Origin of the sequence: Streptomyces sp. Tue6028, assembly GCF_002300165.1 — a bacterium.
Taxonomy (GTDB): domain Bacteria; phylum Actinomycetota; class Actinomycetes; order Streptomycetales; family Streptomycetaceae; genus Streptomyces; species Streptomyces siamensis.
The window spans coordinates 227,965-278,159 of record NZ_MLCE01000003.1 but is presented as its reverse complement, the minus strand read 5'-3'; the positions used below and the strand labels follow the sequence as shown (position 1 = coordinate 278,159).

Here is a 50,195-nt window from a genome sequence, read left to right as displayed (position 1 = left end):
CGGGTGTGGTTGTTCGACGGTGAGCTGACCGAACTGGGTGGTGCGCTGGCTGAGGCGGGCCCGTTCTCCTTCCTGAAGCTCACGCCCGGTCATCTGGAAGTGATCGGCGCTCAGCTGTCGGATGAGGAGATCCGTGTGTTGACGTCGCGGATCGTGGTCGCGGGTGAGGCGCTGCCCGGTGCTCTCGTGGAGCGTTGGCGGGGGCTGCTGGGGGATGGTCGGGTGTGGAACGAGTACGGTCCGACCGAGGCGACGGTGGGCACGTGTGTGTTCCCCGTCGAGACGTCGCACGAGGGTGTCGTCCCGATCGGCCGTCCGCTGCCGAACATGACCATGCGCATCCTCGACGCGCGTCAGGAGCCCGTGCCGGTCGGCGTGATCGGCGAGCTCTACGTGGGCGGGATCGGCGTGGCACGCGGATATGTCGGTGATCCGGCCCGTACTGCGCAGCGGTTCGTCCCGGACCCGTTCGGCGAGTCTGGGGCGAGGATGTATCGGTCGGGTGATCTGGCGCGGTGGCGGTCGGACGGTGCGGTGGAGTTCCTGGGCCGGATCGACGATCAGGTGAAGGTGCGCGGTTACCGGATCGAACTGGGTGAGATCCGGGCCGCGTTGACTGCTCGTACGGACGTCGCGGACGCGGCCGTGGTCGTGACCGACGACCAGCGTCTGATCGCCTACGTCGTCGGCAGCACCGAGGACCTGCGTGAGGCCCTGGTGTCCGTCCTTCCCGAGTACATGGTCCCGTCGGCGTTCGTGCAGATCGATGCGATCCCGTTGACGGCGAACGGCAAGCTGGACCGGCGGGCTCTGCCGGACCCGAAGGCGGTCGCCACCGACACCTACGTCGCCCCGCGCAGTGCGACGGAGGAGAGGATCGCCGAGGTCTGGGGTCAGGTCCTGGGTCTGGACAAGGTCGGTGTCGAGGACAACTTCTTCGACCTCGGCGGTCACTCCATCAAGGCGATCGCGCTGGTCGGTGCCCTGCGGGCGGAAGGGTTCGAGGCAGCCGTCGGCGACGTGTTCCGTCACCGGACCGTCGCCGGACTCGCCACCGCGCTCGGCACGAGCGAGGGCACGCCCGCGCAGGACGTCCCCGTCGTGGCACCCTTCGCCCTGATCCCGGACGCCGACCGGGCCGCACTCCCCGCAGGTCTGGTGGATGCCTTCCCGTTGGCGCAGGTGCAGCTCGGCATGCTGGTGGAGATGCTCGCCGACGACGGCCGGAACAAGTACCACAACACCACGACGTTCCGGATCAGGGACGGACGAGCCTTCGACGCCGACGCGCTCCACCAGGCGGCACAGGCGCTGGTGACGAGGCACGAGATGCTCAGGGCCTCCTTCGCCCTGGAGGGCTACTCGGTGCCGCTTCAGCTCATCCACCCGAGCGCGGAGATCCCGGTCACCGTCCACGACCTGCGGGGGCAGGACGAGGAGCACCAGGCAGCGGCCCGCCGCGCGCACGTCGTGGCGGAGCGGGCCGCCGCGTTCGACCTCGAACGCCCGCCCCTCCTGAGGGTCTCGGCGCTCGTCGAGTCGGACGAGGCCTGGTGGCTCTCGGTCAGCGTGTGCCACCCCATCACCGAGGGGTGGAGTCACCGCTCGCTGCTCAGCGAGATCGTCGAGAACTACCTGCGGCTGCGGAGCGGTGGGGCACTGCCCGAGCCCGAAGCCCCCGCCGTGCGGTACGCCGACTTCGTGGCGGCCGAGCGGGCCTCGACGGAGTCCGACGGTGACCGCGCCTACTGGCGCGATGTCATCGAGGGGCACGCCAAGTTCGAGCTGCCCGCGGGCTGGAGCGGTGGCGCCACGGCCGGCCCCGCGCGCACGGTCCGCGTTCCGCTCGCCGACCTCGCGCCGGCGTTGCGGGCCGCCGCGAGGGACACCGGCACTTCGCTGAAGGCCGTGCTGCACGCGGCGCACCTGAAGGTGATGAGCCTGCTCACTCCGGAGGAGTCGTTCCATACCGGGCTGGTGTGCAGCGGTCGCCCGGAGATCCTGGGCGCGGAGCGCGTGTACGGCATGTACCTGAACACGGTGCCGTTCGCGTTCCGGCGCGGCGCCCGCACCTGGCGCGACCTCGTCCGCCAGGTCTACGACCAGGAAGCCGCCCTCTGGCCGCACCGCCGCTTCCCGATGCCGGTGATGCAACGCGAACTGGCCGACGGATCAAGGTTGTTGGACGTCCGCTTCAGCTATCTCGACCTCAAGGACGCCCAGGCGGAGTCGGACATCGTCGACGCGGACTCGGGCATGGGCGAGGGCGCCACGGAGTTCGGCCTCGCCGTCGCCGCCCGAGCGGCCGGCCTGCTCCTCACGGCCGACCCCGGCCGTCTCACGCACGAGGCCGTCGACCGGCTCGCCGCCATGTACCGGGCCGTCCTGGAAGCCATGGCCCGGGACGTGGACGGCAGCGCCGAATCGACGTACTTGCCGTGCGAAGAGCGGGAGTTGGTGCTCTCGTCGTGGAACGACACGGGGGTCGCGGTGCCGGGGTTGTCGGTGCCGGAGTTGGTCGCTGTGCGTGGGGTGGAGTCGCCGGGTGTGGTGGCGGTGGAGGCGGCGGGTCGGTCGTTGACGTTCGGTGAGCTGGATCGTCGGGCTGATCGTCTGGCGCAGGCTTTGCGTGGTGCCGGTGTTGGTGTGGGTTCGTCGGTGGCGGTGTTGCTGGATCGTTCGGTCGATCTGGTGGTGGCGTTGCTGGGGGTGTGGCGGGCCGGGGCGGGGTTTGTGCCGTTGGATCCGGTGTTGCCGGGGGAGCGGGTGGCCGGGATGCTGGCGGATGCCGGCGTCGAGGTCGCGGTCACGTCCGCCGCCTATGTCGACCGATTCGGTGTCGAGGTCGTCCGGGCCGACGTGGAGCACCCGCCGGTGAGTGGGTCGCTGCCGTCGGTGGATCTGGATGGTTTGGCGTACACGGTGTTCACGTCGGGTTCGACGGGTCGGCCGAAGGGTGTGCAGGTCTCGCATCGGAGTCTGGTCAATCATGTGGACTGGGCGGTGCGGGAGTTGGCGTCCTGTGGTTCGGGTGGTGCGCCGGTGTTCTCGTCGGTGGCGTTCGACCTGGTGGTGCCGAACGTATGGGCACCTCTCGTGGCAGGGCAGCGGGTGTGGCTCTATGACGGGGAGCTGACAGAACTGGGGAGCGCACTCGCCGGCGCGGCCCCCTTCTCCTTCCTGAAGCTCACCCCCGGTCATCTGGAGGTCATCGGCGCTCAGCTGTCGGATGAGGAGATCCGTGTGTTGACGTCGCGGATCGTGGTCGCGGGTGAGGCGCTGCCGGGTGCGCTCGTGGAGCGTTGGCGGGGGCTGCTGGGGGATGGTCGGGTGTGGAACGAGTACGGTCCGACCGAGGCGACGGTGGGCACGTGTGTGTTTCCCGTCGAGGCGTCGCATGAGGGTGTCGTCCCGATCGGCCGTCCGCTGCCGAACATGACCATGCGCATCCTCGACGCGCGTCAGGAGCCCGTGCCGGTCGGCGTGATCGGCGAGCTCTACGTCGGCGGGATCGGCGTGGCACGCGGATATGTCGGTGATCCGGCCCGTACTGCGCAGCGGTTCGTCCCGGACCCGTTCGGTGAGCCGGGTGCGAGGATGTATCGGTCGGGTGATCTGGCGCGGTGGCGGTCGGACGGTGCGGTGGAGTTCCTGGGCCGGATCGACGACCAGGTGAAGGTGCGCGGTTATCGGATCGAACTGGGTGAGATCCGGGCCGCGTTGACCGCTCACGCGGACGTCGCGGACGCGGCCGTGGTCGTGACCGACGACCAGCGTCTGATCGCCTACGTCGTCGGCGGAGACCCCGACGCTCTGGGGGAGTGCCTGAACGGCACGCTGCCCGAGTACATGGTCCCCTCGGCGTTCGTGCAGCTCGATGCGATCCCGTTGACGGCGAACGGCAAGCTGGACCGGCGGGCTCTGCCGGACCCGGAGGCGGTCGCCACCGACACCTACGTCGCCCCGCGCAGTGCGACGGAGGAGAGGATCGCCGAGGTCTGGGGTCAGGTCCTGGGTCTGGACAAGGTCGGTGTCGAGGACAACTTCTTCGACCTCGGCGGTCACTCCATCAAGGCGATCGCGCTGGTCGGTGCCCTGCGGGCCGAAGGGTTCGAGGCAGCCGTCAGCGACGTGTTCCGTCACCGGACCGTCGCCGGACTCGCCACCGCGCTCGGCGACGACAGCGGAGCCGGCCCCGACGGGGCGCACCGGACCGACCGCACGGCACCGGTGACCGTGGCCCCGTTCGCGCTGGTCTCCGAGAGCGTCAGGGATTCCCTCCCCGACGACGTCGTCGACGCGTACCCGCTCTCGCAGGTGCAGCTCGGCATGGTTCTGGAGATGCTGGCCGACGACGGTCTGAACAAGTACCACAACACCTCGACGTTCCGGATCAAGGACGGAAGGCCCTTCGACGAGGACGCCCTGGCCCGTGCGGCACGGACCGTCGTCGAGCGGCACGAGATGCTGCGCACCTCCATCGAGCTGGAGGACTTCGAGGTCCCGCTGCAACTGGTCCACGCGACCGCCGAGGCGCCCGTTTCGGTGCGCGACCTGCGCGGCGGCTCCGCCGAGCGGTTCGAGGAGGCGCGGCGGGACCACATCGTGCGGGAGCGCGGCGACCTGTTCGACCTCGGGCGCGCACCGCTGCTGCGGATCTCCGCGCTCGTCGAGTCGGACGAGGCCTGGCACCTCGGATTCACGCACTGCCATGCGATCACGGAAGGCTGGAGCCAGCAATCCCTCCTGATGGAGGTGCTCGGCCTCTACCACGCGTACGCGGCGGGGGAGGAACCCACCACCCCCGAGCCCGTGCCGGTCCGCTACGCGGACTTCATCGCGGCCGAACTCGCCTCGCTGGACTCCGAGGACGACCGCGCGTACTGGCGGGGCATCGTGCACGAGCATGCTCCGTGGAGCCTGCCCGCGGACTGGGGCACCGGGCCCGGGACTCCTCGGGAGGACTTCAAGCTGTCGGTGGAGTTCCGCGACCTCGAACCGGAGCTGCGAGCCCTCGCGGCGGAGACCGGGACGTCCTTCAAGGCGGTACTGCTGGCCGCGCATCTGAAGGTGCTGAGCACACTCACGCACGAAGACGCCTTCCACACAGGCGTCTTGTACAGCGCGCGCCCCGAAGTCCCCGGCATCGAGCGGGTGTACGGCATGTACCTGAACACGCTGCCGTTCGCCCATCGGCGGGGAGCCCGCACGTGGGGCGAACTCGTCCGCCAGGTCTTCGACCGCGAGGCCGAGGTGTACGGGCACCGGCGGCATCCGCTGCCCGCCGTGCAGCGGCTCGCCGGCGGACGCCGGCTGTTCGACGTCATGTTCCGCTACCAGGACTTCCACCAGGTGGACACCGGAACGGTCGACGTGCGGGCAGGGGCCGGGGACAGCTCGAACGAGTTCACGCTGTCCCTCGCCAACGTGCCGGGACGGCTCGTCCTGCGCGCGATCAGCACCGGCCTGAACCGGGTCAACGCCGAACGCCTCGCCGGGATGTACCGGGCCGTGCTCGAAGCCATGGCCGCCGGCCCGGACGGCGACGCTCAGGCGGCGGTCGTCCCGGAGGCGGAGCGCGCACAGATCCTCCAGGACTGGAACGACACCGAGGTGGAGTGGGAATGAGCAATCCGCGACAAGGGCCGCGCCGCGTGCACGAGGTGTTCGCAAGCGCCGCCGCCGCCCGCCCCGACGCCGTCGCCGTCGAGGCACGGGACGGATCACTGACGTACGGAGAACTCGACCGGCAGGCCAACCGTGTTGCGCACCGGCTGCGCGCTGCGGGCGTCGGCACCGACGCGGTGGTCGGTGTGCTGCTGCGCCGTCGCCGGGGACTCCTGCCCGTGCTGCTCGGCATCTGGAAGGCGGGCGGCTCCCACCTCCCGCTGGACCCGGCACTGCCCCGCGAACGGCTCACCTACATGCTGCGAGCGGCCGGCGCCCGCCTGGTGGTCACGGAGACGGACCTGGCGGACCGGATCGGCGACGCCTCCACCGGCGTACCCCGGCCGGGCGGGCCGGCCGACGGAGCCGAGGACGGCGTCCCGGCCGCCGACGGCGGAGCGTACGAGGGCGTGCTCCTCGACCTGGAGGCGCCGGGGGAGCGGGAGGAGATCGGCAGGCAGCCGGACAGCGCTCCCGACCTCGGCGCGCCGGACGCACTGCAACTCGGCCTGGCCTACACGCTGTTCACGTCAGGATCCACCGGGCGGCCCAAGGGCGTGCAGATCGCGCACCGTTCGCTGCTGAACCTGCTGTTCTCGATGCGTGAGCGGTTCGAGGCGGGGCCCGCGCACACCTGGCTCGCCGCCACCTCGCTCTCGTTCGACATCTCGGCAGCCGAGCTGTACCTGCCGCTGGTCACCGGCGGCCGGATCGTGCTGGCCGGCGACGAGGAGACCGGTGACTCCGGGGCGCTGCTGGAACTGATCGACGGCCGGGGCGTCACCCACGTCCAGGCCACCCCCGCAGGGTGGAAGCTGCTGCGTGCCGCGGGCTTCGCGCACCGGCCGGTCACCGCGATCACGACCGGCGAGGCCTGCCCGCCGCCCCTCGCCCGGGAGTTGCACGGGCACGTGGACCGTCTCGTCGACCTGTACGGGCCGACCGAGACGACCATCTGGGCCACCGGCTGGGAGGTCGAAGGCGGCGCGGACACCGTGCCGATCGGCCGCCCGATCCACAACATGCGGGCCTACGTGCTCGACGCGGCCCTGCAACCCGTACCCGTCGGGGTGGTGGGCGAGTTGTACCTGGGCGGTGCCGGTGTGGCGCGCGGCTATGTGGGGCGGCCCGCGCTCACCGCCGAGCGGTTCCTGCCCGAACCGTTCGGTGGCCCACCCGGCTCGCGCATGTACCGGACGGGCGACCTCGCCCGCCACCGTGCGGACGGCCAGCTCGAATACCTGGGCCGCGAGGACCACCAGGTGAAGATCCGGGGCTATCGCATCGAACTCGGTGAGATCGAGGAGCGGTTGCGGCGCCGCGAAGGTGTCCGGGACGCGGTCGTCGTGGTCCGTGAGGACGCCGGTGGCGAGAAGTGGCTGGCCGCGTACGTCGCCGTGGACCGCGCCTCGGGCCCGGACCAGGAGGCGTTGCGGGGCGGTCTCGCGGCGGAACTCCCCGCGTACATGGTGCCCGCGGCCTTCGTCCTCCTCGACGAACTTCCGCTCAGCGCCGCCGGGAAGATCGACCGCAAGGCCCTCCCGGCCCCCGGCCGGTCGGCGCTCGTCGCCGACCGCGCGTACGTGGCCCCGCGCACCCCCGTCGAGCGTCTCCTGGCGGACGTCTGCACCGAGGTGCTGGGCGTGCCCGACGTGGGCGTGCGGGACCGGCTGGCGGATCTCGGCGCCGACTCCATGCGGATCGTCCACGTCCTCGCCGCCGCCCGCCGGGCGGGCCTCGCCCTGAGCCTGCGCATGCTCCTGGACAACGGGACGATCGAGGACCTCGCGACCGCGCTCGACGCCGGAGCGTCCGACGGCGTGTCGTCGGCCACGGCGGACGGAGCGCCGAGGGACACCGCTCGGACGACGACCGCGCGTACGTCCACCACGACGGCGCCCACCACGAGGAAGACGACCATGATGACGACAGTCGACGCCCGTGCCCTCTCCGCGGGCGAGGTCGAGCGGGTCATGGCGGAGCACCGCGTCCCGGGTGCGGCCGTGGCGGTCCTGCGGGACGGCGAGGCCGTGGCCGTCGGCGCCCACGGCGTGCGCTCGACGGAGACCGGCGCTCCCGTCACCCTGCGCACCCGCTTCCAGGCGGGCTCGATCAGCAAGCACGTCACCGCGTACGCCGCCCTGCGGCTCGTCGACCGCGGTGTCCTCGACCTCGACGCGGACCTGGACACCGTGCTCATCGGCCGGACGCTGCCCCGGGCGGCCGGAGGTCGGCCCGTCACGCTGCGCCAGTGCCTGTCCAACACCTCGGGTCTCGCCGGGGCCAGCGCCACCTGGTGGCGTCCCGACGAGGCGATGCCGAGCCTCACCGGGATCCTGGACGAGGTCCGGGCGGAGCACGAACCGGGCGCGCAGTTCCGCAAGGAGGGCGCCCAGTGGGCGGTCGTGGAACAGGTCCTGGCCGATGTCATGGGCCGGGACTTCGACAAGGCGGTCCAGGAGCTGGTGTTCGAACCGCTGGGCATGCGGGACAGCGCCTTCGGGACGCCCGGGACCCCGGACGCCGCGGCCGGACACGACCAGCACGGACGTGAACTGTCCGGCGGCCACCGGGTGCGCCCGGTGCGGGCCGGCAGCGGTCTGTGGTCCACCGCCGCCGACCTGGCCGCCTTCGCGGGGGCGTTGCGCCGCGCGCACCAGGGCCTGTCCGACCTGTTGTCCGCACGGCTGGCCGGCGCGATGCTCACAGAGGCGTTCCCCGGCAGCTTCTACGGGTTGGGCACCGTCGTCGACGCGACGCCGGGGGAACCCGAGTTCGGGCACGGTGGACAGACCGCCGGCTTCCGCGCGCTCACCTCGGTGCGGCTGCGGTCCGGCACGGGCTGTGTGGTGATGACGAACTCCGACAACGGCAAGGAGGTCCACCGGGCCGTCGCCGCCGCCCTCGGAAGGATCATCTCCGCCTAGCGCAAGGTACCGGCAAGCCAAAGAGGCCGACGGATAACGCAGGAATAACGGTCCTCCATAGTTTCTCCACCGAGCCAAGTTCCGCACATGTCAGAACGGGGGGTGCCGAATGGACTTCCAAGTCCTCGGCCCGGTGGAAGCCCGCAAGGGTGGCGTAAGAATCGCATTGTCCGGATCCAAGGTGCACACGGTCCTCGCGAGCCTGCTGCTCGCACGGGGGCGGGTCGTGTCCGACGAGCGCCTGAGCTCCATGCTGTGGGGGTGGGAGCCGCCCGCCACGGCCGGAGCGCAGATCTACACCTACATGTCGCGCCTGCGCAAACTGCTCGGCGACGACGTCGAGATCGACCGGCGCCCGCCGGGTTATGTCCTGCGGGCGCCGCACAGCACGTTCGACCTCCTGGAGTTCGAGCAGCTGGACCGGGAAGGCCGCGCGGCCCTGGGCCGCGGGCGTCACAGGGAGGCCAGCACCCTGCTGAGCCGGGCGCTCGGCCTGTGGCGGGGGGCCGCACTCGGCAACGTGACCGAGTACCTGGCGGGCGCCGAGCTGGCCCGCCTCGAAGAGCAGCGGCTGCACGCCCTGGAGAGCCGCGTGGAAGCGGACCTGGAGCTCGGGAGGCACGAGCAGCTCACCTCCGAACTCACGGGTCTGGTGGCGGAGTTCCCGCTGCGCGAGAAGCTCCGCGCACAGCTCATGACGGCCTTCTTCCGCTGCGGCCAGCAGGCCGACGCGCTGCACACCTATCACGAGGGCCGCAAGGTGCTCGACGAGCAGCTGGGCATCGAGCCCGGTGAGGCGCTCGGCGCCACCTACCAGGCCGTCCTGGTCGGCAGCCTCGGTGCCAGGAGCGCGGGACCGGCCCGGACCGCCGTCACCGTCCCCTACGGGGACGAGGAGCCGTGCGACCCGTACGAGCCGCGTCCGGTCACCCTGCCGCCGGACATCGAGGACTTCATCGGGCGGGGGGAGGAACTGAACACGCTCTGCGCGCAGTTGGCCGAATCGCGCAAGGGCGGCGGGCCGCGGGCCCTGCTGGTGACCGGCATGGCAGGCGTCGGCAAGACGGCGCTGGCCGTGCGGGCCGCGCACCGCAGCGCCGAGCACTTCCCGGACGGACAGCTCTTCGCCGAGCTGGCCCACCCGGACGGCCGTCCCAAGAAGCTCGGCGAGGTCCTGACGGTCCTGTTGCGAGCCCTGGGCGTGCCGGCCGACGGTCCGGGGCGTGGCGCCGACCTGGACGAGCTGATCCGTCGCTACCGCACCCGGACGGCGCGCAGGCGGCTCCTCGTCGTCCTCGACGGCGCCGTCGACAGCCGGGAGCTCGACCTCCTGCTGCCGGGGTCGGCGGAGGCGGCGGTCCTCATCACCGGCCGGGCGAGGCTGACCCGGGTGGCCCAGGCACGGACCACCGTCCTCACCCCGTTCGGCAGGGACACCTCGTACGAGCTGCTGGCGGCCGGAGTGGGACGGCGGCGACTGCTCGCCGAGCCCGACGCCACGTACCAGGTGCTCGCGCACTGCGGCGGGCTGCCGCTCGCGGTGCGTATCGCGGGCAGCAGGCTGGCCGCCCGGCCGCACTGGCCGGTCTCCTGGCTCGCCGCCCGCCTCGCCGACCCCGCCCAGCGACTGCGTGAACTCTCCTACGGGGGACTGGACCTGCGGCGCGTGCTGGTCCCGTCGGTGCGGCAGCTGCCGAGACCGGCGGGGCGGACACTGGTGCGCCTGGCGGGGATCGGCACGGAGCCCTTCCCCGCCGAGCGCGCTGCCCGGCACCTCGCCGAGCCCGAGTCGGCGGCGGAGGAGAGTCTGGAGCACCTGGTGGACGCGGCGCTGCTCGACATCTGCGGCGTCGACCGCCTCGGCCGTCCGCTGTACCGCTTCCACGAGCTGGTACTGCTCTTCGCACAGCACCTCGCGACTGCACATCGCGAACGGGAAAGGTCGGCCGCGGCCAGCTGAAGAAGCGGGTGCCGCGGTCCCCGGTCCCGGCTCGGACCGGTCCGGCCCCGCGGCGGCGGGGCCGGACCGGTCGCTCTGCGCCGGAGCGTTCAGTGCCAGTCCTCCTCGTCGGGGCCGACGACCACCGTGCCGGCCGATCCCGCGCTGGTGGAGACGGCAGCCGCCAGGGAACCCGCCGCGCCGAGCGCGCAGAGCGCGATGATCCAGGCCACCAGGATGTGACCGACCGTCGTGCTCCGGATGTTCTGCATTGCGACTCCCAGGTCTGCGCCGTAGCGGGTGCGTGTGGGGGCGGCGCCCGGCGCCGCCCCTTCGTTCGCATTCGAAACTAGGGACCTGCGGCTTCGGACCACTATCGATCCGCCTTCGTCCCGTACTCAACGAGGATCGGCGGCCTACCGCCGGGGACGGTGGCGCCCCCCCGGTCCCGGTGGCGCCCCCTCGCCCTCGCGTCGTACCACCGTGGTCGTCGCCCGCTCCGTCCCGGCGCACTGAGCCATCCGCCGGAGCGTCGTGGCGACTCCCCTTCCATCGGCCGCGACACGTCCCGTCGCGGTGCCGGCCGTCAGGGCATCGTTGTCGCGACCTGTGCCCCCGGCTCAGCGGCGACGCAGCGAGGTCGCCGCCGCGGCCCGTGCCGTGCTCCCGCGGTCGTGCGCGCCATCGGCCTGGGACGGCTGCGCCGTGTCCAGTGCGGGTGCCCGCTCGGTGCTCAGCGCTTCGAGGGCCTGGTCGACCCGGTCCAGCCACGGCTTCACATCGATGCGTGCGAAGCACTCGCGGGCCTCGGCGAGATGGCGCAGCGCGCGGGTGCGGTGACCGCACTTCGCGCAGGTCTCGCCCAGCGCCAGCTTGATCTTCCCCTCCACCAGGGGATTGCTGACCTGGGACGCGGCCTCCAGCGCCTGCGTGAGCGTCATGCGGGCCTGCTCCCAGCGTCCCGCCCCGAGCCGCGCCTCGCCCAGAGCCAGCAGCCCGTGCGCGAGTCCCAGCGTGTCGGAGTTGTCCTGCACGATCCGCACCATGCGCAGGAGTGCCTCCTCGGCCCGGACGAAACGCCCCTGAGCCAGCAGGACCCGGCCGAGCCGGTGCGTGGCCAGCGCCACGCTGCGCGAGCCGCCCTCCCCGATGGCCTCGGCGACCCGCACGGACTCCCGGCCCAGCTCGGCCGCCTCGTCCACATGGCCGCGGTCGAGCTCGATCTGCGCCATGTTGTTGAGCACATGGGCCTCGGAGGAGAGGTCGCCCACCTCCCGGAAGACCTCCAGCGCCTCGGTGCTGCGCCGCATCGCGCGCGTCAGTTCGCCGCGCATCTCGTCGATCATCGCCATGCTGCGCAGCACGAGTGCGCGCCCGTGCCGCTCCCCGGCCCGCGCATGCAGGGACAGTGCGGCGGCGAAGCAGGCGTCGGCCTCCGGGAACCGCCGCAGGCGCATCTCCAGCGCGCCCAGGATGTGCAGCATCGCGCCTTGCCCCCGGACGTTCCCGGCGGCCCGTGTCGCGGCGAGGGCACGCTCCGCGCAGGCCCGCCAGTCGTCGGTGTGGTCGCGGGTCTCGAACAGCACCACCGTCGACATGGTGAGGTCCCAGACGAGTTCGTCCATCCCGTGCTCCGCCGCCTGTTCCACCACGGCGGACAGGGCGAGCCGTTCCGCCTCCAGCCATTTCAGCGGCCGGGCGGCGAGGTCACGGGCGAGGTCGGCCGGCAACGGACGGCGCGCGGCGGTGCCGTGGATGATGCTGAAGTCGCCCCCGTAGAAGCGGCGGTGGGCCAGCTCCGCCAGGGAGAGCGCGCTGCCGAAGGCCCGCTCGCGAGAGGCCCGCCGCTCCTCGTCCGGCTCCTCCCGGTGGGCGCACTCATGGGCGTACAGGCGCAGCAGGTTCTGGAACCGGTAGCGGGGGCCTCCGGTGGCGTCCGCGGCGGTCACGTCCAGGAACTGCGCGTCGACGAGCTGTTCCAGGAGCCGTTCCGCGGTCGCGGGATCCGTGTCGAGCACCGCGGCGCCGAGCCAGGGAGCGAAGTCCGGCATCTCCAGCAGTCCGAGGAGCCGGTAGAGCCGTGCCGCCTCGTCGCTCAGGTATCGGTAGCTCACCGCGAAGCCCGCTCTGACCTGTGACTCGCCCTCGCTCAACTCGTCGAGGCGGCGGCGCTCGTCGCTGAGCAGCGCCACCAGCCGCGCCACCGTCCAGTGCGGTTTGGCGGCGAGTCGCGCCCCGGCGATCCGCAGGGCCAGCGGCAGCCGGTCGCACAGCTCGGCGACCCGGGCGACGGAGGCGGGGTCGTCGGCGACGCGCCGTTCCCCGACGATGCGGCCCAGCAGCTCCACGGCCTCGGGTCCGGTGAGCCGGCCCAGCTGCACCCGGCACTGCGGCGGCCAGGCGACCAGCTCGGCGAGCTGCTCCCGGCTGGTGATCAGCACACAGCAGCCCGGACTGCTCGGCAGCAGCGGCACGATGTGCGGGTAGGAGTGGACGTTGTCGAGCACCACGAGCACCCGCCGCTCGGCGAGGATGCTGCGGTAGAGCGAGGCCCGCTCCTCCAGCCCCACCGGGATGCGGTCGCCGGGGACGCCGAGCGACCGCAGGAACCGGCCCAGGATCTCACCGACCGGGGCGGGCTCGTGGTGCTCGTCGTAGCCGCGCAGGTCGGCGAAGAGGTGGCCGTCGGGGAAGTGCTCGGAGACGCTGTGCGCCCAGTGCACGGCGAGGCAGGTCTTGCCGAGTCCGCCGACCCCCGTGACGAGACCCGCCGTCGGGCCGCGGACCTCCTCCGTACGCTCCAGCAGGGCGTCCAGCAGAGCCATCTCCCGCACCCGTCCGGTGAACCCCGGTACGTCCGGCGGCAGTTCGAAGGGCTTGCCCACCGGATCGCGGGGTTCTTCGGGCTCCGTCGAGGCGGACTCCCGCTCGCCGGCGGCCGGCTCCACCTCGTCATGCAGGATCGCGTCGTGCAGCTCGCGCAGCGCCGGGCCCGGTTCCAGGCCGAGCTCGTTGATGAACAGCCGGCGCCCCAGCCGGAACGTCTCCATCGCCTCGGCGCGGCGGCCGGAACGGTACTGCGCGGTGATCAGATGGTGCCGGGTGCGCTCGCGCATGGGGTGCGCGCGCACCGTGGCGGCCAGTTCCGGGATGATTCTCTGGTGGTTACCGAGCTCCAGTTCGACTCCGATGGCGTCGTCGTAGGTGTTGAGCCGTAACTCCTCCAGGCGGCGCGCCTCGTCCTCCACGGCCGCGCCGGTCACGCCCGCCAATGCGGGGCCGTGCCACAGGCGAAGTGCCTCGGCGTAGTGCTCGGCGGCGTCGGACAGCCGTTTCTGCCGGGCGGCGTGCTCCGCGCCGGAGACCAGCGCGGAGAATTCGAGGCTGTCGAGTTGATGCTCGCTCGCCCGCAGGAGATATCCCGGGTGAGCCGTGACGATGACTTCCTCGGAGAATCCAGCTTTCCTGAATGATTTGCGCAAGGCGGCAATGCAAATCGATACCTGGGTGCGTGCGGTGGCGGGCGGTTGGTCGCCCCAGACGGCGTCGACCAGCCTGTCGACCGATACCGTCCTCTCCGGATTGAGCAACAACAGCGCCAGAATGGTCCGGTGGCGCGGCCCGCCCACCTTCACCTGACCGTCGTCCGCGAGCACGCTCAGCGGACCGAGAATCTTGAAGCGCAACCGCTTCTCCACTTGCCCTCCCCTGCGCCGAAGTCCCTGCCGGAGCTCGCGGGTGCCCCGTGACGGGCCATGGTTGATCCATTCTATGCATCAGCCGATGTGGAATTGTTAATTCCAGCGGAAGGGCTGGATTTGGTTGTTTCTGAATACGTGTCAGTAAGTTTGATGTTGAGTAAAGGGTGTTGTTTGCGGATCAATAATTGCGGCGAAAGTTAATTCCTGAACAACGCTCAGCTTTCCCTGAACGGAGTTCAATTCCCTCGACGCCGCCCGCCGGCCGGTCCCGTCACCCGCCGTCCCGTCCCGCCCTCCGTCGGCTCCGCGCCGGCGCAGCCCCTCGGCGCCCGCCCGAGTCGGCAGGGGTCGGGCGGACGTCGGGCGCCGGGAACCTCGTACGGAGCTCAGGGCCGGTAGCGCAGCGGATGGTCCCCGGGGACCTCCACGACCACGATCTCCGTGCCGTCCGGGTCCGCGATCCACATCTCGATCAGCCCCCACGGCTCCCGGACCGGCGGGCGCACCACCTCGACCCCGGCCGCGGTGAGCTCCTCGTGCGCCGCCGCCACGTCCGCGACCTGGAGCCACAGCTTGAGCGCGGGGGACGGCGGGGTCTCGGAGTGCCCGGCGACCTCCAGGAAGCCGCCGCCGAGGAAGTAGACGGTGCCACGCTCGGGGCCCGTGCCGAATTCCCGGTAGACGTCCAGGCCCAGCTGTTCGCCGTAGAAAGTGCGGGAGCGCTCCGGGTCGGTGGGGCGCAGGAGGGTTCGGCTGCTCAGTACATGCACCATGCACCAGGAGAGTAGGGGAGGGTTAGGCTCATCGGTGCCTCAGCCGCGCCACCGAACGGAGATACGTTCCATGGACACCGCCGCCTCCACCGGACTCACCTTCCGCGATGCCACCGACGGCGACGTGGACGCCCTGGTCGCGCTGATCGAGTCCGCGTACCGAGGGGAGTCCAGCCGGGGCGGCTGGACCACGGAGGCGGACATCCTCGAAGGCCGGCGGACCGACCCCGAGGGCGTGCTGGCGGTCGTCGAGGCGCCCGACAGCCGGCTGCTGACCGTGGAGCGGGACGGCGCGCTCGTCGCCTGCTGCCAGCTCGAACACCGCGGTGACCACGCCTACTTCGGCATGTTCGCGGTCAGCCCCGACCTCCAGGGCGGCGGCCTCGGCAAGGTGATCATCGCCGAGGCGGAGCGGACCGCGCGTGAGACCTGGGGGATCACTGAGATGCACATGACGGTGATCTCGGTGCGCGAGGACCTCATCGCCTGGTACGAGCGGCGCGGCTACCGCCGTACGGGGAGGATGACGCCCTTCCCGTACGGCGACGAGCGCTTCGGCATCCCGCAGCGCGACGACCTCCAGTTCGAGCTGCTTGTCAAGCCGCTCGTCTGACCCGGGCCGTGCCGCGGCAAGAGCGGATGGCCGGGCCGCGGCCGTCAGGTCGGAGTCTTCAGGCCCGTCCGTGACGTCGTCACGGACGGGCCGTGGGCCGCGCGGCGGCCGTCACGCGGTGAAGCGGCCGGTGCGCTTGATCTCGGGATAGTCGGTGGTCGCGCCGTCCAGTTCCAGCGCGCGTACCAGCCGCAGATGCTCCTGGGTGTTCACGACCCAGCCGATGATCCGCAGGTCGGCCTTGCGGGCCTGCTCGACGACCTCCAGCGTCAGCCTGCGGATGTTCAGGCACACGGTCGCGGCTCCGACGGCCGTGGCCCGCTCCACGACATCGATGCCGTATCGGCTCGCGATGAGGGCGGTGCGCACGCCGGGCACGAGCCGGGCGATCTCGGCGATCGCCTCGTCATGGAACGACGACACCTCGACCCGTCCGACCAGGTCGCGCCGGTGCATGACCTCGGCCAGCGCCCTGGCCGCCGCCGCGTCCTTGATCTCGGCCTGCAGCGGTGTGTCGACCGCGTCCAGGACCTCCTCGAAGACGGGGACGCGCTCCCCGCGCCCCGCGTCCAGGGCGCGCAGCTCGTCGAGGGTCATCTCGGCGATCGGCCCCGAGCCGTCGGTCGTACGGTCCACTTCGGCGTCGTGCATGACGACGAGAGCGCCGTCCTTGCTCAGATGCAGATCGAGTTCGATCAGGTCGAGGCCCGCTTGCTGGGCGGCGACGAAGGAACGGAGAGTGTTCTCGGGTTCGACACCCATCACTCCACGATGACCGATGGTGAGGAAGTTCAAGATTCGACTCGCTTCCGTCGACGGCGGCTCGGCTCGCGCGTGGTGGCGACGGGGCCGCCCACGCGACTCCGCAGCCTAGTGGTCCCGCCGCCCCGTGTACCCGTTCGTACACGGGGCAATGGGGGTGGTCGGCAGGGGTACGGCCTCTTTCCGCCCGATCGGGTCACTCGCGGGTGGGCGAGTCCTCCGGTGGTTGACCGGGGGCGTCTTGCGGTCCGAAGGCCTGACGACTAGTCATGTTCACTGCCGATGGAAGCCGTGAGACCGCGCAATCCGTGCCAGCCGTGCCAGTGGCGAAAGCCGTGCAAGTCGTGCAAACCGATGACGGTCGGCGACCGCCCGCGACCGCCCGTGAACACCGGTGGACATCCGTGAGCGCCTGCCGGTGGACGGCGGTGCGTACGGAGAGTTTCCCCCGACCGCCCCGATCTTGACCGCCTCGATCTTGACCGCCCAAAACCCGATCACCCAGAGCCCGATCGGCCCGGGCCCGACCGCCCCGAAGGGGAACCGTGATGCCCACCGAACCCGCGCCCGACGTCCTCGTCCTCCTCGACGCCATCAGGCTCCACTTCCCGGACCTCGGGGGTGCCGTCACGGATGCGGCCGAGGCCCGGCGACTCCTCGCCGCCGCGCCCGCCTGGCCGTTCGAGCCGCCGACCGTGGGCTCGGTCGAGGACCGCGCGATACCGGGATCACAGGGCGCCCCGGACATCCCCGTACGGATCTACCTGCCACCGTCTCGCCGGTCCGCCCCGGCGGCGGACCGGGCCCGGCCGCCGGCGCCCCGCCCCACCGTCGTCTTCCTGCACGGCGGGGGCTGGGTCATCGGGGGCCTGGACTCCCACGACCCCGTCGCACGGGCCCTGTGCCGGGACGCCGACGCGGCCGTGGTGTCGGTCGACTACCGGCTCGCGCCCGAGGCGCGCTTCCCGGCCGCCGTGGACGACGTGTACGCCGCGCTGTGCTGGGCCGCGCGGCACGTCGGCGAACTGGGCGGTGACCCGGGCGCGCTGGTCGTCGCGGGCGACAGCGCGGGCGGGAATCTGGCGGCCGTCGCCGCGCTCGTCGCCCGCGACCGGGGTGGCCCCCCACTGGCGCTCCAGGTGCTCGTCTATCCGGCGACCGACGTCCGCCCGCGCACGGAGCTGCCGGGCCGGGGCGGCCCGGGCTACTTCCTCACGCCGGCCCATGGCCGCTGGTTCGCCGAGCAGTACTTCGGGGCCGACGGCGACCGGGCGCACCCGCACGCCTCGCCCCTGGTGGCCGACCTGCACGGTCTGCCGCCCGCCCACGTCGTCACCGCGGGCTTCGATCTCCTCCACGACGAGGGCCGTGCGTACGCCGCGAAACTCCGGGCATCCGGTGTGCGGGTGACGGAGAGCGTGCACCCGGGCATGTTCCACGGGTTCTTCGGCTTCCCCGAACTCCTCGAGGACGCCCGGACCGCCCAGCGCCGCGTAGCGGAAGTAATCGCCCGCACGGTGTCCGGCAGGAAAAAGAACGGTGATGATGGGGGTTGCGCAGGATAATCTCCCGAGTCTCCTCTTGCGTGAAGGAACCTCGTTTACATACGGTGTCCAGACGCGAGGTTCTCCCGTGGAGGATGGGACATGACGGAAATTCTTGTGCAGGTGGGTACGGAGGAGCGGGTTCCTCCCGTGGGCAGGGTGGTGGAGCACCCGGCATGGCCCGTGCTCAAGGATGCCGTGGAGGAGATCCGCCCCTGGCAGTCCAAGGACGGCTCCATAGACCTCGACGCCGAGGGCGCCCCCGAGGCGGCTCAGGTGGAGGCGGCCGTGCGCCGTGTCACGGAGGCCGTCGAGCAGCTCGCCCCGCTGCTGCCGCACGATGCCGAGTACCACGAGGCGCTCGTGAAGGACCTCCGGCGCTGGGCCGACGGCGGTTTCCAGGTGCCGGACTTCCTCGACTCGCTGCTGGCCTTCCAGCCCGCCGCGAGCCGCGAGGACGGCCTTCAGCACCTCGTCGTCTTCCCGATGTACACGCAGAACGGCAACCCGGACCGCAACTTCGAAGCGGTCGTCCTGCGCATGGTGTGGCCCGACTGGCTGGCCGAACTGGAGCGCACGCGCTACGACAATCCGCTGTTCTGCGGCATCACTTTCGAGGACTTCACCGCGGGTTACGACACCAATTCGGCCGTTCTCTTCCCCGAGACCATCGCGGTGCGCGAGGCGCCCGAGCGCTTCACCTGGGGCGGCATCTTCTGCGACCGCGAAGCCGCCCGCTTCCGCGCCGTCACCGACGCGGCCGTGGACATCCTGGGTCTGGAGCTGCCCGAGGACATCGCGGCCATGGTCCACGACCAGGAGCGCTGCGAGCAGGCCTTCGTACTGTGGGACATGGTCCACGACCGCACCCACAGCCGCGGCGACCTGCCCTTCGACCCGTTCATGATCAAGCAGCGCCAGCCGTTCTGGATGTACGGCCTGGAGGAGCTGCGCTGTGACCTCACCGCCTTCAAGGAGGCCGTGAAGCTGGAGGCCGAGGGCAACGCGCACGGTCGTGACGTGCAGTACGCCGTGCTCTTCGACCGGATGTTCCGCTTCCCGGTCTCCGGCGACCGCGTCCGCAACTACGACGGCCTCGGCGGCCAGCTGCTCTTCGCCTACCTGCACAAGCACGACGTCGTCCGCTGGACCGACAACAAGCTGCACATCGACTGGCAGCGTGCCCCGCAGGTCACCAACCAGCTGTGCGCCGAGATCGAGGACCTGTACCGGGCCGGCATCGACCGCCCGAAGCTCGTCCACTGGTTCAAGGCCTACGACCTGGTCTCCACCTACCTCGCCCCGCACCCCGGCTCCCGCTGGGCCAAGGGCCCCGACGCGCTCGACCTCTCCCAGCCCCCGCGCAAGCTCGTGGACGACGTGCTTCCGGACGAGTTTCCGCTGAGCATGTTCTATGAGGCACTGTCCAAGAAGCTCAAGAACGTGATCGCCGCGACCAAGGGCATCACCGCGGACAGCACCGAGCGGGTCGCCGCGTGAGCGACCGCGCCGGGAACATCGCTCACCAGGAGGCGAAGATGGGGAACGGGAACGGGGCACTGAGCGGTGCGGTGATCGCAGTGGCCGGTGCGGGCGGACCCGCCGGCCGGGCGGCGCTGCTGCGGCTCGCCGAGGAAGGCGCGACGGTCGTCGGGGCGGACAACGACCCGGAGCGTCTCGCCGAGGCCGTGGACGCGGCCCGCTACGCGTCGGGCGGCGCCACCGTCACCGGTGAGCCGGTCGACCTGCTCGACCTGCAGTCCACCCGTGACTGGGCCACGCACATCGAGAAGGAGTTCGGGCGCGTCGACGGGCTCGTGCACCTGGTGGGCGGCTGGCGCGGCAGCGAGACCTTCACCAAGACGAGCCTCGACGACTGGGACTTCCTGGAACTGCTGCTCGTCCGTACCGTGCAGCACACCTCGCTGGCCTTCCACGAGGCGCTCCAGCGCAGCGACCGCGGCCGCTACGTCCTGATCAGCGCCGCCGGCGCCAGCAACCCCAGCGCGGGCAACGCCGCCTACGCCGCCGCGAAGGCCGCGGCCGAGGCGTGGACGCTGGCCATGGGCGACTTCTTCCGCAAGGCCGGGGGCGCCGAGGGGCCGACATCGGCGGCTGCGATCCTGGTGGTCAAGGCGTTGGTGCACGACGCGATGCGCGCCGAGCGTCCCAACGCGAAGTTCGCGGGCTTCACGGACGTCAAGGACCTGGCCGATGCCATCGCCGGGGTCTGGAGCAAGCCCGCCGCCGAAGTGAACGGAAAGCGTCTGTGGCTGACCGAGAAGCCGTGAACCCTCCCAGGACCGATGCGCGTCGTCACCACGACCCGGAGGTCCGCGGTTTCGCCAGTGACAACTACGCCGGGGCCCACCCGGAGGTGATGGCCGCCCTCGCCGTGGCCAATGGCGGCCATCAGGTCGCCTACGGCGAGGACGACTACACCGAGAACCTCCAGCGGATCGTCCGCAGCCACTTCGGGGCGACCGCGGAGGCCTTCCCGGTCTTCAACGGCACCGGAGCGAACGTGGTCGCGCTCCAGGCGGTCACCGACCGCTGGGGCGCGGTGATCTGCGCGGAGAGCGCGCACATCAACGTCGACGAGGGCGGCGCCCCCGAGCGCATGGGCGGCCTCAAGCTTCTCACCGTGCCCACGCCCGACGGCAAACTCACCCCGGAACTGATCGACAAGCAGGCCTGGGGCTGGGAGGACGAGCACCGCGCCATGCCGCAGGTGGTGGCGATCACCCAGAGCACCGAGCTGGGCACGCTCTATACGCCCGACGAGATCCGGGCGATCTGCGACCACGCGCACGCCCGTGGCATGAAGGTGCACCTGGACGGGTCCCGGATAGCCAACGCGGCCGCCGCCCTGGACGTCCCGATGCGGACGTTCACCAACGCGGTCGGCGTCGACATCCTGTCGCTGGGCGGCACGAAGAACGGCGCGCTGTTCGGCGAGGCCGTCGTCGTCCTGAACCAGGACGCCGTCAGCCACATGAAGCACCTGCGCAAGCTGTCCATGCAGCTCGCCTCCAAGATGCGCTTCGTCTCCGTCCAGCTGGAGGCGCTGCTCGCCAAGGACCTGTGGCTGCGCAACGCCCGTCACGCCAACGAGATGGCACAGCGTCTGGCCGAGGGCGTGCGCGCGGTGCACGGCGTGGAGATCCTCTACCCGGTGCAGGCCAACGCGGTCTTCGCGCGCTTGCCGCACGAGGTCAGCGAGCGACTGCAGAAGCGCTTCCGCTTCTACTTCTGGGACGAGGCGGCGGGGGACGTCCGCTGGATGTGCGCCTTCGACACGACCGAGGAGGACGTCGACCGGTTCGTGGCCGCCCTCAAGGAGGAGATGGCGCACCGGTAGGCAGCTCCAAAGATGCATAGATATGCGGCCACCCGAAAAGTCATTGACGCTCGGGTGGTCGCATTCCTATGCTCTGCGCGCATGGAGCTGATCCAGGACACCGTAGATCTTTCCGCCTACTTGGCGGCCGACGACGTGATCGACCACCACCATCCGAGGGTGCGCGCGACGGCGGCGCACCTCGCCAAGGGTGCCACCGACTCGTATGACTATGCGCGATCGGCCTTCGAGTTCGTGCGTGACGCCATTCCGCACTCGTACGACTCGGGCGATCTCCGGGTCACCTGGCGCGCCTCCGACGTCCTGGAGCGGCGCACCGGCATCTGCTTCGCCAAGGCTCACGCCCTGGCCGCGCTGCTGCGGGCCGAGGACATCCCGACCGGGTTCTGCTACCAGCGGTTCGAGGAGGTGCACGGGCTCGTCGCCGTCCGGTTCGACGGAGCGTGGCACCGGCAGGACCCCCGGGGGAACAAGCCCGGTGTCGACGCCCAGTTCTCCCTGAAGGGTGAGCGGCTTGCCTTCACGCCCGACCCCGAGTCCAATGAGTTGGACTATCCAGTGTTGTACGCTGAACCTCACCCGGTCGTGCTCGACGTCCTGAAGGCCGCACCCGACCGGCCGACCCTGTGGAAGACGCTCCCCACCGCACTCTGAGGCAAGGCAGACGATGACTCCCACGCTCACCGTGTCCGACGAGGTGCGGGCCCTCGCGCCCGGCTTCACCCATGTCGCCGTCGAGGCCCACGGACTGGTCAACGGGCCGAGCACCGAGGCGACTTCGGCGCTCCTCGACGACGCGGGCCGGCGGCTGGCCCGGCGGCTGGACGGCCGATCCCCGCACGAGGACCCGCACATGGCGGCCTGGCGCGAGGTCTACACGGCGTTCGGCTCCAAGCCCTCCCGCACCCGCAACTCGGCGGAGGCGCTGGCACGGCGCGCACTCGCCGACTCCGGTCTGCCCCGGATCAACGTGCTGGTGGACCTCTACAACGCCGTCAGCGTCGCCCGGCTGATTCCGGTCGGCGGCGAGGACACCGACCGCATCCGGGGCGCGATGCGGCTCGTACGCGCCACCGGCGGCGAGGACTTCGTCACCGTCGCGGGCGGCGCGGAGGTCGTCGAGCACCCCGACGCCGGTGAGGTGGTGTGGTGCGACGACGAGGGCGTGACCTGCCGCCGGTGGAACTGGCGGCAGGGGCCGCGCACCAGGCTCACCGAGGAGTCCGTCTCCGCGCTCTTCCTGCTGGAGAGCCTCGCGCCGATGCCGGTCGCCGACGTCGAGAGCGCCGGAGCCGAACTCGCCGAACTCCTGGAGAAGTTCAGCCCCGGGGCGCGCATCACCGTGCACGCCCCGGAGTGACGATTCAGCGGGCCTCGGCCGCGCGCACCTGCTCGGGGGTCGGTGCCGTGCCGCCGAGGTGGGCGGGCATCCACCAGGTGTCGTCCGCGCCCTTGGGCCGCACGGGATAGGCGCGCTGGCCGGCCTCCAGGAGTTCCTGGACGCGCTCGCGCAGCCGTCGCGAGATGGCCCCCGCGTACTGGTCCTTGGGGGCCTCCACCGCTTCGCCGACCCGGATCGTGACCGGGGTGTGGCTGCGCTTGAAGTTGCGCGGGTGGCCCTTGGTCCACAGTCGCTGAGTGCCCCACAGGGCCATCGGGATCAGCGGGACGCCGGCCTCCTGGGCCATGCGCGCGGCACCCGACTTGAAGCTCTTCAGCGTGAAGGACTGCGAGATGGTCGCCTCGGGGAAGACACCGACGATCTCGCCGGAGCGCAGCGACTCCAGGGCGTGCTGATACGCCGTCTCGCCCTGCTTGCGATCCACCGGGATGTGCTTCATCCCGCGCATCAGCGGGCCGGAGATCTTGTGCCGGAAGACGGACTCCTTCGCCATGAAACGCACCAGGCGCTTCTGCGGCAACGCGGCCAGGCCGTCGAAGATGAAGTCGAGATAGCTGATGTGATTGCTCACCAGCACGGCGCCGCCCGAGCGCGGAATGTTCTCCGATCCCTTGCAGTCGATCTTGAGATCCCAGACCTTGAACATCGTTTTGGCGAGACCGACGACGGGACGGTAGACAAGCTCTGCCATGGAGGCGGTGGACCCTTCTCTCTGCCAGGGAAGGGGTCTCCCGGCGGGAAGTTACGCAGCCGTAGGTTTACGGCAATGCGCAGATCGTGCCCGAAGAACGGGCGAGGGGCCAGTCCTGGTGCCGGACGGCGGCGAGATTCTCGTCACGTCCATCGTCAGTTCCACCTCGGACTTTTAACTCGCCTTTACTCCGCGCGGGCCGTGACCCGCCGTATGACCAGGTACATCTCGCACCCCAAGCAGTACCCGAATGCGGCATTGAGGAAGGCGGCCGCGAGCGCGCAACCGGTCGCCGCCTGCCCCAGCCACTCCGGTCCGATCGCGTAGCCGGCGAGTCCGACGACCGCGAAGAAGAGCCCCACCGCCTGTGCGAACCGCGGCGGTTCGGGCGCCTCGAAGTCCGTCGGCGGCCCGAGCCGGGGGCGCACGGCGCGCCGGAACAGCCAGCCGTACGGAGAGCGACCCACCCCGCCCGCCGCCCCGAGCGCGAACGCCAGCGTCTGCCAGGCCAGCAGCCAGGCGCTCCCGGTGATCAGCACCACCGCCAGAACGACGGCCGTCACGGCCGCACCGAACCGCGGTCCCCTCACGTCGATGTCCATGAATCAAGCATTCCGCACCGGAGGCGATCCGAGGGGACGGGAATCTTTGCGGTCTCGTGAATGCTTGTGCAGACGATGACCGGACTTGTGGTGTGCGTGGTGGTGCTCGTGGCGGCGAGCGCGTACGGAGTGCTGCATCGGCGGCGGAGCGGGAGGGTGAGAGTGCGCGGGCGCGACGGCGGAAAGAGGCTCGGCGCGGCGGAGTTGGGGGAGGGGCTCGGTGAACGGGCCACACTCGTCCAGTTCTCGAGCGCCTTCTGCGCCCCCTGCCGGGCGACCCGCAGAGTCCTCGGCGAGGTCGCGCACATGGTCCCGGGCGTGACGCACATCGAGATCGACGCCGAGGACCACCTGGACCTCGTGCGCGAGCTCGACATCCTCAAGACACCCACCGTGCTGGTGCTCGACGCGCAGGGGCGGGTCGTCCGACGGGCCACCGGCCAGCCGCGTAAGGCCGATGTGATCGCCGCGCTGGGGGAGGCCGTCTGAGGCCGTGACGATCATGGTGACGCATCTCCCAGATGACGGGACGCACTTGACTGCACGCACCACCTATCGTCAGCCTGACCGTATGCCCCCGGAACTCCTTCTCTTCGAGCGCGTCCACGTGGACCTGGCCCGCACCGCGAGTGCGTGCTGTCCGGGCTGTTGAGCAGTCACGGCCCCGCCCCTCACTCCCGGCTTCGCGCGAGCGGGGGGACTCCCACGTCACTCCCGCAGAAGGACAACTCCATGACGGCCACACCCGACCTGGGTACCGCTCGGCTCGCCTCCCCCGACCTGTTGCGCTCCGTCTTCCGGCGACACGCCGCGGGAGTGGCCGTGATCACGGCGGCCGGCGACTCGGGACCCGTCGGCTTCACCGCCACCTCGCTCACCTCGGTCTCCGCCGAGCCCCCGATCGTCTCCTTCGGGATCGGGACCGGAGCCTCCAGCTGGCCCGCGATCTCCGAGACCGGCCATGTCGGCGTCCATGTGCTCGGCGAGCACCAGCAGGAGTTGGCGGCCACCTTCGCGAAGAGCGGCGCGGACCGTTTCGGCGCGCCCACCCGGTGGCGCGAGGGCCCGGAGGGGGTGCCCGTCCTGGACGACGTACTCGCCTGGCTGGTGTGCAGGGTCGTGGCGCGCGTACCCGCGGGAGACCATCGCATCGTGCTGGCCGAGGTGGTCGTCGGCGACCACTCGGGCCCGGGCCGTCCGCTCGTGTACCACCAGGGTCGCTTCAACGGTCTGCGGGACTGAGCGGGCGATCCCGGGGCAGAGAGTTACCCGTTGGTGCTACTCGCCGGTTCTACCCGCCGGTTACGCAGCGTTGCCAAGGTCACAGTCCAAAGCGCTTGCTTAGTGTGCGTCCGGTGGGTGTACTGACGAGTAATATTTCGTTCGGAGCGCGGGCCGCCCCGACCGGGATCGGCCGCTTCAGGCGCCTATGCTGCCTGAAAGCAGGCAGCCCAGAAATGACGATGCAGTAGGAGAGCCGGCGTGAGCTTGAGGATCGTTGTCACTGTGAAGTACGTGCCCGACGCCACTGGCGACCGGCACTTCGCCGATGACCTGACCGTCGACCGTGACGACGTGGACGGCCTGCTGTCCGAGCTCGACGAATACGCCGTCGAGCAGGCGCTGCAGATCGCCGAGGACGCGGACGACGCCGAGATCACCGTGCTGACCGTCGGTCCTGAGGACGCCAAGGACGCGCTGCGCAAGGCGCTGTCGATGGGCGCGGACAAGGCGATCCACGTGGAGGACGACGACCTGCACGGCACGGATGTCATCGGTACCTCGCTGGTGCTGGCCAAGGCGATCGAGAAGGCCGGTTACGACCTGGTGATCTCCGGTATGGCGTCCACGGACGGCACCGCCGGTGTGGTCCCCGCTCTGCTGGCGGAGCGCCTGGGCGTGCCGCAGGTGACGCTGCTGTCCGAGGTGAGCGTCGAGGACGGCGTGGTCAAGGGCCGCCGTGACGGTGACACCGCGTCCGAGCAGCTGGAGGCCTCGCTTCCCGCCGTCGTGTCGGTCACCGACCAGTCGGGCGAAGCTCGCTACCCGTCCTTCAAGGGCATCATGGCGGCCAAGAAGAAGCCGGTGGAGTCCTGGGACCTGGAGGACCTGGAGATCGAGGCGGACGAGGTCGGCCTCGAGGGTGCCTGGACCAAGGTCGACTCCGCGACCGAGCGTCCGGCGCGCACCGCCGGCACGATCGTCAAGGACGAGGGCGAGGGCGGCAAGCAGCTCGCTGAGTTCCTCGCGGGCCAGAAGTTCATCTGAGCCCAGCAGTCGCTGACCGCCCCTCAACTCATCCAAGCAGGAGAGCAATCCCATGGCTGAAGTTCTCGTCTACGTCGACCACGTGGACGGTGCCGTCCGCAAGCCCACCCTGGAACTGCTGACCCTGGCCCGCCGCATCGGCGAGCCGGTCGCCGTCGCGCTGGGTTCCGGTGCGGAGAACACCGCCGCCGCGCTCGCCGAGCACGGCGCGGTCAAGGTCCTCACGCACGACGCCGCCGAGTACGCCGACTACCTGGTCGTGCCGAAGGTCGACGCCCTTCAGGCTGCCGTCGAGGCCGTCTCCCCGGCCGCCGTGCTGGTCCCCTCCTCCGCGGAGGGCAAGGAGATCGCCGCCCGTCTCGCCGTCCGGATCGGCTCGGGCATCATCACCGACGCGGTCGACCTGGAGGCGGGTGACGAGGGTCCGGTGGCCACGCAGTCCGCGTTCGCCGCGTCCTTCACCACCAAGTCCCGTGTCTCCAAGGGCACCCCGGTCATCACGGTCAAGCCGAACTCGGCCGCCGTGGAGGCCGCTCCGGCCGCCGGTGCGGTCGAGGCCCTGTCCGTGTCCTTCTCGGAGCAGGCGACGGGCACGAAGGTGACCGCGCGTACGCCGCGTGAGTCGACGGGCCGTCCGGAGCTGACCGAGGCCGCCATCGTGGTCTCCGGTGGCCGTGGCGTCAACGGCGCGGAGAACTTCTCGATCATCGAGGCTCTCGCCGACTCCCTCGGCGCGGCCGTGGGTGCCTCGCGTGCCGCGGTGGACGCCGGCTGGTACCCGCACACCAACCAGGTCGGCCAGACCGGCAAGTCGGTCTCGCCGCAGCTCTACATCGCGTCCGGCATCTCGGGTGCGATCCAGCACCGTGCCGGTATGCAGACCTCGAAGACGATCGTGGCGATCAACAAGGACGCCGAGGCCCCGATCTTCGACCTGGTCGACTACGGCGTGGTCGGCGACCTCTTCGACGTCGTCCCGCAGCTCACCGAGGAGATCAAGACCCGCAAGGGCTGAGCGACTTCGTGACGACGAGGCCCCCGCGACCGTACGGTCGCGGGGGCCTCGCCTCATCCCAGGGTCAGTGAGGCCCGCACCGGCAGATGGTCGCTCGGGAACTGTCCGTCCCGGGAGAACGTGTCGACCGAAGCCCGGTGCACGGCCACCGCGGGCGTCGCGAGGATCCAGTCGATGCGGTCACCGTCCGGCACCAGCGGCCGGTAGCCGTGGAAGGTGGCGTACGACGGACCGCGCTCGGCCGCGGCGTCCCAGGCGTCGACCAGGCCCGCGCCCAGCAGCGTGTCGTACACCGGGTCCCGGTGGGCGGCGACATTGAAGTCGCCGGTCACGAGCAGCGGCAGGGAGGGGTCGAGCCCCGCGAGCCGCTGCCCGATCAGCGCGGCGGCACGGGCGCGCGCGCCGCCGCTGCGGTTGTCCAGATGGGTGTTGAGCAAGTAGAACTCGCGCTCCCCGGCACGCAGGTCGCGGAACCGGACCCAGGTGACCATGCGGACGCAGACCCCGCCCCAGGTGTTCGAGCCGATCACCTCGGGCGTGTCCGAGAGCCAGAAGTGCTCGTACTCCACCGGAGTGAGCCGGCGCGTGTCGTAGAAGACGGCCATGAACTCGTCGCGGCTGCCGCCCGCACGGCCGGTGCCGATCCACTCGTGGTGCGCGCCGAGGTCGGACGCGATGTCGCGCACCTGGTGGTAGAGGCCCTCCTGGGTCCCCATGACGTGCGGCGTCCCGCGGCGCAGCAGCTCCCGCATCGCCGGGCGGCGCGCGGCCCAGCTGTGGGGCTCGGCGGTGCCGGCGTAGCGGAGGTTGAACGTCATCACGTCCAGGGGCCGGCCGCCGCGCCGGGAGGCGGCGGCCTGGGCCGTGCTGAGCAGGGGCATCGCGAGCGCCGTGGCCGCCGCGGTCCTGAGCCCCGTACGCCGGGTCACTCTGCTGGAGTTCGACACGCCGTCTCCTTCGGTCGCGAGTCAGGATGAGGGGTGCGCACCACAGTGTGGAAGCAGGAAGCGAGACAGGGGTGAACTCGGCGCGGTGCCGGAGCGTCCCGCGATCCAAGAGGGTGTTGACCGGCGGGAAGGTCCCCGGATAACTTCGCTCTACGGATTGTTGATTCCGTAGTGCGGAAAACTGGAGGGTGTGGGATGGGTCAGGGTCAGCAGGAGAAGGTGGCGACGAGCCTGGCGGGCGCCGTCAGCGAGGAGATCAGCGCCTCTCTCGCCCCGGTCGACGCCGAGCTGGAGCGCCGCTACCCCGGAGACCCAGGCACCCGGCAACCCGTCCACACCGTCTACGTCCCCGGTGACGTGTTCGCCGCCGACACCGTCCGCACGTGGGGCGACCGGGCCCTCGCCGCCCTGGACGAGCACGCCCCCGACGCCGCCTCGTTCGCCGCCGTCCTCGGTCTCGCCGACGAACTCGCGGAACCCGTCCACGACCGTGTACGGGCCAAGCTGGAGCGGGAACCCGTCGAGGACCTCCGCATCGACTTCGAGGACGGCTACGGCCCGCGCCCGGACGCCGAGGAGGACGAGGCGGCGGCCCGTGCGGCCCGTCTGGTCGCGGAAGCCTACCGGGACGGCACGGCGGCCCCCTACATGGGCATCCGTATGAAGTGCATGGAAGCCCCGGTGCGCGACCGCGGCATCCGCACCCTCGACGTCTTCCTGACCGGTCTGATGGAGGCCGGCGGCCTGCCCGGCGGACTCGTCCTCACCCTGCCCAAGGTGACGTACGCGGAGCAGGTCACCGCGATGGTCCGCCTCCTGGAGGCGTTCGAGAAGGCGCACGGGCTGGAGCCCGGCCGGATCGGCTTCGAGATCCAGATCGAGACCAGCCAGTCCATCCTCGCCACCGACGGCACCGCCACCGTCGCCCGCATGATCCAGGCCGCCGAGGGCCGGGCCACCGGACTGCACTACGGCACCTTCGACTACAGCGCCTGCCTCGGCGTCTCCGCCGCCTATCAGGCCAGCGACCACCCCGCCGCCGACCACGCCAAGGCGATCATGCAGGTCGCGGCGGCCGGCACCGGCGTACGCGTCTCGGACGGCTCGACGAACGTCCTCCCGGTCGGCCCCACCGAGAAGGTCCACGACGCCTGGCGCCTGCACTACGGCCTCACCCGCCGGGCCCTGGCCCGCGCCTACTACCAGGGCTGGGACATGCACCCCGGCCACATCCCGACCCGCTACGCCGCCGTCTTCGCCTTCTACCGCGAGGGTTTCGAGCAGGCCGCGGCCCGCCTCGCCCGCTACGCCAACCACGCCGCCGGCGACGTCATGGACGAGCCCGCCACCGCCAAGGCCCTCAGCGGCTATCTGCTCCGCGGCCTGGACTGCGGCGCCCTCGACATCGCCGAGGTCGCCCGTCTGACCGGTCTGACCCGAGCCGACCTGGAGGGCTTCGCGTCGCCGAGGCGGGCGGATCTGACGATCTCGGGCGCCTGAGCGACATGGTCCCGGTACGCCGTCGCCCCGCGGAGCACGGGCGGCGGCGCACCAGGCGCCGCACTCCCGCGGTGCCTCACGTCCGCCGCGGACCGACCCGCCTGGCCCGCTGATTGAGCCGGCTCCGCAGCCGCACGTTCACCGGCTTCCTCCGAGGAGGCGCCGGCCTGCAGGCCGGGGAGGAATCGGACTCCTGCGGAGCAGGGCACGGATTACAGGATGGCCGCCCGGGCGATCTGGCGTCCACTCCACGACGAGGCGCGGAAGCCCGTGATGATCAACAACTCTCAACTGTCAGTGCTCCTGGGTAGGTTCGGGTGCATGTCGACAGGAGCGCAGGTATCGGGGGGTGTGGGTCATGCCCGGTACACGTTCCGTGTGCGTCTGTCGGCGACGGCCCGTCGTGCGCTGGAAGCGGAGTGGGCGCGGTGCCGGTGGGTTTGGAACGAGTGTGTGGCCAAGTCCAAGGCGGTGCACCGGCAGAGCCAGGCGACGGGTCAGAAGCTGACGTGCGGTGCGGCGCAGATGGACAGGATGCTGACGCAGGCGCGGAGGGTGACGCCGTGGCTTGCCGAGGGCGCGAGTGTTCCGCAGCAGCAGGTGATCCGCGACTTCGCCAGATCCCGTGGGAAAGCTCTGAAGGACATCAAGGACGGGCTGCCGCCGCATCGGCGTGCCGGGATGCCGCACTGGAAGAGGAAGCGGGATGGTCGGCCGAGTCTGAACTACACCCGGCGCGGTTTTAGCCTGAAGGACGGCCGCCTGCACCTGGCCAACAATATTGTGGTGAGGGTGGTGTGGTCGCGGGAGCTTCCGGCCGTCCCGTCCAGCGTGCGCGTGTATCAGGACACGCTGGGCCACTGGTACGCGTCCTTCGTCGCACCTGCCCCCGTGGAGCCGCTGCCCGCGACCGGTCGGGTGCTTGGGGTGGACTGGGGTGTGAAGGAGATTGCCACCACGACATCGGATGCCCACGACCTGCCGCACGCCGAACACGGTCGCAGGGCCGCGCAGAGGCTGGCCCGCTACCAGCGCATGATGGCCCGCCGTCGGCGCCCGAAGACACAGCCCGCGTCGAAGGGATACCGCACCGCACAGACGCAGGCCGCGAAGCTGCACAAGAAGGTGGCCCGGCAGCGTGAGGACGCTGCCCGCAAGTGGGCGAAGTCCGTGGTGCGCGATCATGACGTGGTGGCGGTGGAGGACTTCAGGCCGAAGTTCCTGGCGAAGACCACCATGGCCCGCAAGGCGGCCGATGCCGCCATCGGCGCCACCAAGAAGGCGCTGATCGAGATGGGTCGCAAGCACGGGCGGGACATCCGCCTGGTTCACCCGGCGCACACCACCATGGACTGTGCGCAGTGCGGAGCGAGAACCAAGCACGCACTGCCTCTGTCAGAACGAACGTATGCCTGCATCGCGTGCGGAGCCGTGTCCCCGCGGGACAAGAACTCCGCCCGCGTGATGCTCATCCGGGCTGGTCTGAACCCGGACGGTGTCGAGGGCGTAAGACCGCCAGGGCTGCCAGCCCAAGCGGCAGCCTGAGCCGTACATCCCCACTCAACCCCGAAGGCTGGAACCTCCACCCTTCAGGGAGGGGAGCAGTCAACACGAACCCCACGAGCAGCAGCAGTTTCTTCTTCAGCAGGTAGGAGCGGCTGCACCGGACGGCCAGACGCCTGGGTAGCTGAGGGGATGCTCGCGAGGGGCTTCGGAGAGGCCGAGTGCTTCGAGCGTACGATCGTCCACTGTTCCGTCAGGCCTTTCGCCGTCGGATGGCTGACCGGGGATGACGCGTGCGCGGTCATCGTAAGGAACGCGGAGCCGTCCTCATAGAGGGCCCGGACAGCCCGGCGTGTTCAGCTCGACGGCGGCAGCTCCCCCGAGCCGCGGGTGATCAGGCGGGTGGGGAGTTCGATGCGTTCCGGCGTGACGAGGGTGCCGTCGAGCTGGCGGAAGAGGCGTTCGGCGGCGGTGCGGCCGAGGGCGGCGGCGTCCTGGGCGACCACGGTGACGCCGGGGTTCAGGAGATCGGCGAGTTCGATGTCGTCGAAGCCCACCAGGGCCACGGGGCGGCCGATCTCGGAGATGACACGGACCACGGTGACGGTGACACGGTTGTTGCCGGCGAAGATCGCCGTGACGGGGGAGGGACCCGACAGCATCTCCTCCGCCGCCTCGCGCACCCGCTGCGGATCGGTGACCCCGAGGGACATCCACGCGTCCTCGACCGGTATGCCCGCGTCCTCCATCGCCGCCCGGTAGCCGCGCAGTCGCTCGGCGGCCGTGTGGATGCGCGGCATGTCGCCGATGAAGCCGATCCGGCGGTGGCCGTGCGCGATGAGGTGTGCCACACCGTCGCGGGCGCCGCCGAAGCTGTCCGACAGGACGACGTCCGCGTCGATCTTCCCGGCCGGACGGTCCACGAAGACGATCGCGACACCCGCCTTGATCTCCGGCTCCAGATAACGGTGGTCGTCACCGGCCGGGATCACCACCAGGCCGTCCACCCGGCGCGCGCACAGGGCGAGGACCAGCTCCTGCTCGCGGTCCGGGTCCTCGGCGCTGGAGCCGTTGATCAGCAGCGCGCCGTGGGCGCGGGCCACCTCCTCCACAGCGCGGCTGAGCGGACCGTAGAAGGGGTCGGCGAGATCCTCCAGGACGAGGCCGATGCTCGCGGTGCGCCCCTTGCGCAGCACGCGCGCGCTGTCGTTGCGGCGGAAGCCCAGCGCCTCGATGGCCTCCTGGACGCGGCGCTCGGTGTCCGGGGTGACCCCCGGCTCGCCGTTGACTACGCGCGAGACCGTCTTGAGGCCGACTCCGGCACGCGCCGCTACGTCCTTCATGGTCGGACGGTTTCCGTAGCGGCTTCCGGAGAGGCGGTCTGCTCGGCGGGCGGTCTCTGCCACGATGTGCTGTCCTGTCCTGTCGTCCACGGGGATGCGCCGGTCCATGGGGTTGTATGAGGATGTGGCGTCGAGCATAGAGCCTGGACAACGTTGTCAGATGCGGGAGACACTGTCCACCGCAATCTCCGGCCTGCGCCTTCCCCTCGAGGCGTGCGGTCCCTGCCGTCGTCACGGCGCCCTTCGCACGGCGTCCGGCAGGGTCCGGTCCTGCCCGCACCCGGCCGGAGACCCGGACCCGCAGCGCGGCGGGCCCGGCACGACACCGCCTTGGGAGTTCTGACACTGATGCACACCGACCTCGTGGCCGCGCTCGACATCGGCGGCACCAAGATCGCCGGAGCGCTGGTGGACGGCCACGGCCGGATCCTGCTGCGCGCGCAGCGCGCGACGCCCGCTCAGGAGGACGGCGACACCGTGATGCGCGCCGTCGAGGACGTGCTCGGCGAGCTCACCGTCTCACCGCTGTGGAGCGGGGCACGGGCGGCCGGCATCGGCAGCGCGGGCCCGGTGGACGCCTCCGCCGGCACGGTGAGCCCCGTGAACGTGCCCGGCTGGCGCGGCTACCCGCTGGTCGAGGGGGTCCGCAGGGCCACCGGTGGGCTCCCCGTGGAGCTGATCGGCGACGGCGTGGCCATCACGGCGGCCGAGCACTGGCAGGGCGCCGCCCGCGGCCACGACAACGCGCTGTGCATGGTGGTGTCCACCGGGGTGGGCGGCGGACTCGTCCTCAACGGGCAGCTGCACCCCGGCCCCACGGGCAACGCGGGCCACATCGGCCACATCAGTGTCGACCTCGACGGCGACGCGTGCCCGTGCGGCTCCCGCGGCTGTGTGGAGCGCATCGCCAGCGGCCCGAACATCGCGCGCCGCGCACTGGACGCCGGCTGGCGGCCCGGCCCGGACGGCGACACCACGGCCGCCGCGGTCGGCGAGGCCGCCCGCGCCGGAGACCCGGTGGCCGTGGCCTCCTTCGAGCGGGCCGCGCAGGCCCTCGCCGCGGGCATCGCCGCGACCGCGACACTCGTCGAGATCGACATCGCCGTCATCGGCGGGGGAGTGGCCAAGGCCGGCGAGGTCCTCTTCGCGCCGCTGCGCAGGGCGCTGGCCGACTACGCGACGCTGTCCTTCGTGCAGCGCCTGACCGTGGCGCCCGCGCTGATGGGCACGGACGCGGGCCTGGTCGGCGCGGCGGCGGCCGCGCTCACCCGCAGGACGAGCACGACCGCGGCCGGGGTCTGAGGGGCTGACGCCGGGGCGTCGGGGCGGGGCACGGCGGGAGAGGTTCCCGCTTCGCGGGCTCCTGCCGGCGGTCCGTCCGTGCCGTGCCTGCGGCCGGGACTTCCCCGCGGCGGGTGCCCACAAGCAGGGCGCCCGCGCCCCCCGGCCCCGAGCGAGGGCGGGCGTCGCGTCGGCCGGTCCGCCGTCGTACGCCCCGCCCTCGCGCTGTCACGGCCTCAGCAGCTGAGCTTCGCGTCCGCCCAGTCCGCGTGGTCCGAGTCGATCCCGTCGCCGCCGTCGGTGACGACGAGCCGGACCACCTGGGCGCCGGTCACATCGGCCGTGACCGGCTGGGCCGGCATCGCGTTCGTGAGCACGCCGGTCGAGGCGACCTTGACGTCGTCGGCCCAGATCTCGAAGGCGACGGTGCCCTTTGCGCCCTTCTCGTCGTCCACGCCCACGTCGGCGGTGACCGTCTCGCACGCCTTGCCGGCGTAGTACTCGACGGCGCTCTCGGCGTGCACACCGAGCCCCTTGGCGTAGGCGACCCCGCCCAGAGTGATCGGATGACCGTCCCCGGCGGCGCTCTCCCCGTTGCTGGTGTTGCGCTCGACCGGTCCCCAGCCGTTGGTCGTCGACAGCCACGGCAGGTCGCCGAGGGAGGAGACACCCGAAGGGGGCGCCACGACCACGGACGCCTTCAACGGCAGTACGGTCTCGGCCCGTACCCCGGTCGGCGAGCGGTACGCCGTCGTCAGCGTGAGGTCGTACGAGCCCGTGGGCGTGCCCTCGGGCGCGGTGACCCGCCACTGTGTGCGCAGGGCACGGCCGGTCGGCAGGACGGCCTGGGTGGTCGGACCGGTCGCCCGCACCGTCCAGCCCTCGGGCCCGCTCATCGTCACCGAGACCTGCCTCGCGGGCGTGCGGCCGAGGTCGGTGACCGTCGACGTCAGCGTGGCCGCCTTTCCGGCCTCCACCAACGGGCTTCCGTCCAGGCCGAGTTCGACGGCGGGCGGGTTCTCGGCCCACCGGGGGTCGGCCGCGACGCGGAACAGGACCGTGCCGTGCGCGGGTACGGTCGCCGAGATCGTGCCGGCGGTGTTGTAGCTCTTGTGCCGCCACAGGTCGCGCTGGGTGTACGCGTCGGCCGCGGGCAGGCCGACGGCCTGCGCGGTCGTGGCGATGCGCTGTGCGCTGCCGGTCTCGTTGAACAGCGCCACGGCGCGGCTGCCGTCCCTCATCTCCTTGGAGACGACCCAGCGTCCGCCCGAGGAGGACACCACCGCGCCCTGCTTGCCCAGCGGGTCCTGGTCGACTGCGATGACCTCCTTGTTGTCGAGGATGTCGAAGGTCGCCGCGGAGGCCTTGCGCAGGTCCGAGCCGATGAGCAGCGGGGCCGCCATGACCGACCACATGGAGAAGTGCGAGCGGTACTCGGTGTCGGTCATGCCGCCGTTGCCGACCTCCAGCATGTCCGGGTCGTTCCAGTGCCCGGGACCGGCGTGCGGGGCGAGCGGCAGGTTCTGCTTGAGGATCGACAGCATGGAGCCCCAGCTGTCGCTGATGTCCCCGGTCGTGCGCCACAGGTGGCCGACGTCCGCGGCCCATTCCCAGGGCTTGTTCTCGCCCCATTCGCAGATGCTGTAGACGATCGGCCGCCCGGTCGCCTTCAGCGCGTCACGCATGGTCGTGTAGCGCTGCCGGGCGTCGACGCCCTGGTTGTTGCAGTTGTCGTACTTGAGGTAGTCGACGCCCCAGTCCGCGAACTGCTGGGCGTCGCTGTACTCGTGGCCGAGGGCGCCCGGGAATCCCGCGCTGTTGCAGGTCTTCGTGCCGGCGCTGGTGTAGATCCCGAGCTTGAGCCCCTTGGCGTGCACGTAGTCGGCGACCGCTTTGATCCCGCCGGGGAACCGCACGGGGTCGGGCACCAGTTTGCCGTTCGCGTCCCGGCCGGGCAGGGCCCAGCAGTCGTCCAGGTTGACGTACTGGTAACCGGCGTCCTTGAGGCCCTTGTCGACGAAGATGTCCGCGATGCCCTTGACCATGTCTTCGTTGAACTCCGCCCGGCAGTGCGTGGAGTTCCAGTTGTTGAAGCCCATCGGAGGGGTGAGGGCGAGACCGTCGGCCAGAGCCGGGGCGGCGGGGGAGGCCGTGGCCGGTGCGCCGGGGGCGCTCCCGGGGGCGGCGAGAGCCGGTGAGGCGAGGCCGGCCGCGCACAACAGTCCGGCGGCTAGCGCTCCGACCACTCTTCTGCGGGTTGTGCGGGTGTGAAGGTGACGCATCGTTACGTTCCTCCGAACTCGCGAAAGATGGGATGACGACATGTCCGCGACAATGATGCGCGTTTACGGTAGGACGTGTCGGACTCTGTTGGAAGAGAAGTGGTAACGGTTGTTCGATATCTCGTCAGAACCCTTGACGGAGCCCTTACATGGGAGTGAGATCCAAGCCTCGCGTTCGGTTGTGTTGGATGGCACCCCGAGGAGGGGGACATGGCACAGTCATCGTCGGACGGGCTTGTCGTGCCCGAAGGTTCCACAGGACATCGGATGTCCCGGCGAAATCTCCTGCGAGGTGCGGCCGTCGGAATCGGCGCGGTCTCGCTCCCCGCCCTGCTGTCCGCGTGCGGCGACGGACCGGGAGGGAACAAGAACGAAGTCACCGTGGGGTCCAACGCGTCGGACGAGGTCCCCAAGAAGGCCTACGCGGCGGCCTTCGCGGCGTACGAGAAGAAGACCGGCAAGAAGGTCAAGGTCAACACCAAGGACCACAACGACTTCCAGGAGAACATCAACCGCTATCTCCAAGGCACGCCCGACGACGTCTTCATGTGGTTCGCCGGATACCGCATGCAGTACTTCGCCGAGAAGGGGCTGCTGCACGAGATCAGTGACGTCTGGAGCGGCTTCGACGGGTTCTCCGACGCGCTCAAGGAGCAGTCCACGCACGAGGGCAAGCAGTACTTCGTGCCGTACTACTACTATCCGTGGGCCGTCTTCCACCGGAAGAGCCTCTTCGCGAAGCAGGGCTACGAACAGCCCGCGAAATGGGACGAGTTCGTCGCGCTCGCCAAGAAGATGTCGAAGGACGGCACCCCTGTCGCGTTCTGCGACAAGGACGGCTGGCCCGCCATGGGCACCTTCGACTACATCAACATGCGGCTGAACGGATACGACTTCCACAAGTCCCTGATGGCGGGCGAGGAGGCGTGGACCGACACCAAGGTCAAGAACGTCTTCGACACCTGGCGCGAACTCATGCCGTACTACCAGAAGGGCGCCCTCGGCCGTACCTGGGAAGAGGCCGGCCAGAGCCTCCAGCAGCGCAAGACCGGCATGGCGGTGTTCGGAATGCCGCACCCCGGAACCCAGTTCCCGGAGAACGAGCGCGACGACATCGACTTCTTCGCCTTCCCCGAGATCGACCCGCAGTACGCGCAGGACGCCGTGGAAGCGCCCATCGACGGATTCCTCGTCGCCAAGAAGTCGAAGAACGTCGACGGGGCCGAAGCCCTGCTGAAATGGCTGGGCACCCCCAAGGCCGAGGACACCTATCTCGCGCTCGACCCCAACAATGTGGCGGTCAACGACGGCGCCGACACCTCCAAGTACACGGCCCTGCAGAAGAAGTCGGCCGAGCTGGTGTCCGGAGCCAAACAGATCTCACAGTTCATGGACCGCGACACCCGGCCCGACTTCGCCTCGACCGTCATGATCAAGGCGATCCAGGACTTCATCGGAAACCCGAAGGACGTCGACGGTCTCTGCAACAGCATCGAACGGCAGAAGAAGACCATCTTCTCGTCGCCCGTCGGCTGAACCTGGGGGAAGACGTTCCGTGGCGCTCAACATCCCACGGCGCGCGGGACGACGACGGCTGCGGCGGTTCACCCGCCGCGACGTCGTCGTCCTCGGCGTGCTCCTCGGCATACCCGTCCTGCTCGACATCGCCATCGTCTGGGGCCCGACCCTCGCCTCCATCGGACTCTCCTTCACCTCCTGGGACGGCATCGGCGACATCCACTGGGTCGGCGGCGACAACTACAAGAACATGGCCGAGAACTACCCGGTCTTCTGGCCGGCCGTCCGCCACAACATCCTGTGGCTGCTCTTCCTCGGCCTGATCGCCACGCCCTTCGGCCTCTTCCTGGCCGTCCTCATCGACAGGGGCGTCCGCTTCAGCCGCTTCTACCAGTCGACGATCTACCTGCCGGTCGTGCTCTCCCTCGCCATCGTCGGCTTCATCGCCCAACTGGTCCTGGGCACCGACCAGGGCGTGGTCAACACGATCCTGAACAACCACGACGACCCCATCGACTGGCTCGGCGACTCGCACCTCAACCTCTGGATGATGATGATCGCGGCGAGCTGGCGGCACACCGGCTACGTGATGATCCTCTACCTGGCCGGACTCAAGTCCGTGGACCCGCAGTTGAAGGAAGCGGCCGCCATCGACGGCGCCAACGCCCGCCAGACCTTCTTCCGCGTCGTCTTCCCGACGCTGCGCCCCGTCAACGTCATCGTCGGCGTCATCACCGTCATCGAGGCGCTGCGCGCCTTCGACATCGTCTACGCCGTCAACAAGGGCCGCAACGGCCTGGAACTCCTCTCCGTCCTGATCACCGACAACATCATCGGTGAGGCCAGCCGCATCGGCTTCGGCTCCGCCATCGCGGTCGTCCTGCTCACCGTCTCCCTGGGATTCATCGTGACGTTCCTGGTCCAAGAGCTGCGAGGTGCGCGCGACCGATGACCGCCGACATCCGCACCGACGCGCCCGTCCGGACGGAGCCCGCCACGACACGACGGCCCACGCCCCGCCGCGGGCCGCGTCCCGGCCGCTTCGGCGTGCACATCTTCCTGATGGGTGTGTCCCTGGCCTTCCTCGCCCCGCTCCTGCTCGCCGTCTACGCCTCGCTGCGGCCGTACGAGGACACCGCGCAGCACGGCTACTTCTCGTTCCCGAGGCACCTGTCCTTCGACTACTACCGCCGGGCCTACACCGAGTCCGGCATGGGGAAGTACTTCACCAACACGCTGCTCATCGCCGTCCCCGGGGTGCTCGTCACCCTGTTCCTGGCGTCCTTCGTCGCGTTCGCGGTGTCCCGCCTCAAGCTGCGGGGCGGCCTCGTCCTGCTGATGTTCTTCACGGCGGGCAACCTGCTGCCGCAGCAGGTGATCGTGACTCCGCTGTACGTCCTGTTCAACAAGATCCCACTGCCCTGGTGGATGTCCGACTCCCTCACGATGTACGACTCCTACTGGGCCGTGATCATCGTCAACGTCGGCTTCCAGCTGGGCTTCTGCGTCTTCGTGCTCGCGAACTTCATGCGGACCCTGCCGCAGGAGATCCTCGAGGCCGCGGTGGTCGACGGCGCCGGGGTCTGGACCCAGTTCTGGCGCATCACGCTTCCGCTGTGCCGGCCCGCGCTCGCCGCCCTCGGCACGCTCGAATTCACCTGGATCTACAACGACTTCCTCTGGGCCCTGATCTTCATCTCCAACCCCGACAAGCTCCCCGTCACGTCGTCCCTGAACAACCTCCGGGGCCAGTTCTTCACCGACTACAACCTGCTGGCCGCGGGCTCGGTCCTCGTCGCCCTCCCGACGATCCTCGTGTTCCTGCTCCTGCAGCGGCACTTCATCGCGGGACTGACGCTGGGGTCGACGAAGGGGTAGGGCTCGACGTGCGCGCACGCTGTCCGACAGGGCCTCCCGGCAAGCGCACCGAGAGGCCCTGGCGGCTCGTCCACAGCGGTCTGCGAGGGGAAGTCGCCCCCTCCTCGCACCTGCTGCTCCGCTTGCTCCGCGTCAGGACGGGGCGAGGGCTGTAGGCACTCCAGCCGAGCGCTTCCGCCCAGAACCGGCCGACCGCCGAGTGATCGACATCCTTGATGTTCACCATGACAGGTCGCAGCGCCATGCCGGCGATCCTATGGAGCCGCTCCGTAACGGCAGGGAGCGTCCTGCGCGCAGGCACACCTCGGCGCGCGCCGAGAGCACGCACCCCTTCGACGCACGAGGCCGCCCGGCCGTGCGGTCTCAGCCCGTACCGAGGGCCGCCGCCTCGCCACCCTCGTCGTCCGACTCCGCGTCCGGAGAAGAGACCGCGGCCTCGGCCGCTCTTCCCCGCGCGGACTTCCGTCCCTTGGTCACGCACGCGGCCGAACGGGCCAGCTGCGCCTGCAACTGCTCGAACGCCGCCGGCCCTGCCAGATCCCGCAACCTGCGACTTCTGCTCATATCTGGAGAAACGATCCACCGCCCGGTCCGTAACCCGGCCGCGCCCGAACGGAGCAATGCCGACGCCGCGTCCGGTGCCTCCCGGCCCCGGACGCCGCTCATGCACCCGTCGGGATCACATGCCGTCCAGCAGTGAGCCGCCCAGGTCACCCGGTACGCCCGCCTCCGGCGACTCCGCCCACAGCCGGGCAGCGATCTCGTCCGCCTCGTCCTGCGGTGTCCCCGCCTCGACCAGGATGACCCCCTTGCTGCCGTCGGGGAACTTCACGGCGCGAGCCTCTTTGCCCAGCCGGTCCAGCTTCGCCCTCTCCGGCATCCTCACTCCTTCAGTCGGGGAGACCACGCTAGAACGCCTTCACCAGGGCCGATAGCCGAGTTCGGCCGTACGGCCTACTGCTCGACCGCCTCCACTGGTGGGTGCCGGAGGTGCCGGGTGTGCCGGTGGGAAATGCTCGGCATCTCGGACGGCGCGCGTGACCCTTCGGCGGTTTGCCAGTTGAACCGGGCATGAAGAAGCGCAGCATGCTCGCCATCGCCTCCCTCGCCACCGGGTTCGTCGTCGCGGCGATCACCCCCTCCCACGCCCTGGACGGGGACGCGCTGGGTGATCTGAACGTCGGTGACTCCCTCAGCACCGTCGATCACACGATCAGCAGCGACAGTCTGGCCGTCGACCAGGACGCGCTGGGCGGGGAGAACGGCTGAAGGGTTCCTTCCACGGCGCCGGTGCCCGGGGACGGGGCACCGGCGCCGTGCTGTGGGCGCCCTCATCAGGGGCTGGTTTCCGTGGCAGGGTGGAGCGGGCAAGCCACAGGGGGCCAACAGAAGAGGGGGAATCGTGATCGTCTGGATCAACGGTGCGTTCGGTGCGGGGAAGACCACCACCGCACGGGAACTGATCGAGCTGATCCCGAACAGCACGCTCTTCGACCCCGAGGTCATCGGCGGCGCACTCACGCACCTGCTGCCGGCCAAGCACCTCGCCGAGGTCGGCGACTTCCAGGACCTGCCGATCTGGCGACGTCTGGTGGTCGACACCGCGGCGGCGATGCTCGCCGAGCTCGGTGGTGTCCTCGTGGTCCCGATGACCCTGCTCCGCCAGGAATACCGCGACGAGATCTTCGGAGGCCTGGCCGCGCGCCGTGTCTCCGTACGGCATGTGCTCCTCGCCCCGGCGGAAACGATCCTGCGCGAGCGAATAGCCGACCGTGAGGTGCCGCCGGAACTGCCCGACGGCGAGATCAGGGTGCGCCAGTGGTCCTACGACCACATCGAGCCCTACCGTGCCGCGCTCGGCTCCTGGCTCACTGCGGACGCCCATCCCGTGGACACCAGCGCCCTCACCCCGTACGACGCGGCGGTCCGCATCGCCGAGGCCGTGCGGACCGGGGAGGTACCCGTCTGCGACATCGTGCAGACCCCCGAACCCACCGCGGAGACCGTCGCCGCCGGAGTGCTCCTCTTCGACGAGCAGGACCGGGTGCTCCTCGTCGACCCGACGTACAAGCCCGGCTGGGAATTCCCCGGCGGCGTCGTCGAGCCCGGCGAGGCCCCCGCCCGCGCCGGCATGCGCGAGGTCGCCGAGGAGACCGGCCTCACGCTCGAGGACGTGCCCCGGCTCCTGGTCGTCGACTGGGAGTCGCCCAAGCCCCCCGGCTACGGCGGTCTGCGACTGCTGTTCGACGGTGGCCGCCTCGACGTGGCGGCCACCCGGCGACTGCTGCTCCCCGGACCCGAGCTCCGCGACTGGCGCTTCGCCACCGAGGAGGAGGCGGCCGACCTCCTGCCGCCCGTGCGCTACGAACGGCTGCGCTGGGCCCTGCGGGCGCGCGAACGGGGCGCGGCGCTCTACCTGGAGTCAGGGGTCCCCGTGGGGTGACGCGGCGGAGTCGGGTCGGCTCGTGCGCGGCCTTCTCCGGTCGGATGACGGATGACGGGCGTCAGACGCCGGATGCCGAGCATCAGAAGACGGACGCCGGACGGCGGGCATGAGCGGTCGGGGTCGACCGCTCATGCCCGGCGCCCGGCCGGAAGAGCGGTCAGCTCGCCGCGTAGTTCCGCAGGAACAGCGCCTCGGCGACCGACAGACGCTCCAGCTCGTCCGGTGAGACGCCCTCGTTCACCGCGTGGATCTGCGCCTCCGGCTCGCTCAGGCCGATGAGCAGGATCTCGGCCTGCGGGTACAGCGAGGCGAGGGTGTTGCACAGCGGGATGGAGCCGCCCAGGCCCGCGTACTGCATCTCCTGGCCCGCGTACGCGACCGACATGGCCTCGGTCATCGCCGCGTACGCCGGGCTCGACGTGTCGGCGCGGAACGGCTGGCCCTGGCCGATCTGCTCGGTGCTGACCCGCGCGCCCCACGGCGTACGCGTCTCCAGGTGGGCCTGGAGCAGCTTGGTCGCCTCGGCGGCGTCCGCGCCCGGCGGCACCCGCAGGCTCACCAGCGCGCGGGCGCCCGCCTGCACGGAGGCCGTCGCGCCGACCACCGGCGGGCAGTCGATGCCGAGGACGGTCACGGCCGGACGCGCCCAGATGCGGTCGGCGATCGTCCCGGAGCCGATGAGTTCCACCCCGTCGAGCACCTTGGCGTCCTTGCGGAACGACTCCTCGTCGTACTGCAGCCCGTCCCAGGCCGCGTCGCCCGCGAGACCGTCGACCGTCGTCGAACCGTCCTCGGCCCGCAGCGAGTCCAGGACGCGGATCAGTGCCGCCAGCGCGTCGGGCGCCGCCCCGCCGAACTGCCCCGAGTGCAGGTTCCCTTCGAGGGTGTCCACCTGAACGCGTACGAGGGTCATGCCGCGCAGCGTCGCGGTCACCGTCGGCAGCCCGGCGCGGAAGTTGCCGGCGTCGCCGATGACGATGGTGTCGGCCGTCAGCAACTCCGGGTGCTCCTCGGCGTACCGCTCAAGACCGCCGGTGCCCTGCTCCTCCGAACCCTCGACGATCACCTTGACGTGCACCGGGACGCCGCCGTTGGCCTTCAGCGCCCGCAGGGCGAGCAGGTGCATGATGACGCCGCCCTTGCAGTCGGCGCTGCCACGCCCGTACCAGCGGCCGTCGCGCTCCGTCAGTTCGAACGGAGGCGTCGCCCAGCCCGCCTCGTCCAGCGGCGGCTGCACGTCGTAGTGCGCGTACAGCAGGACCGTCTTCGCACCCTCCGGTCCGGGCAGGAAGCCGTACACGGACTGCGTGCCGTCAGGGGTGTCGAGCAGCGCCAGGTCCTGGAAGCCCTCGGCGCGCAGCGCGTCGACTATCCAGTTCGCCGCGCCCTCGCTCTCGCTCTTGGGATATTGGTCGAAGTCCGCCACCGACTTGAAGGCCACCAGCTCGGCGAGCTCCGCCTTCGCACGGGGCATGAGCGAGGCGACGGTCTCGGCGACCGGATTCGACGACATGGGCACGCTCCTTGTGGGTGCGACGTTGACTTCTGTGTACAGGTGATCGGGTGGTGCGTACGCGCTTACTGGTGTGCAGGGCGCATACACAGCCGATCCTCCCACAGTGGCCTGCGGCGATGCCCGCCGTAGGATGCGGGAGACAGGTGCGGCAGACGGCTGGACTGGGAGCAGTAGACCATCGTGAGCAGCGAGAACACTTCGGCGGACGACGGGCAGCGGGTGTGGGACGTCGTCGTGGTCGGCGCGGGCCCCGCAGGGGCATCGGCCGCCTACGCGGCAGCGGTCGCGGGACGCAGTGTCCTGCTGCTGGAGAAGGCGGAGCTGCCCCGCTACAAGACGTGCGGCGGCGGCATCATCGGCCCGTCGCGCGACGCTCTGCCGCCCGGCTTCGAGTTGCCGTTCCGGGACCGGGTGCACGCGGTCACGTTCTCGCTCGACGGCAGGTTCACCCGCACCCGGCGTTCCAAGCAGATGCTGTTCGGGCTGATCAACCGGCCGGAGTTCGACCAGCAGCTCGTCGAGCACGCCCAGAAGGCGGGCGCCGAACTGCGCACCGGCGTCACGGTCTCCCGGGTCGAGCAGCACGGTTCGGCCGTCCCCGACCGGCGCACCGTCGCCGTCGTGCTCCAGGGCGGCGAGACGGTACTGGCGAGGGCGGTCGTCGGCGCCGACGGCAGCGCCAGCCGCATAGGAGCCCACGTCGGCGTGAAGCTCGACCAGGTCGACCTCGGCCTGGAGGCGGAGATCCCGGTCCCGGAGACCGTCGCCGAGGACTGGCAGGGCCGGGTTCTCATCGACTGGGGCCCCATGCCCGGCAGTTACGGATGGGTGTTCCCCAAGGGGGACACGCTCACCGTCGGCGTGATCTCCGCGCGCGGCGAAGGCGCCGCCACCAAGCGCTACTTGGAGGACTTCATCGCCCGCCTCGGCCTCGCCGGCTTCGAACCGGCGGTCTCCTCGGGCCACCTCACGCGCTGCCGCGCCGACGACTCCCCGCTGTCGCGCGGCCGGGTCCTGGTGTGCGGGGACGCGGCCGGGCTGCTCGAACCGTGGACGCGTGAGGGCATCTCCTTCGCGCTGCGTTCCGGGCGGCTCGCGGGGGAGTGGGCGGTACGGATCGCCGAGGCGCACGACGCGGTGGACGCGCGGCGCCAGGCGCTCAACTACGCCTTCGCCGTCAAGGCGGGCCTCGGCGTCGAGATGAGCGTCGGCAAGCGCATGCTCAACGCCTTCGAGCGCCGCCCCGGTCTGTTCCACGCGGCGCTCACGACCGTCCGGCCCGCGTGGAGGGCCTTCACCGGGATCACCCGCGGGTCGACCTCGCTCGGCGAGCTGGTGCGCACCCATCCGATGGCCGGGCGGGCCCTGACGGCGTTCGACCGCGGTGCGGCGGGCACGGCCGAGGGCTGAGCGTCGGCCTGGACGGGGTCGAGCGCCGGGCCTGGACCGGGCTGAGCATGGGGCATGGACCGGGTTGAGCGTCGGCGCCGGCAATCGGTGAGTTCGGGGCGTCGGTAGAGCTCGGCATGAGGGACGGGGTCGTTACGGGGATCGGTGCGCCCTGGACGCCGGGGCGCGCAGGCCTCTCGAAGGTCCGGTGCGGCCGACGGCTCAGTGCCGGACGCCGGTCGACGGCTCACGCCCGACGCCGGTCGACGTGCCCACGGCCGGGTCCGTGGTGGGCGGCCGTGCGCCGGCGGTCGGTTCGGCGCCGAGTCGCCGCGTGTCCACGGCCGGGTCCGTGGTGAGCCGCTGCCCGCCTGCGGCCGGGCAGCCGCGTGCCCGGAGTCAGCCGGTGACCGTGACGCGGAAGACCGGGTGGTCCGGGGCGATGCGCAGCAGTTCCTCGTTGGACGAGTCGGGGCCGACACCGTTGAAGAAGACGCCGACCTCCGCCTTCCAGCGCTTGAGGTAGGCACGCAGCAGCGGGACCTTGTCCGCGTCGGCGACCTCGGTCGCCGTGAACACGTCCACGTTCTTGCCGAGTCGCAGCTCGCCGCCGCCCGCCGCCCGCATGTTGTGCGTCCACTGGACATGACCGCGCGGGGCCACCAGGTACTGCTGCCCGTCCACGACGAGCAGATTGACCGGGGTCGTCCGCCACTCGCCGCTCTTGCGGCCACGCACCGCCAGCACCCGGGAGCCCCAGACGCTGAGCCCGCGACGCGTGATCCAGGCGACCGCGCGGTTGAAGACGTTCACGGTGAACCAGCCGGGCTTCTGGACGTGAGTGGACATGTTGACCCCCATCGATCGAGAGAGCGGCGCTCTCTTTTGTGAGCACTGCTCTCGCTCGGGAGTAGTCTGCTCCAGATCGGTGCACCAATGCAAGAGCAGTGCTCTCTTTTTGGAGCACCGTTCTTCAATCGGGGCGCCGATCTTGCTTGGAAGCATCGATCTGGTTTCGGATCGGTGCTCTCCTTTGTGTGCAGTGCTCTGCGAACGTGTCAGACTGCCCGGCATGAGTACCGCACGAGGGACGCGAGCATGAGTACGGCACGAGGGGCGCGAGCGCGCGCCAGGATCGAGGTCACCGCGGCCATCAAGGACGAGGCGCGCAGACAGCTCGCCGAGGACGGTGCCGCCAAGCTCTCGCTGCGCGCCGTGGCCCGCGAACTGGGCATGGTCTCGTCCGCGCTGTACCGCTACTTCCCCAGCCGTGACGACCTGCTGACCGCACTCATCATCGACGCGTACGACTCGCTCGGCGAGACCGCGGAGGCGGCGCACGCCGAGGTGGCCGGGGCGGACCCCCGGGAGCGCTGGATCACCGTCTGCACGGCGGTGCGCCGCTGGGCGCTGGAGCATCCGCAGGAGTACACGCTGATCTACGGCTCGCCGGTGCCCGGTTACACCGCGCCGGAGACGACCATCCCGGCCGCCGCCCGGGTGGGCCTGCTCCTGATCTCCATCGTCAGGGCCGCGTACCAGGACAAGGGGGTGGCCCGCACGCCGCTGCCCGCCGAGCTGAAGCCGGAGGCGCGGCGCATGGCCGCCGAGCTCGCGCCGGACCTCCCGCCCGAGACGGTGACGGCGCTCGTGGCCGCGTGGGCACAGCTGTACGGGCTGATCGGTTTCGAACTGTTCGGGCAGTTCCACCGGGTCGTCGAGGACCGGGAGGCGTTCTTCCGGCACGCGGCGGGGCGCCTGGCCCACGAAGTCGGCCTGGTGGTCCCGCCGACGGCCGGTCCCGCGGAGTAGTCGTGCGGACCGGTCCGGCGGGCTGGTCGGCCCCGGCTCCGTAGTGCGCCCCGGTACTCCCCGGGGAGTACGTCCGATCACCTCGCCCGGCGGACGCGGTCGCCGTCCGGGGAGGTCTAGCGTGACCGTCATGGAAGAGCAGCGCACCCCCAGGTCCCCGGCGTGGGGAGGGCCGCACCTGTGGTGGCGGCACGGGCCGCCCGGCTGGAGCCGCTGGGGCGACCCGGAGCGGGCCGCCCGCCTGCCGTGGCGGTCCACGTTCGCGCTGACGGTCTTCGTCCTCATCGGCTCGAACGTCGCGGCCCACTCCCAGACCGGCGATCGCGTCCAACTCGACCTCTTCGGACGGGCGCTGTTGCTCGTGGCCTGTGCGCTGCTGCTCTGGCGTCAGCGGTGGCCGGTGCTCGTCGCGTTCGGCACGGCGGGGGCGGCGCTGGTGTATCTCGGCGCCGGATACCCGTACGGGCCCGTCTTCCTCACCGTCGCGCTGGGCTGCTTCAGCGCGGTCGTCAGCGGGCACCGCCGGGCCGCCTGGGCGGCGGTCGGCATGCTCTGGGCCGGGCACGTGCTGGTGGGGCACTGGCTGTACCAGTGGTTGCCGCCCGCCGGGGACGGGCCGGCGTCCTGGGGGCAGGAGATCGTGACCGCCACCTGGATCGTGGCGATCGTCGCGCTGTCGGAACTGGTCCGGGTGCGCCGCGAGCAGTGGGCCCGTGACCGGGCCGAACGGGCGCAGGCCGCGCGGCGGCGTGCCGACGAGGAGCGGCTGCGGATCGCGCGTGAGCTCCACGACGTGCTGGCGCACAGCATTTCGGTGATCAATGTCCAGGCGGGCGTCGGCCTCGCGCTGCTCGACTCCGACCCGGAACAGGCACGTACGGCGCTGACGACCATCAAGGCCGCCAGCAAGGAGGCGCTCGGCGAGGTCCGGCAGGTGCTCGACACACTGCGCGCCCCGGGGGAGGCGCCGCGGGCCCCGGCACCGGGACTCGACCGCCTGGCCGAACTGGTCGAGCAGGCGGCTGGCGCGGGCCTCACGGTGGAGGTCGAGGGAGCGGACGCGGTGCCCAAGCTGCCGCCCGGGATCGACCTGGCGGCGTTCCGCATCGTCCAGGAGGCGCTCACCAACGTCGTACGGCATTCGGGCTCGCGGCGCGCGCGGGTGCGGCTCGATCATGGGCAGAGCACGCTGCGTCTGCGGATCGACGACGACGGACCGGCCACCGGCGCCGACGCGGGCGGAAGCGGCAACGGTCTGGCCGGAATGCGGGAGCGGGCCGCGGCCCTGGGTGGCACGATCGAGGCGGGCCCGCGTGGGGACGGGGGTTTCCGCGTGCTGGCCGTACTGCCGTCGAAGGTCGAGGAGGACGGGTGATCCGTGTACTGCTCGCCGACGACCAGTCACTGGTGCGGGCGGGGTTCAAGGCGTTGCTCGACGCGCAGCCGGACATCGAGGTGGCCGGTGAGGCGGCCGACGGCGAGGAGGCGCTGCGCAAGGTACGCGAACTGCGGCCGGACGTCGTCCTGATGGACATCCGGATGCCGCTGCTGGACGGCCTCGCCGCGACGCGCCGTGTCACCGACGACGCGGATCTGAAGGACGTCAAGGTCGTCATGCTCACCACGTTCGAGCTGGACGAGTACGTCTTCGAGGCGATCCGCTCGGGGGCCTCCGGCTTCCTCGTCAAGGACACCGAGCCGGAGGAACTCCTGCGCGCCGTGAGGGCGGTGGTCGAAGGCGACGCCCTGCTGTCACCGGGGGTGACGCGGCGGCTGATCTCCGAGTTCGCGGCTCGTTCCAAGGAGCCGGCGGCCGCGGAGTCCCTCGCCGAACTCACCGAGCGGGAAAGGGAGGTGATGGCCCTGGTCGGCATCGGCCTCTCGAACGACGAGATCGCCCGCCGTCTGGTCGTCAGCCCGCTGACCGCGAAGACTCATGTGAGTCGCACGATGGTGAAACTGGGGGCCCGGGACCGGGCCCAACTGGTCGTTCTCGCCTACGAGTCGGGGCTGGTGCGGCCGGGCTGGCTGGGCTGAGCGGCGGTCTCGCGCCCGAAGCGGACCAGCACGGTGACCACCCGTACGGCGAAGACGAGGACGGCCGTGCCGACGCCCGTCATGGCGAGTGCCCGCACGGCGGTGTCCGACAGGTCGAGGAAGAGCGTGGGGCCTGCCACCGTCCCGAAGGCGACGGCCGCCACGAACGCCGCGCTGAGCAGCGCGTATCCGATCTCCACGGTCATCGCGTCCCGCTGAGCCTGGGTGCGCCGCTCGGGCGCGGTCCGGGCCTCGTCAGCGGTCCGCGCCCCGCGCGCGGAGCCGTCGGTGTGCGAGTGTTCCGCATTCGGGCCGCGTGAACGCCCAGATGATCCCCCGTGGTTCTCCATCCGGCGAGTGAAACAGGTGTGCGTCCGGCGGGGCAAGGGGCCTCGCCGGACGCACACCGTGGGGAGGCGTCCCCCTAGTCGCGGAGCGCCACGGGCTCCTTCTCCGCCTCCCTCTCAGGGGACTTGGCGACCAGGACCGAGTGTCCGGTGCGCCGTGTCCGCAGTCCCGGCAGGGTGATCAGCAGGCCCGCCAGCGCGATGCCGGTCACCACGATCAGGCCGGGCCGGTAGCTGTCGAGGACGGCCTGAGGCGAGGCGCCCTCGGACGAGTTCGCGGTCACGACCGCGGTGACGACGGCCAGGAAGATCGCGCCGCCGACCTGTACCGAGGTGTTGAGCAGACCCGAGACCATGCCCTGCTCGTGGTCCTCGACACCGTTGGTGGCCTGGATGTTGAGCGAGGGGAAGACCAGCGCGCAGGCCGCGCCGATCAGCAGCATGGTCGGCAGGATGGCCGCCGCGTACGCGGGGTCGAGGTCGACGCGCAGGAAGAGCGCGTAGCCGGCGACCATCAGGGCGAAGCCCGTCGCGATGAGCCGCGGTGTGCCGAACCGGTCGACGACGGCGCCCACCTTCGTGGAGGACAGCGCCACCAGCGCGCCGGCGGGCAGGAAGGCGAGTGCCGTGTGCAGGGCGGACCAGCCCAGCAGCGACTGCATGTACAGCGTCACCAGGAACTGGAATCCGACGTACGAGCCGAAGAAGGCCATCGCGCCGAGCTGGGCCCGGATCTGGCTGCCCGAGCGCAGCACGCCGAGCCGGATCAGCGGGCTCGGGCTGCGTCGCTCGACGGCCACGAAGACGGTGAGGAGGACGGCGACAGCGGCGAAGGAGAGCAGGGTGCGGGCCGAGCCCCAGCCCGCTTCGGGGGCCTGGACCACGGTGAAGACGAGCAGCAGCATCGCGCCGGTGCCGATGATGGCGCCGGGTATGTCGTACCCGCGGTGGTCCTTCTCGCGCTCGCTGCGCGGGATGAGCTTCAGTCCGGCGATCAGGGCGATGACGGCGATGGGTGCGGGCAGCAGCATGGTCAGCCGCCAGCTCGCCTCGGTGAGCAGGCCGGACAGGACGAGGCCCATGGAGAAGCCGGTGGCCGCGCAGGTGGTGTAGATGGAGAGCGCGCGGTTG

The 50,195-nt window shown here is 70.9% G+C and carries 42 protein-coding genes and 1 pseudogene (1 of these 43 running past the window's edge); 27 read left to right on the top strand and 16 right to left on the bottom strand.

Annotated features, from left to right (window positions below; all coding sequences use genetic code 11):
* Positions 1 to 135: 135 nt before the first annotated feature.
* The 3 genes from BKI49_RS03080 to BKI49_RS03070 all read left to right on the top strand — a co-directional run bounded on the left by BKI49_RS03080 (position 136) and on the right by BKI49_RS03070 (position 10,554).
* On the top strand, positions 136 to 5,628 hold the full coding sequence (locus BKI49_RS03080) for a non-ribosomal peptide synthetase (RefSeq protein WP_218835023.1): 5,493 nt from the start codon (positions 136 to 138) through the stop codon (positions 5,626 to 5,628).
* Entirely contained in the window at positions 5,625 to 8,594 is a 2,970-nt protein-coding gene (locus tag BKI49_RS03075; RefSeq protein ID WP_095932598.1) for an amino acid adenylation domain-containing protein, read from the top strand. The genes BKI49_RS03080 and BKI49_RS03075 overlap by 4 nt, the downstream gene beginning before the upstream one ends.
* A gap of 166 nt (positions 8,595 to 8,760) precedes the next feature.
* The gene (locus tag BKI49_RS03070; protein WP_257004590.1) at positions 8,761 to 10,554 is read left to right on the top strand and encodes an AfsR/SARP family transcriptional regulator; all 1,794 of its coding nucleotides are present in this window, start codon (positions 8,761 to 8,763) and stop codon (positions 10,552 to 10,554) included.
* 89 nt (positions 10,555 to 10,643) lie between these two features.
* Here the strand turns inward: BKI49_RS03070 and BKI49_RS35180 are convergent, their stop codons facing one another.
* The 3 genes from BKI49_RS35180 to BKI49_RS03060 form a co-directional block, all read right to left on the bottom strand.
* A complete protein-coding gene (locus tag BKI49_RS35180; protein WP_179332311.1) occupies positions 10,644 to 10,805 on the bottom strand; it encodes a hypothetical protein in 162 nt (53 codons plus the stop codon).
* A gap of 348 nt (positions 10,806 to 11,153) precedes the next feature.
* The gene (locus tag BKI49_RS03065; protein ID WP_095932596.1) at positions 11,154 to 14,231 is read right to left on the bottom strand and encodes an AfsR/SARP family transcriptional regulator; all 3,078 of its coding nucleotides are present in this window, start codon (positions 14,229 to 14,231) and stop codon (positions 11,154 to 11,156) included.
* A 389-nt stretch (positions 14,232 to 14,620) separates the two neighbouring features.
* Entirely contained in the window at positions 14,621 to 15,007 is a 387-nt protein-coding gene (locus BKI49_RS03060) for a VOC family protein (protein WP_095932595.1), read from the bottom strand.
* Between the two features lie 70 nt (positions 15,008 to 15,077).
* On the opposite strand from BKI49_RS03060, the gene BKI49_RS03055 reads away from it, so the two are divergent.
* The gene (locus BKI49_RS03055) at positions 15,078 to 15,620 is read left to right on the top strand and encodes a GNAT family N-acetyltransferase (RefSeq protein WP_095932594.1); all 543 of its coding nucleotides are present in this window, start codon (positions 15,078 to 15,080) and stop codon (positions 15,618 to 15,620) included.
* Between the two features lie 111 nt (positions 15,621 to 15,731).
* On the opposite strand, the gene BKI49_RS03050 is transcribed toward BKI49_RS03055, so the two are convergent.
* Complete coding sequence (locus BKI49_RS03050; RefSeq protein ID WP_095932593.1) at positions 15,732 to 16,415, bottom strand: glycerophosphodiester phosphodiesterase; 684 nt, start codon at positions 16,413 to 16,415, stop codon at positions 15,732 to 15,734.
* Positions 16,416 to 16,930: 515 nt separating this feature from the next.
* Here BKI49_RS03050 and BKI49_RS03045 point away from each other — a divergent pair.
* The 6 genes from BKI49_RS03045 to BKI49_RS03020 all read left to right on the top strand — a co-directional run bounded on the left by BKI49_RS03045 (position 16,931) and on the right by BKI49_RS03020 (position 22,647).
* The gene (locus BKI49_RS03045; RefSeq protein ID WP_095932592.1) at positions 16,931 to 17,947 is read left to right on the top strand and encodes an alpha/beta hydrolase; all 1,017 of its coding nucleotides are present in this window, start codon (positions 16,931 to 16,933) and stop codon (positions 17,945 to 17,947) included.
* A gap of 81 nt (positions 17,948 to 18,028) precedes the next feature.
* On the top strand, positions 18,029 to 19,426 hold the full coding sequence (locus BKI49_RS03040) for a DUF6421 family protein (protein WP_095932591.1): 1,398 nt from the start codon (positions 18,029 to 18,031) through the stop codon (positions 19,424 to 19,426).
* Between the two features lie 38 nt (positions 19,427 to 19,464).
* Positions 19,465 to 20,217, top strand: coding sequence for an SDR family oxidoreductase (locus tag BKI49_RS03035; protein WP_095932627.1), 753 nt, complete (start codon positions 19,465 to 19,467; stop codon positions 20,215 to 20,217).
* The gene (locus BKI49_RS03030; protein WP_095932590.1) at positions 20,214 to 21,287 is read left to right on the top strand and encodes a threonine aldolase family protein; all 1,074 of its coding nucleotides are present in this window, start codon (positions 20,214 to 20,216) and stop codon (positions 21,285 to 21,287) included. The genes BKI49_RS03035 and BKI49_RS03030 overlap by 4 nt, the downstream gene beginning before the upstream one ends.
* 81 nt (positions 21,288 to 21,368) lie before the next feature.
* On the top strand, positions 21,369 to 21,941 hold the full coding sequence (locus BKI49_RS03025; RefSeq protein WP_095932589.1) for a transglutaminase domain-containing protein: 573 nt from the start codon (positions 21,369 to 21,371) through the stop codon (positions 21,939 to 21,941).
* A 13-nt stretch (positions 21,942 to 21,954) separates the two neighbouring features.
* Positions 21,955 to 22,647, top strand: coding sequence for a B3/B4 domain-containing protein (locus tag BKI49_RS03020; RefSeq protein WP_095932588.1), 693 nt, complete (start codon positions 21,955 to 21,957; stop codon positions 22,645 to 22,647).
* 4 nt (positions 22,648 to 22,651) lie between these two features.
* Here the strand turns inward: BKI49_RS03020 and BKI49_RS03015 are convergent, their stop codons facing one another.
* Positions 22,652 to 23,380, bottom strand: a complete 729-nt coding sequence (locus BKI49_RS03015; protein WP_095932587.1) for a lysophospholipid acyltransferase family protein — start codon at positions 23,378 to 23,380, stop codon at positions 22,652 to 22,654.
* Positions 23,381 to 23,565: 185 nt separating this feature from the next.
* Positions 23,566 to 23,982, bottom strand: coding sequence for a DUF4395 domain-containing protein (locus BKI49_RS03010; protein WP_095932586.1), 417 nt, complete (start codon positions 23,980 to 23,982; stop codon positions 23,566 to 23,568).
* Between the two features lie 75 nt (positions 23,983 to 24,057).
* On the opposite strand from BKI49_RS03010, the gene BKI49_RS03005 reads away from it, so the two are divergent.
* The 5 genes from BKI49_RS03005 (at position 24,058) to BKI49_RS02990 (ending at position 27,265) form a co-directional block, all read left to right on the top strand.
* On the top strand, positions 24,058 to 24,471 hold the full coding sequence (locus tag BKI49_RS03005) for a TlpA family protein disulfide reductase (protein ID WP_095932626.1): 414 nt from the start codon (positions 24,058 to 24,060) through the stop codon (positions 24,469 to 24,471).
* A 13-nt stretch (positions 24,472 to 24,484) separates the two neighbouring features.
* Positions 24,485 to 24,634 (top strand): putative leader peptide, encoded by a 150-nt coding sequence (locus BKI49_RS36270; protein ID WP_373557513.1) that lies wholly within the window; start codon positions 24,485 to 24,487, stop codon positions 24,632 to 24,634.
* An 80-nt stretch (positions 24,635 to 24,714) separates the two neighbouring features.
* Positions 24,715 to 25,224, top strand: a complete 510-nt coding sequence (locus BKI49_RS03000) for a flavin reductase family protein (protein ID WP_095932585.1) — start codon at positions 24,715 to 24,717, stop codon at positions 25,222 to 25,224.
* 240 nt (positions 25,225 to 25,464) lie between these two features.
* Positions 25,465 to 26,250, top strand: a complete 786-nt coding sequence (locus BKI49_RS02995; RefSeq protein ID WP_095932584.1) for an electron transfer flavoprotein subunit beta/FixA family protein — start codon at positions 25,465 to 25,467, stop codon at positions 26,248 to 26,250.
* 52 nt (positions 26,251 to 26,302) lie between these two features.
* Positions 26,303 to 27,265, top strand: a complete 963-nt coding sequence (locus tag BKI49_RS02990) for an electron transfer flavoprotein subunit alpha/FixB family protein (RefSeq protein ID WP_095932583.1) — start codon at positions 26,303 to 26,305, stop codon at positions 27,263 to 27,265.
* Positions 27,266 to 27,318: 53 nt separating this feature from the next.
* Here the strand turns inward: BKI49_RS02990 and BKI49_RS02985 are convergent, their stop codons facing one another.
* Entirely contained in the window at positions 27,319 to 28,212 is an 894-nt protein-coding gene (locus BKI49_RS02985; RefSeq protein ID WP_257004589.1) for an endonuclease/exonuclease/phosphatase family protein, read from the bottom strand.
* A 195-nt stretch (positions 28,213 to 28,407) separates the two neighbouring features.
* Between BKI49_RS02985 and BKI49_RS02980 the strand changes: the two genes are divergently transcribed.
* On the top strand, positions 28,408 to 29,712 hold the full coding sequence (locus tag BKI49_RS02980) for a DUF6986 family protein (protein ID WP_095932582.1): 1,305 nt from the start codon (positions 28,408 to 28,410) through the stop codon (positions 29,710 to 29,712).
* 321 nt (positions 29,713 to 30,033) lie between these two features.
* A complete protein-coding gene (locus BKI49_RS02975) occupies positions 30,034 to 31,257 on the top strand; it encodes an RNA-guided endonuclease InsQ/TnpB family protein (RefSeq protein ID WP_095932624.1) in 1,224 nt (407 codons plus the stop codon).
* 314 nt (positions 31,258 to 31,571) lie between these two features.
* Here BKI49_RS02975 and BKI49_RS02970 read toward each other — a convergent pair whose 3' ends face one another.
* Positions 31,572 to 32,666, bottom strand: coding sequence for a LacI family DNA-binding transcriptional regulator (locus BKI49_RS02970; RefSeq protein WP_179332310.1), 1,095 nt, complete (start codon positions 32,664 to 32,666; stop codon positions 31,572 to 31,574).
* Between the two features lie 240 nt (positions 32,667 to 32,906).
* Here BKI49_RS02970 and BKI49_RS02965 point away from each other — a divergent pair, with 240 nt between their 5' ends.
* Positions 32,907 to 33,860 (top strand): ROK family protein, encoded by a 954-nt coding sequence (locus tag BKI49_RS02965; RefSeq protein WP_095932581.1) that lies wholly within the window; start codon positions 32,907 to 32,909, stop codon positions 33,858 to 33,860.
* A gap of 215 nt (positions 33,861 to 34,075) precedes the next feature.
* On the opposite strand, the gene BKI49_RS02960 is transcribed toward BKI49_RS02965, so the two are convergent.
* A complete protein-coding gene (locus BKI49_RS02960; protein WP_179332309.1) occupies positions 34,076 to 36,121 on the bottom strand; it encodes an NPCBM/NEW2 domain-containing protein in 2,046 nt (681 codons plus the stop codon).
* 267 nt (positions 36,122 to 36,388) lie between these two features.
* Here BKI49_RS02960 and BKI49_RS02955 point away from each other — a divergent pair, with 267 nt between their 5' ends.
* The 3 genes from BKI49_RS02955 to BKI49_RS02945 are packed head-to-tail and all read left to right on the top strand — an operon-like array spanning position 36,389 to position 39,517.
* Positions 36,389 to 37,657 (top strand): ABC transporter substrate-binding protein, encoded by a 1,269-nt coding sequence (locus BKI49_RS02955; protein WP_095932579.1) that lies wholly within the window; start codon positions 36,389 to 36,391, stop codon positions 37,655 to 37,657.
* Positions 37,658 to 37,676: 19 nt separating this feature from the next.
* A complete protein-coding gene (locus tag BKI49_RS02950; RefSeq protein WP_095932578.1) occupies positions 37,677 to 38,591 on the top strand; it encodes a carbohydrate ABC transporter permease in 915 nt (304 codons plus the stop codon).
* Positions 38,588 to 39,517, top strand: coding sequence for a carbohydrate ABC transporter permease (locus BKI49_RS02945; RefSeq protein ID WP_095932577.1), 930 nt, complete (start codon positions 38,588 to 38,590; stop codon positions 39,515 to 39,517). The genes BKI49_RS02950 and BKI49_RS02945 overlap by 4 nt, the downstream gene beginning before the upstream one ends.
* 145 nt (positions 39,518 to 39,662) lie before the next feature.
* Here the strand turns inward: BKI49_RS02945 and BKI49_RS35650 are convergent.
* The 3 genes and pseudogenes from BKI49_RS35650 to BKI49_RS02930 all read right to left on the bottom strand — a co-directional run.
* Positions 39,663 to 39,761 (bottom strand): annotated as a pseudogene (locus BKI49_RS35650) (VOC family protein); the annotation flags it as partial.
* 119 nt (positions 39,762 to 39,880) lie between these two features.
* Positions 39,881 to 40,063 carry a hypothetical protein gene (locus tag BKI49_RS02935; protein WP_143658362.1) on the bottom strand — a complete coding sequence of 61 codons (183 nt, stop codon included), beginning with the start codon at positions 40,061 to 40,063 and terminating at the stop codon, positions 39,881 to 39,883.
* A 133-nt stretch (positions 40,064 to 40,196) separates the two neighbouring features.
* Positions 40,197 to 40,397, bottom strand: a complete 201-nt coding sequence (locus BKI49_RS02930) for a hypothetical protein (protein WP_095932575.1) — start codon at positions 40,395 to 40,397, stop codon at positions 40,197 to 40,199.
* Between the two features lie 191 nt (positions 40,398 to 40,588).
* Here BKI49_RS02930 and BKI49_RS02925 point away from each other — a divergent pair, with 191 nt between their 5' ends.
* Entirely contained in the window at positions 40,589 to 40,786 is a 198-nt protein-coding gene (locus BKI49_RS02925; protein WP_095932574.1) for a hypothetical protein, read from the top strand.
* A gap of 130 nt (positions 40,787 to 40,916) precedes the next feature.
* A complete protein-coding gene (locus tag BKI49_RS02920; protein ID WP_095932622.1) occupies positions 40,917 to 41,960 on the top strand; it encodes an NUDIX hydrolase in 1,044 nt (347 codons plus the stop codon).
* 160 nt (positions 41,961 to 42,120) lie between these two features.
* Here the strand turns inward: BKI49_RS02920 and BKI49_RS02915 are convergent, their stop codons facing one another.
* Entirely contained in the window at positions 42,121 to 43,476 is a 1,356-nt protein-coding gene (locus BKI49_RS02915; protein WP_095932573.1) for a dipeptidase, read from the bottom strand.
* 183 nt (positions 43,477 to 43,659) lie between these two features.
* Between BKI49_RS02915 and BKI49_RS02910 the strand changes: the two genes are divergently transcribed.
* Positions 43,660 to 44,889 carry a geranylgeranyl reductase family protein gene (locus BKI49_RS02910; protein WP_095932572.1) on the top strand — a complete coding sequence of 410 codons (1,230 nt, stop codon included), beginning with the start codon at positions 43,660 to 43,662 and terminating at the stop codon, positions 44,887 to 44,889.
* 378 nt (positions 44,890 to 45,267) lie between these two features.
* On the opposite strand, the gene BKI49_RS02905 is transcribed toward BKI49_RS02910, so the two are convergent.
* Positions 45,268 to 45,717, bottom strand: a complete 450-nt coding sequence (locus BKI49_RS02905) for a nitroreductase family deazaflavin-dependent oxidoreductase (RefSeq protein WP_028799650.1) — start codon at positions 45,715 to 45,717, stop codon at positions 45,268 to 45,270.
* A gap of 249 nt (positions 45,718 to 45,966) precedes the next feature.
* Here BKI49_RS02905 and BKI49_RS02900 point away from each other — a divergent pair, with 249 nt between their 5' ends.
* The 3 genes from BKI49_RS02900 to BKI49_RS02890 all read left to right on the top strand — a co-directional run bounded on the left by BKI49_RS02900 (position 45,967) and on the right by BKI49_RS02890 (position 48,717).
* Positions 45,967 to 46,680, top strand: a complete 714-nt coding sequence (locus BKI49_RS02900; RefSeq protein WP_095932571.1) for a TetR/AcrR family transcriptional regulator — start codon at positions 45,967 to 45,969, stop codon at positions 46,678 to 46,680.
* A gap of 130 nt (positions 46,681 to 46,810) precedes the next feature.
* The gene (locus BKI49_RS02895; RefSeq protein ID WP_095932621.1) at positions 46,811 to 48,055 is read left to right on the top strand and encodes a sensor histidine kinase; all 1,245 of its coding nucleotides are present in this window, start codon (positions 46,811 to 46,813) and stop codon (positions 48,053 to 48,055) included.
* Positions 48,052 to 48,717, top strand: a complete 666-nt coding sequence (locus BKI49_RS02890) for a response regulator (protein WP_095932570.1) — start codon at positions 48,052 to 48,054, stop codon at positions 48,715 to 48,717. The genes BKI49_RS02895 and BKI49_RS02890 overlap by 4 nt, the downstream gene beginning before the upstream one ends.
* On the opposite strand, the gene BKI49_RS02885 is transcribed toward BKI49_RS02890, so the two are convergent.
* Complete coding sequence (locus tag BKI49_RS02885) at positions 48,678 to 48,923, bottom strand: DUF6332 family protein (RefSeq protein WP_095932569.1); 246 nt, start codon at positions 48,921 to 48,923, stop codon at positions 48,678 to 48,680. The genes BKI49_RS02890 and BKI49_RS02885 overlap by 40 nt on opposite strands.
* 218 nt (positions 48,924 to 49,141) lie before the next feature.
* Positions 49,142 to 50,195 carry the 3' portion of an MFS transporter gene (locus tag BKI49_RS02880; RefSeq protein WP_095932568.1) on the bottom strand. 428 nt of this gene lie beyond the right edge of the window, so 1,054 of the gene's 1,482 nt are visible here — the last part of the coding sequence; its start codon lies beyond the right edge, outside the window; it ends in the stop codon at positions 49,142 to 49,144.

What these genes read in the sequence shown, in the direction of transcription:
- BKI49_RS03075 (WP_095932598.1), top strand. Translation starts at nt 5,625, where the DNA reads ATGAGCAATCCGCGACAAGGGCCGCGCCGCGTGCACGAGGTGTTCGCA.
- BKI49_RS35180 (WP_179332311.1), bottom strand. Translation starts at nt 10,805, where the DNA reads ATGCAGAACATCCGGAGCACGACGGTCGGTCACATCCTGGTGGCCTGG.
- BKI49_RS03060 (WP_095932595.1), bottom strand. Translation starts at nt 15,007, where the DNA reads ATGGTGCATGTACTGAGCAGCCGAACCCTCCTGCGCCCCACCGACCCG.
- BKI49_RS03055 (WP_095932594.1), top strand. Translation starts at nt 15,078, where the DNA reads ATGGACACCGCCGCCTCCACCGGACTCACCTTCCGCGATGCCACCGAC.
- BKI49_RS03045 (WP_095932592.1), top strand. Translation starts at nt 16,931, where the DNA reads ATGCCCACCGAACCCGCGCCCGACGTCCTCGTCCTCCTCGACGCCATC.
- BKI49_RS03040 (WP_095932591.1), top strand. Translation starts at nt 18,029, where the DNA reads ATGACGGAAATTCTTGTGCAGGTGGGTACGGAGGAGCGGGTTCCTCCC.
- BKI49_RS03035 (WP_095932627.1), top strand. Translation starts at nt 19,465, where the DNA reads ATGGGGAACGGGAACGGGGCACTGAGCGGTGCGGTGATCGCAGTGGCC.
- BKI49_RS03025 (WP_095932589.1), top strand. Translation starts at nt 21,369, where the DNA reads ATGGAGCTGATCCAGGACACCGTAGATCTTTCCGCCTACTTGGCGGCC.
- BKI49_RS03020 (WP_095932588.1), top strand. Translation starts at nt 21,955, where the DNA reads ATGACTCCCACGCTCACCGTGTCCGACGAGGTGCGGGCCCTCGCGCCC.
- BKI49_RS03015 (WP_095932587.1), bottom strand. Translation starts at nt 23,380, where the DNA reads ATGGCAGAGCTTGTCTACCGTCCCGTCGTCGGTCTCGCCAAAACGATG.
- BKI49_RS03010 (WP_095932586.1), bottom strand. Translation starts at nt 23,982, where the DNA reads ATGGACATCGACGTGAGGGGACCGCGGTTCGGTGCGGCCGTGACGGCC.
- BKI49_RS03005 (WP_095932626.1), top strand. Translation starts at nt 24,058, where the DNA reads ATGACCGGACTTGTGGTGTGCGTGGTGGTGCTCGTGGCGGCGAGCGCG.
- BKI49_RS36270 (WP_373557513.1), top strand. Translation starts at nt 24,485, where the DNA reads ATGGTGACGCATCTCCCAGATGACGGGACGCACTTGACTGCACGCACC.
- BKI49_RS03000 (WP_095932585.1), top strand. Translation starts at nt 24,715, where the DNA reads ATGACGGCCACACCCGACCTGGGTACCGCTCGGCTCGCCTCCCCCGAC.
- BKI49_RS02990 (WP_095932583.1), top strand. Translation starts at nt 26,303, where the DNA reads ATGGCTGAAGTTCTCGTCTACGTCGACCACGTGGACGGTGCCGTCCGC.
- BKI49_RS02980 (WP_095932582.1), top strand. Translation starts at nt 28,408, where the DNA reads ATGGGTCAGGGTCAGCAGGAGAAGGTGGCGACGAGCCTGGCGGGCGCC.
- BKI49_RS02975 (WP_095932624.1), top strand. Translation starts at nt 30,034, where the DNA reads ATGTCGACAGGAGCGCAGGTATCGGGGGGTGTGGGTCATGCCCGGTAC.
- BKI49_RS02970 (WP_179332310.1), bottom strand. Translation starts at nt 32,666, where the DNA reads ATGGACCGGCGCATCCCCGTGGACGACAGGACAGGACAGCACATCGTG.
- BKI49_RS02965 (WP_095932581.1), top strand. Translation starts at nt 32,907, where the DNA reads ATGCACACCGACCTCGTGGCCGCGCTCGACATCGGCGGCACCAAGATC.
- BKI49_RS02960 (WP_179332309.1), bottom strand. Translation starts at nt 36,121, where the DNA reads ATGCGTCACCTTCACACCCGCACAACCCGCAGAAGAGTGGTCGGAGCG.
- BKI49_RS02955 (WP_095932579.1), top strand. Translation starts at nt 36,389, where the DNA reads ATGTCCCGGCGAAATCTCCTGCGAGGTGCGGCCGTCGGAATCGGCGCG.
- BKI49_RS02945 (WP_095932577.1), top strand. Translation starts at nt 38,588, where the DNA reads ATGACCGCCGACATCCGCACCGACGCGCCCGTCCGGACGGAGCCCGCC.
- BKI49_RS02930 (WP_095932575.1), bottom strand. Translation starts at nt 40,397, where the DNA reads ATGCCGGAGAGGGCGAAGCTGGACCGGCTGGGCAAAGAGGCTCGCGCC.
- BKI49_RS02925 (WP_095932574.1), top strand. Translation starts at nt 40,589, where the DNA reads ATGAAGAAGCGCAGCATGCTCGCCATCGCCTCCCTCGCCACCGGGTTC.
- BKI49_RS02915 (WP_095932573.1), bottom strand. Translation starts at nt 43,476, where the DNA reads ATGTCGTCGAATCCGGTCGCCGAGACCGTCGCCTCGCTCATGCCCCGT.
- BKI49_RS02905 (WP_028799650.1), bottom strand. Translation starts at nt 45,717, where the DNA reads ATGTCCACTCACGTCCAGAAGCCCGGCTGGTTCACCGTGAACGTCTTC.
- BKI49_RS02900 (WP_095932571.1), top strand. Translation starts at nt 45,967, where the DNA reads ATGAGTACGGCACGAGGGGCGCGAGCGCGCGCCAGGATCGAGGTCACC.
- BKI49_RS02895 (WP_095932621.1), top strand. Translation starts at nt 46,811, where the DNA reads ATGGAAGAGCAGCGCACCCCCAGGTCCCCGGCGTGGGGAGGGCCGCAC.
- BKI49_RS02885 (WP_095932569.1), bottom strand. Translation starts at nt 48,923, where the DNA reads ATGACCGTGGAGATCGGATACGCGCTGCTCAGCGCGGCGTTCGTGGCG.